General features: G+C 59.9%; 53 protein-coding genes, 1 tRNA gene and 1 pseudogene (1 of these 55 cut by a window edge). 36 read left to right on the top strand and 19 right to left on the bottom strand.

What is annotated here, in order from left to right; genetic code table 11:
- Positions 1-883 precede the first annotated feature (883 nt).
- Together GQ39_RS18980 and GQ39_RS18975 are read left to right on the top strand one after the other, a co-directional pair.
- Positions 884-1,309: an HIT domain-containing protein gene (locus GQ39_RS18980; protein WP_047539015.1), complete on the top strand. Its 426-nt coding sequence runs from the start codon at positions 884-886 to the stop codon at positions 1,307-1,309.
- 3 nt (positions 1,310-1,312) lie between these two features.
- Positions 1,313-1,519: a SlyX family protein gene (locus GQ39_RS18975; protein ID WP_047532516.1), complete on the top strand. Its 207-nt coding sequence runs from the start codon at positions 1,313-1,315 to the stop codon at positions 1,517-1,519.
- A gap of 66 nt (positions 1,520-1,585) precedes the next feature.
- On the opposite strand, the gene GQ39_RS33615 is transcribed toward GQ39_RS18975, so the two are convergent.
- Positions 1,586-2,188, bottom strand: a complete 603-nt coding sequence (locus GQ39_RS33615) for a cold-shock protein (RefSeq protein WP_047532515.1) — start codon at positions 2,186-2,188, stop codon at positions 1,586-1,588.
- 310 nt (positions 2,189-2,498) lie between these two features.
- Here GQ39_RS33615 and GQ39_RS18965 point away from each other — a divergent pair, with 310 nt between their 5' ends.
- The 19 genes from GQ39_RS18965 to nadA all read left to right on the top strand — a co-directional run bounded on the left by GQ39_RS18965 (position 2,499) and on the right by nadA (position 17,658).
- On the top strand, positions 2,499-2,969 hold the full coding sequence (locus GQ39_RS18965) for a Dps family protein (RefSeq protein WP_047532514.1): 471 nt from the start codon (positions 2,499-2,501) through the stop codon (positions 2,967-2,969).
- 271 nt (positions 2,970-3,240) lie between these two features.
- Complete coding sequence (locus tag GQ39_RS18960; protein ID WP_047532513.1) at positions 3,241-3,579, top strand: ribbon-helix-helix domain-containing protein; 339 nt, start codon at positions 3,241-3,243, stop codon at positions 3,577-3,579.
- A 135-nt stretch (positions 3,580-3,714) separates the two neighbouring features.
- Complete coding sequence (locus GQ39_RS18955; RefSeq protein WP_007977333.1) at positions 3,715-3,936, top strand: FmdB family zinc ribbon protein; 222 nt, start codon at positions 3,715-3,717, stop codon at positions 3,934-3,936.
- A gap of 110 nt (positions 3,937-4,046) precedes the next feature.
- Positions 4,047-5,822: an aspartate--tRNA ligase gene (aspS, locus tag GQ39_RS18950; protein ID WP_047532512.1), complete on the top strand. Its 1,776-nt coding sequence runs from the start codon at positions 4,047-4,049 to the stop codon at positions 5,820-5,822.
- A 122-nt stretch (positions 5,823-5,944) separates the two neighbouring features.
- Positions 5,945-6,691 carry a YebC/PmpR family DNA-binding transcriptional regulator gene (locus GQ39_RS18945; protein ID WP_047532511.1) on the top strand — a complete coding sequence of 249 codons (747 nt, stop codon included), beginning with the start codon at positions 5,945-5,947 and terminating at the stop codon, positions 6,689-6,691.
- 148 nt (positions 6,692-6,839) lie between these two features.
- A complete protein-coding gene (gene ruvC / locus GQ39_RS18940; RefSeq protein ID WP_034149140.1) occupies positions 6,840-7,364 on the top strand; it encodes a crossover junction endodeoxyribonuclease RuvC in 525 nt (174 codons plus the stop codon).
- A gap of 114 nt (positions 7,365-7,478) precedes the next feature.
- Complete coding sequence (gene ruvA, locus GQ39_RS18935) at positions 7,479-8,087, top strand: Holliday junction branch migration protein RuvA (RefSeq protein WP_047532510.1); 609 nt, start codon at positions 7,479-7,481, stop codon at positions 8,085-8,087.
- Positions 8,088-9,149 carry a Holliday junction branch migration DNA helicase RuvB gene (ruvB, locus tag GQ39_RS18930; protein ID WP_047532509.1) on the top strand — a complete coding sequence of 354 codons (1,062 nt, stop codon included), beginning with the start codon at positions 8,088-8,090 and terminating at the stop codon, positions 9,147-9,149. It abuts the gene before it with no gap.
- A gap of 127 nt (positions 9,150-9,276) precedes the next feature.
- Positions 9,277-9,744 carry a tol-pal system-associated acyl-CoA thioesterase gene (gene ybgC / locus GQ39_RS18925; protein WP_047532508.1) on the top strand — a complete coding sequence of 156 codons (468 nt, stop codon included), beginning with the start codon at positions 9,277-9,279 and terminating at the stop codon, positions 9,742-9,744.
- The gene (tolQ, locus tag GQ39_RS18920; protein ID WP_047532507.1) at positions 9,734-10,429 is read left to right on the top strand and encodes a protein TolQ; all 696 of its coding nucleotides are present in this window, start codon (positions 9,734-9,736) and stop codon (positions 10,427-10,429) included. Before ybgC ends, tolQ begins: the two co-directional genes overlap by 11 nt.
- Positions 10,430-10,452: 23 nt before the next feature.
- The gene (tolR, locus tag GQ39_RS18915; RefSeq protein ID WP_161793955.1) at positions 10,453-10,905 is read left to right on the top strand and encodes a protein TolR; all 453 of its coding nucleotides are present in this window, start codon (positions 10,453-10,455) and stop codon (positions 10,903-10,905) included.
- Positions 10,905-11,984: a cell envelope integrity protein TolA gene (gene tolA, locus GQ39_RS18910; RefSeq protein ID WP_047532505.1), complete on the top strand. Its 1,080-nt coding sequence runs from the start codon at positions 10,905-10,907 to the stop codon at positions 11,982-11,984. Before tolR ends, tolA begins: the two co-directional genes overlap by 1 nt.
- Before the next feature lie 17 nt (positions 11,985-12,001).
- Positions 12,002-13,282 (top strand): Tol-Pal system beta propeller repeat protein TolB, encoded by a 1,281-nt coding sequence (gene tolB / locus GQ39_RS18905; RefSeq protein WP_167361835.1) that lies wholly within the window; start codon positions 12,002-12,004, stop codon positions 13,280-13,282.
- A gap of 52 nt (positions 13,283-13,334) precedes the next feature.
- Positions 13,335-13,832: a peptidoglycan-associated lipoprotein Pal gene (pal, locus tag GQ39_RS18900; RefSeq protein WP_003178634.1), complete on the top strand. Its 498-nt coding sequence runs from the start codon at positions 13,335-13,337 to the stop codon at positions 13,830-13,832.
- A gap of 6 nt (positions 13,833-13,838) precedes the next feature.
- Positions 13,839-14,678, top strand: a complete 840-nt coding sequence (gene ybgF, locus GQ39_RS18895; protein WP_047532497.1) for a tol-pal system protein YbgF — start codon at positions 13,839-13,841, stop codon at positions 14,676-14,678.
- 166 nt (positions 14,679-14,844) lie between these two features.
- Complete coding sequence (gene queE, locus GQ39_RS18890) at positions 14,845-15,492, top strand: 7-carboxy-7-deazaguanine synthase QueE (RefSeq protein ID WP_047532495.1); 648 nt, start codon at positions 14,845-14,847, stop codon at positions 15,490-15,492.
- A 1-nt stretch (position 15,493) separates the two neighbouring features.
- Positions 15,494-16,186 carry a 7-cyano-7-deazaguanine synthase QueC gene (gene queC, locus GQ39_RS18885; RefSeq protein WP_047532493.1) on the top strand — a complete coding sequence of 231 codons (693 nt, stop codon included), beginning with the start codon at positions 15,494-15,496 and terminating at the stop codon, positions 16,184-16,186.
- Positions 16,187-16,249: 63 nt separating this feature from the next.
- Positions 16,250-16,325, top strand: a tRNA-Lys gene (locus tag GQ39_RS18880).
- Positions 16,326-16,599: 274 nt separating this feature from the next.
- Entirely contained in the window at positions 16,600-17,658 is a 1,059-nt protein-coding gene (nadA, locus tag GQ39_RS18875; RefSeq protein ID WP_047532491.1) for a quinolinate synthase NadA, read from the top strand.
- Between the two features lie 62 nt (positions 17,659-17,720).
- On the opposite strand, the gene GQ39_RS18870 is transcribed toward nadA, so the two are convergent.
- From GQ39_RS18870 to gap, 17 genes and pseudogenes are all read right to left on the bottom strand, one after another.
- Positions 17,721-18,209, bottom strand: coding sequence for an RDD family protein (locus GQ39_RS18870; protein ID WP_047532490.1), 489 nt, complete (start codon positions 18,207-18,209; stop codon positions 17,721-17,723).
- A gap of 95 nt (positions 18,210-18,304) precedes the next feature.
- Positions 18,305-18,517 (bottom strand): cold-shock protein, encoded by a 213-nt coding sequence (locus GQ39_RS18865; RefSeq protein WP_010220199.1) that lies wholly within the window; start codon positions 18,515-18,517, stop codon positions 18,305-18,307.
- Positions 18,518-18,921: 404 nt separating this feature from the next.
- Complete coding sequence (gene gcvT / locus GQ39_RS18860) at positions 18,922-20,046, bottom strand: glycine cleavage system aminomethyltransferase GcvT (protein ID WP_047532487.1); 1,125 nt, start codon at positions 20,044-20,046, stop codon at positions 18,922-18,924.
- A 36-nt stretch (positions 20,047-20,082) separates the two neighbouring features.
- Positions 20,083-21,459 (bottom strand): L-serine ammonia-lyase, encoded by a 1,377-nt coding sequence (locus GQ39_RS18855; protein WP_047532485.1) that lies wholly within the window; start codon positions 21,457-21,459, stop codon positions 20,083-20,085.
- 130 nt (positions 21,460-21,589) lie between these two features.
- Positions 21,590-24,442 (bottom strand): aminomethyl-transferring glycine dehydrogenase, encoded by a 2,853-nt coding sequence (gene gcvP, locus GQ39_RS18850; protein ID WP_047532483.1) that lies wholly within the window; start codon positions 24,440-24,442, stop codon positions 21,590-21,592.
- Between the two features lie 11 nt (positions 24,443-24,453).
- Positions 24,454-24,837, bottom strand: a complete 384-nt coding sequence (gcvH, locus tag GQ39_RS18845; protein ID WP_047532481.1) for a glycine cleavage system protein GcvH — start codon at positions 24,835-24,837, stop codon at positions 24,454-24,456.
- A gap of 378 nt (positions 24,838-25,215) precedes the next feature.
- Positions 25,216-26,724 (bottom strand): sigma-54-dependent transcriptional regulator, encoded by a 1,509-nt coding sequence (locus GQ39_RS18840; protein ID WP_047532479.1) that lies wholly within the window; start codon positions 26,722-26,724, stop codon positions 25,216-25,218.
- Positions 26,725-26,856: 132 nt separating this feature from the next.
- Positions 26,857-28,206 carry a CoA transferase gene (locus tag GQ39_RS18835; RefSeq protein ID WP_047532477.1) on the bottom strand — a complete coding sequence of 450 codons (1,350 nt, stop codon included), beginning with the start codon at positions 28,204-28,206 and terminating at the stop codon, positions 26,857-26,859.
- A gap of 99 nt (positions 28,207-28,305) precedes the next feature.
- Positions 28,306-29,061 (bottom strand): methyl-accepting chemotaxis protein, encoded by a 756-nt coding sequence (locus GQ39_RS33805; RefSeq protein ID WP_371919943.1) that lies wholly within the window; start codon positions 29,059-29,061, stop codon positions 28,306-28,308.
- A 102-nt stretch (positions 29,062-29,163) separates the two neighbouring features.
- Positions 29,164-30,180: pseudogene (locus GQ39_RS33800) on the bottom strand (PDC sensor domain-containing protein); the annotation flags it as partial.
- A gap of 465 nt (positions 30,181-30,645) precedes the next feature.
- A complete protein-coding gene (locus GQ39_RS18825; protein ID WP_052193618.1) occupies positions 30,646-31,035 on the bottom strand; it encodes a YbaN family protein in 390 nt (129 codons plus the stop codon).
- 160 nt (positions 31,036-31,195) lie between these two features.
- Positions 31,196-31,798: a biliverdin-producing heme oxygenase gene (locus tag GQ39_RS18820; protein WP_047532472.1), complete on the bottom strand. Its 603-nt coding sequence runs from the start codon at positions 31,796-31,798 to the stop codon at positions 31,196-31,198.
- Between the two features lie 115 nt (positions 31,799-31,913).
- Positions 31,914-34,502, bottom strand: coding sequence for a TonB-dependent receptor (locus GQ39_RS18815; RefSeq protein WP_047532470.1), 2,589 nt, complete (start codon positions 34,500-34,502; stop codon positions 31,914-31,916).
- Positions 34,503-34,623: 121 nt separating this feature from the next.
- Positions 34,624-35,589 (bottom strand): FecR family protein, encoded by a 966-nt coding sequence (locus tag GQ39_RS18810; protein ID WP_047539010.1) that lies wholly within the window; start codon positions 35,587-35,589, stop codon positions 34,624-34,626.
- Between the two features lie 38 nt (positions 35,590-35,627).
- Positions 35,628-36,146, bottom strand: coding sequence for an RNA polymerase sigma factor (locus GQ39_RS18805; protein WP_047532469.1), 519 nt, complete (start codon positions 36,144-36,146; stop codon positions 35,628-35,630).
- Positions 36,147-36,223: 77 nt separating this feature from the next.
- Positions 36,224-36,688, bottom strand: a complete 465-nt coding sequence (locus GQ39_RS18800; protein ID WP_047532468.1) for a methylglyoxal synthase — start codon at positions 36,686-36,688, stop codon at positions 36,224-36,226.
- A gap of 497 nt (positions 36,689-37,185) precedes the next feature.
- Entirely contained in the window at positions 37,186-38,187 is a 1,002-nt protein-coding gene (gene gap / locus GQ39_RS18790) for a type I glyceraldehyde-3-phosphate dehydrogenase (protein WP_047532466.1), read from the bottom strand.
- 220 nt (positions 38,188-38,407) lie between these two features.
- Between gap and edd the strand changes: the two genes are divergently transcribed.
- The 11 genes from edd to GQ39_RS18735 all read left to right on the top strand — a co-directional run bounded on the left by edd (position 38,408) and on the right by GQ39_RS18735 (position 52,108).
- Positions 38,408-40,234: a phosphogluconate dehydratase gene (edd, locus tag GQ39_RS18785; RefSeq protein WP_047532465.1), complete on the top strand. Its 1,827-nt coding sequence runs from the start codon at positions 38,408-38,410 to the stop codon at positions 40,232-40,234.
- Positions 40,231-41,181, top strand: a complete 951-nt coding sequence (locus GQ39_RS18780; RefSeq protein ID WP_047532463.1) for a glucokinase — start codon at positions 40,231-40,233, stop codon at positions 41,179-41,181. The genes edd and GQ39_RS18780 overlap by 4 nt, the downstream gene beginning before the upstream one ends.
- A gap of 175 nt (positions 41,182-41,356) precedes the next feature.
- Positions 41,357-42,088 (top strand): response regulator, encoded by a 732-nt coding sequence (locus GQ39_RS18775; protein WP_047532461.1) that lies wholly within the window; start codon positions 41,357-41,359, stop codon positions 42,086-42,088.
- Positions 42,078-43,547 (top strand): ATP-binding protein, encoded by a 1,470-nt coding sequence (locus GQ39_RS18770; RefSeq protein WP_047532460.1) that lies wholly within the window; start codon positions 42,078-42,080, stop codon positions 43,545-43,547. Before GQ39_RS18775 ends, GQ39_RS18770 begins: the two co-directional genes overlap by 11 nt.
- Before the next feature lie 233 nt (positions 43,548-43,780).
- Positions 43,781-45,040, top strand: coding sequence for a D-mannose isomerase (locus GQ39_RS18765; RefSeq protein ID WP_047532458.1), 1,260 nt, complete (start codon positions 43,781-43,783; stop codon positions 45,038-45,040).
- A gap of 117 nt (positions 45,041-45,157) precedes the next feature.
- On the top strand, positions 45,158-46,459 hold the full coding sequence (locus tag GQ39_RS18760; protein WP_047532457.1) for an ABC transporter substrate-binding protein: 1,302 nt from the start codon (positions 45,158-45,160) through the stop codon (positions 46,457-46,459).
- Between the two features lie 144 nt (positions 46,460-46,603).
- Positions 46,604-47,512, top strand: coding sequence for a carbohydrate ABC transporter permease (locus tag GQ39_RS18755; protein ID WP_047532456.1), 909 nt, complete (start codon positions 46,604-46,606; stop codon positions 47,510-47,512).
- Positions 47,505-48,350, top strand: coding sequence for a carbohydrate ABC transporter permease (locus tag GQ39_RS18750; protein ID WP_047532453.1), 846 nt, complete (start codon positions 47,505-47,507; stop codon positions 48,348-48,350). The genes GQ39_RS18755 and GQ39_RS18750 overlap by 8 nt, the downstream gene beginning before the upstream one ends.
- Before the next feature lie 2 nt (positions 48,351-48,352).
- Positions 48,353-49,513 carry an ABC transporter ATP-binding protein gene (locus GQ39_RS18745; RefSeq protein WP_047532452.1) on the top strand — a complete coding sequence of 387 codons (1,161 nt, stop codon included), beginning with the start codon at positions 48,353-48,355 and terminating at the stop codon, positions 49,511-49,513.
- A gap of 206 nt (positions 49,514-49,719) precedes the next feature.
- Complete coding sequence (locus GQ39_RS18740; protein WP_047532451.1) at positions 49,720-51,066, top strand: carbohydrate porin; 1,347 nt, start codon at positions 49,720-49,722, stop codon at positions 51,064-51,066.
- Positions 51,067-51,253: 187 nt separating this feature from the next.
- Positions 51,254-52,108: a D-hexose-6-phosphate mutarotase gene (locus tag GQ39_RS18735; protein ID WP_047532450.1), complete on the top strand. Its 855-nt coding sequence runs from the start codon at positions 51,254-51,256 to the stop codon at positions 52,106-52,108.
- 144 nt (positions 52,109-52,252) lie between these two features.
- Here the strand turns inward: GQ39_RS18735 and GQ39_RS18730 are convergent, their stop codons facing one another.
- Entirely contained in the window at positions 52,253-53,113 is an 861-nt protein-coding gene (locus GQ39_RS18730; protein ID WP_170948639.1) for a MurR/RpiR family transcriptional regulator, read from the bottom strand.
- Positions 53,114-53,341: 228 nt separating this feature from the next.
- Here GQ39_RS18730 and zwf point away from each other — a divergent pair, with 228 nt between their 5' ends.
- From zwf to GQ39_RS18710, 4 genes are all read left to right on the top strand, one after another.
- Positions 53,342-54,811 carry a glucose-6-phosphate dehydrogenase gene (gene zwf, locus GQ39_RS18725; protein ID WP_047532449.1) on the top strand — a complete coding sequence of 490 codons (1,470 nt, stop codon included), beginning with the start codon at positions 53,342-53,344 and terminating at the stop codon, positions 54,809-54,811.
- Positions 54,798-55,511 carry a 6-phosphogluconolactonase gene (gene pgl, locus GQ39_RS18720; RefSeq protein ID WP_047532448.1) on the top strand — a complete coding sequence of 238 codons (714 nt, stop codon included), beginning with the start codon at positions 54,798-54,800 and terminating at the stop codon, positions 55,509-55,511. The genes zwf and pgl overlap by 14 nt, the downstream gene beginning before the upstream one ends.
- A gap of 17 nt (positions 55,512-55,528) precedes the next feature.
- Entirely contained in the window at positions 55,529-56,194 is a 666-nt protein-coding gene (locus GQ39_RS18715) for a bifunctional 4-hydroxy-2-oxoglutarate aldolase/2-dehydro-3-deoxy-phosphogluconate aldolase (RefSeq protein ID WP_047532447.1), read from the top strand.
- Positions 56,195-56,391: 197 nt separating this feature from the next.
- Positions 56,392-56,945 carry the 5' portion of an intradiol ring-cleavage dioxygenase gene (locus GQ39_RS18710; protein ID WP_047532446.1) on the top strand. The gene runs 163 nt beyond the window's last position, so only the first 554 of its 717 coding nucleotides appear in the window; it begins with the start codon at positions 56,392-56,394; the stop codon falls past the right edge of the window.

Genomic DNA, 56,945 nt, shown 5'->3' with positions numbered 1-56,945 from the left:
AGTACTGCCGTCCCACCTGTTTTATTATCTGGGCGGCTCTTTCTTTTTGTGTCGGCGCAAACTTATATCACGCCGACAATGTTGGCGATACTTGCGCATCTAACCTTTCAGCTTCTTTACGACCCTGTCGCAAACGGCTTGCTAGATGTCGCAAATTTACAGCCCCGATGCAACAGGACGGACAACTTTAATGCTGTTTCTGGGCTTGAGCATCGGTAAAAAGAGTCCCTGGTGAAACGTTTGAATCTCCATCGGGCTACCTGCCACTGTTTTTTTTGGTCTCAAGGTTCCCGCTTCCAGCGGTGTCCTCATAGACGATGTGGGTGCTAATGCAACAAATGTGCACAAACCAGCTTTTTGCTGATCTTTTTTTCTGAATGCCTGCCTGGTGCGCTAAAAACCTCATAAAACCGGGGGGTTCATGCTTCCGTTATTCGTGCTTGACGCCATGGTTTGCATCGTGTTGATCGCGATGTACGGCGGCGTGACAACCAAAAACGTTACCGGTTCACCCCGTCAGTGGGTAAATGGCGGATGTCGAAGCATTCAGCGTAGACGCATTGTGCGGTTTTGGTGCAAAAAATTTTATGCGCTGTACTGAATTCGTACAGTTACGCGTTTGTCACGCCCTGCACGGATAGGTATTTGCTGGTCATTTCGCTATTCGTTTCGCTGGTATCGGGTCAGTAATGGTGCGTTTCGCCATGAAATGTCTCATCTCGGGGCGCGCGTCGGCCCTTTGCAGGCTCTCGGGCGGGCTTCGGCAATGGTTGCTCGTGAAGCCAGCGACATTCGCAGGTATGCTGCCGACCAGTCGCTTGGTGCGCGATCTTTCGGGATGGGCGCTAAGCTGAAAATTGATGACCAGGCGGGAGTGCACTCAGTGTTCGCTTTAGATCCACGACTTCAACAAGACACGTTGCCGATTGGCGATTTCCCGCTATGTCGGTTGCTGTTGTCCAATGATTCGAATTATCCCTGGTTCATCCTGGTACCTCGCCGCGACGATATCAGTGAGATATTTCAGTTGGATGTCGCCGATCAGTTGCGGCTCTGGCAAGAAACCACTGCGCTGGCCGAGGTGCTCAAGGACTCGTTCGGCGCCGACAAGTTGAATGTCGCGGCCTTGGGCAACGTTGTCAGCCAGTTACACATGCATGTGATCGTGCGCAAGCGTGAGGACGCCGCCTGGCCGGCTCCGGTCTGGGGCAAGCACCCGGCCAAACCCTACAGTGCCGAGCAGGTCGAGGCGATTCGAGATCGGCTGCGTCTGGTGCTGACCAGTGATTTTTCGTTCGTGGAGGGCTGAATCATGAGCCTGGAAGATCGCATTACCGATCTGGAGAGCCAGTTGGCGTTTCAGGATGACACCATTCAGGCATTGAATGATGTGGTGGCGGCACAGCAGCGTGCGGTTGAGCGCCTGCAACTGCAAATGGCCGCATTGCTCAAGCGCCAGGAAGAAATGGCCGGCCAGTTCGAGTCGTTCGAGGAAGAGGCGCCACCGCCACATTACTAAGGCCCAGGCGCAGGCAATAAAAAACCGCGAACAGCCTGGCTGTTCGCGGTTTTTTTATGCCTTTAATCAGCGTCGCGGCAGAGCGGCGATCACATCTTCGGCTTGCAGGCCCTTGTCACGGTTCATGACGGAAAACTCCACGCGCTGGCCTTCGACCAGGACGCGGTGGCCTTCGCCGCGAATGGCCCGGAAGTGCACGAAAATATCGTCACCGGAGTCGCGGGAAATAAAGCCGAAGCCTTTCGACGTGTTGAACCACTTGACGGTGCCGGTATCGCGGTTGCTCATGTCATAGCCAGGCGAAGTGGTGGCCGGTGACGATTTGTAAAAACTGACCGCCAGGTGCAAAACAACGGCAATCAGGGCAGCGACCAGGCTGAACAGAACGGCAGGTTGACCGGCGATCACCGGCATCGGTGCGATCAGCGTCAGCGTTTGCAGGACAACAGCCAGAACCAGCAGGGCGCTGACCAGGTTCTGCAATTGATGGCGCGGGCCTTTGTTCCAGTAAGGGATAACAGGAGCGAGAGTAAGGTTTAGCAGGCCGAAAAAGGCCAGGTACAGTGCGTCGGGTTGTTGCAGGTAAGGTACGGCTTCGGATCGCAGGCTAGGGATGAAGGACAGCAGCAGAGCCGCTGCGCCCATTAGCAGGTGGACGATTTTCAACATTTTGATTAACTCACGTTAAGACGGATCACAAGGAAGAGCTGATCGAGCACGGTTCGCTTCAGAACAATAAGAGGCGTTGGGCACGTACCCGTTGTCAGCCTATGCGCGGCGCCCGGAAAATATAGGCGTCAGCGACACACCGCCTATTTAACAGCAAAGCCAGTAGCTACTCAAATCAGGGAGTCCAGCGGTGCATAGGCGGCGATTTTTCGTGGGGTGAAAAGGGGAGGCAGGGCTGCAGCGGGGGGAAGGGCTTGCTAGAGTGATCCTGCACCTGTCGGATGAATTTCGTCACCTTTAGGGGAAAAACATGGCAATCGATATCGGAATCAGTGAAGAGGACCGCAAGTCCATCGTCGACGGATTGTCGAGGCTGCTGTCGGACACTTACGTACTTTATTTGAAAACCCATAACTTCCATTGGAACGTCACCGGTCCCATGTTTCGGACCCTGCATTTGATGTTCGAGGAGCAATACAACGAGCTGGCACTGGCGGTCGACTTGATTGCCGAGCGAATTCGCGCACTCGGATTTCCGGCGCCTGGTGCCTATTCGGTCTATGCGCGCCTGTCTTCCATTAAGGAAGAAGAAGGTGTTCCTGCCGCCGAGGACATGATCAGGCAATTGGTCGAAGGCCAGGAAGCAGTCACACGTACGGCTCGAGGCATCTTTCCATTGCTGGAAAAAGTCAGTGACGAGCCCACGGCTGACCTGCTGACCCAGCGTATGCAGGTTCATGAGAAGACCGCGTGGATGCTGCGCTCACTGCTGGCTGAGTAACTCATTCTGTGCTCGGACGACACCCGGCGGGTGTCGTCTGCGCGCTGTCTTGTCTTTTTTTCGGCAATACGCCCTGATGCTGGAATGACCCTTTACTTGGGGGCGTAGGAAAAAGCACGGAGTAGGACGCTCTCCATGATCTGCCTTCAGTTGTTGGCTTATCCTACGTGGATGGTCATAAAGTCATCTGGATATAACTTTGCCCTCGCGGTTTTATAAGCACACAAATTGAGCTTATGAAAACCCGGAATGGCAAAGGAGTGTCAACGGTATGGATTATGAGGACAGGCGAAACGAGCAGAGGTTCGGTCCGCTCACAGGCATAAGGATTGATCCATTTGTCAGCGAATTCGATATGGGGCTGGCCCGGCCCTTGTCCCGGTCGGTGCGGCTCAATGGCTTCGCCACCTGTTTGCGGCTTGAGCAGGTTTACTGGGATATCCTGGGCGATATGGCCAGGATCAACTGTTGTTCGGTCAGTGCATTGTTGTCCTACGTGGATCGCGAAGTGCATTTGCGTCATGGAGGGGTGAAGAATTTCAGCGGTCTGGTGCGTGTTGTCTGTGTCGTGCACAGTCGCAAGGAAGGGCGTTGCATGGTGATGGCCTGACTGTCTCAGTGGAACAGCGGTGTGTCGATCTGTGCAGTCTTACGGCTGCACAGGCTGCATTTAATGGATATAATCCCGCGCTTTGCCGTAAAACCGAGTGTAGACGGTAGCAATCTGATCACCGAGACAACCCTCATGCCGATGTACGATTATCAATGTGCTTCCTGTGGTCATCAGTTGGAAGCCATTCAAAAGATCAGCGACGCACCGCTGGTCGACTGCCCTGCATGCCAGGCGCCAGAGCTTAAGAAGATGCTGTCCATGCCGGGTTTCCGCCTGAGCGGTACTGGCTGGTACGAAACCGATTTCAAGACCGGTTCCAAGAAGAACCTGGCCGGCGGCGACAAAGCTGACTAGGGTCTGGACCTGAGTTGAACGACACGTGCGAGCCCTTGCATCATATGCCGACTGGTATATACGCAGGGCCTCCAACCGAATTTCGAATTACGAGAAGTGAAACCACGACCATGATGCGCAGCCATTATTGCGGCCAACTGAACGAAAGCCTGGACGGCCAGGAAATTACCCTTTGCGGATGGGTCCACCGTCGCCGTGACCACGGTGGGGTGATTTTCCTCGATATCCGTGATCGTGATGGTCTGGCCCAGGTCGTATTCGATCCGGACCGCGCTGAAACCTTCGCCGCCGCCGACCGCGTGCGCAGCGAGTATGTCGTGAAGGTCACCGGTAAGGTTCGCCTGCGTCCGGCCGGTGCTACCAACGCCAACATGGCGTCGGGCATGATCGAAGTCCTCGGCTACGAGCTGGAAGTGCTGAACGAGTCGGAAACCCCGCCGTTCCCACTGAACGAGTTCTCCGACGTTGGCGAGGAAACCCGCCTGCGCTATCGCTTCCTTGACCTGCGTCGCCCGGAAATGGCCGAGAAGCTGCGTCTGCGTTCGCGCATGACCACCAGCATTCGTCGCTACCTGGACGAAAACGGTTTCCTCGACGTCGAGACGCCGATCTTGACTCGCGCCACCCCTGAAGGCGCGCGCGACTACCTGGTGCCGAGCCGTACCCACGCCGGTTCGTTCTTCGCCCTGCCTCAATCGCCGCAGCTGTTCAAGCAACTGCTGATGGTCGCCGGCTTCGATCGTTACTACCAGATCGCCAAGTGCTTCCGCGACGAAGACCTGCGTGCCGACCGTCAGCCGGAATTCACCCAGATCGACATCGAGACCAGTTTCCTCGATGAAAAAGACATCATGGGCCTGACCGAAGGCATGATCCGCAACCTGTTCAAGGAAGTGCTGGATCTGGAGTTCGGTGAGTTCCCGCACATGACCTTCGAAGAGGCCATGCGTCGTTACGGTTCCGACAAGCCGGACCTGCGTAACCCGCTGGAACTGGTTGACGTTGCCGATCAGCTCAAGGAAGTCGATTTCAAGGTGTTCAGCGGCCCGGCCAACGACCCGAAATGCCGCATCGCCGCCTTGCGCGTTCCTGGCGGCGCCAGCATGCCACGCAAGCAAATCGACGATTACACCAAGTTTGTCGGCATCTATGGTGCCAAGGGCCTGGCGTACATCAAGGTCAACGAGCGCGCCAAGGGTGTCGAAGGCCTGCAGTCGCCAATCGTGAAGAACATCCCTGAAGCCAACCTCAACGTGATTCTCGATCGCGTCGGTGCGGTCGACGGCGACATCGTGTTCTTCGGCGCCGACAAGTCGAAGATCGTCAGCGAAGCCCTGGGTGCTCTGCGGATCAAGCTCGGCCACGACCTGGACCTGCTGACCTGCAAGTGGGCGCCAATGTGGGTCGTCGACTTCCCGATGTTCGAAGAAAACGACGACGGCAGCTTTAGCGCCTTGCACCACCCGTTCACCGCGCCGAAGTGCACCCCGCAAGAGCTGGAGGCCAACCCGGCAGCCGCTCTGTCCCGCGCTTACGACATGGTTCTGAACGGTACCGAGCTCGGTGGTGGTTCGATTCGTATTCACCGCAAAGAGATGCAACAGTCGGTGTTCCGTCTGCTGGGGATCAACGAAGCCGAACAGGAAGAGAAATTCGGCTTCCTGCTCGACGCCCTGAAGTACGGCGCGCCGCCGCACGGTGGCCTGGCTTTCGGTCTGGACCGCCTGGTGATGCTGATGACCGGTGCCCAATCGATCCGCGAAGTGATCGCTTTCCCGAAAACCCAGAGCGCGGCGGATGTCATGACTCAGGCGCCGGGGCAGGTGGATGCCAAGGCATTGCGCGAACTGCATATTCGTCTGCGCGAAACGCCTAAGGCTGAGTAAGACTGGCCTGAAGGGCGCATCTTCGGATGCGCCTTTTCTTTATAAGGGTCGAAATTTTTTGTTTGCCGGCCGACGCGACGCCGCGTGGCGGGTAATGTGTCAAAGAGAATTCGGAGCGAGTTATGGCAGGTCATTCCAAGTGGGCGAACATCAAGCACCGCAAAGAACGTCAGGATGCCAAGAGAGGCAAGATTTTCACCAAGTGGATTCGTGAGCTGACCGTCGCGGCCCGTCAGGGTGGCGGTGATCCGGGCTCCAACCCGCGTTTGCGCCTGGCCCTGGACAAGGCCCTGGGTGCGAACATGAGTCGCGACATCATTGATCGGGCCATTGCCCGAGGCACCGGTGCGGCAGACACTGACGATGTGGTCGAGTTGACCTATGAAGGTTACGGCCCGGGTGGTGTAGCGGTGATGGTCGAGTGCATGACCGACAACCGCAACCGCACGGCGGCGGCGGTACGCCATGCGTTCAGCAAGTGCGGCGGCAACCTGGGTACCGACGGTTCGGTCGCCTACCTGTTCGAGCGCAAGGGTCAGATCTCCTTCGTGCCTGGCGTTGATGAAGACGCACTGATCGAAGCGGCCATGGAGGCTGATGCCGATGACGTGGTGACCAACGAAGACGGTTCCATCGACGTGTTCACCTCATTTGCCGGTTTCTATTCCGTGCGTAACGCGCTGGAAGCGGCCGGGTTCAAGGGTGATGACGCGGAAATCGTCATGCTGCCGACCACCAGTGCCGAACTGGATCTGGAGGGCGCCGAGAAAGTCCTCAAACTGATCGACATGCTCGAAGACCTGGACGACGTACAGAACGTTTACTCCAACGCGGACATTCCAGAGTCGGTGGCCGCACAGCTCGGTTGATTTTGCCTTTGTCGGAGCGAGCCTGCTCGCGATGAGCCCGAGAGCGGCGCGCTAATTCAGTTAGCCCGCATCATCGTTGGCGCCCATCGCGAGCAAGCTCGCTCCTACAGGTTCGACACTTGGTTTTTTCCAATAGCCCGCAGGCGTTATGACTTTAATTCTAGGTATCGACCCCGGTTCGCGTATCACCGGTTATGGCGTGGTGCGCGATACCGGCCGAGGCTGCGTTTACGTGGCGTCGGGCTGCATTCGCACGGGGTCGGGCGAGTTGCATGAGCGCCTGCAAATCGTTTATCGCGGCGTTCGCGAGGTCATCCAGACCTACGGTCCGGTGACCATGGGCATCGAGAAGGTGTTCATGGCACGTAACGCCGACTCGGCTTTGAAACTCGGACAGGCTCGCGGCGCGGCCATTGTCGCTGGTGCCGAAGAAAACCTGGAAATTGCCGAATACACCGCAACCCAGGTCAAGCAAGCGGTGACCGGGACGGGCGGGGCGAACAAAGAGCAGGTACAAATGATGGTCATGCATATGCTGAAGCTGACCAGCAAGCCGCAAATCGATGCCTCGGATGCCCTGGCCATTGCCATTTGCCATGCTCACACCCGTTCCAGCCTGTTGCCCCATGGTCTGGGCACGGCACGCAGTCGTGGCGGGCGCTTGCGTCTCTGATAGCATCAACAGTCAATTTTATGGAATGAAGGTTTTTCGCCTGTGTCGTCGGCGCAAAATCCTTGTTCTGTCAGTCGCTGGCCTCGCGCTGGCCAACGCTCAAGGATCTGTAACGTGATTGGACGCTTGCGCGGCACACTGGCTGAAAAACAGCCGCCGCATCTGATTCTCGATGTAAACGGTCTGGGGTATGAGCTGGAAGTACCCATGACTACGCTGTATCGGCTGCCGTCGGTCGGTGAACCGCTGACGCTGCATACCCATTTGGTCGTACGCGAAGACGCGCAGTTACTCTATGGCTTCGTCGGCAAGCGCGAGCGAGACTTTTTTCGCGAGTTGATCCGTCTCAACGGGGTTGGACCGAAATTGGCGCTGGCCTTGATGTCGAGTCTGGAGGTCGACGAGTTGGTCCGTTGCGTGCAATCCCAGGACACCTCGGCGTTGACCAAGGTGCCGGGCGTGGGCAAGAAAACCGCGGAGCGCTTGCTGGTCGAACTCAAGGATCGCTTCAAGGCCTGGGAAACGGTGCCGGCGATGTTTGCCCTGGTGCCGAACCAGCCAGATGGCCCGGCTCCGGTGAACACCGCTGAAAGCGATGCGGTCAGTGCGCTGATTTCCCTGGGTTACAAGCCTCAGGAAGCCAGCAAGGCGATTTCCGCGATCAAGGAGAAAGGCTTGAGCAGTGAAGACCTGATTCGTCGTGCCCTGAAGGGAATGATCTAAGTGATTGAAGCTGATCGTCTGATCGCCGCAACGGGTGGTCCCCGTGATCGCGAGGAAGTCCAGGACCGTGCGATACGCCCTGTCAGCCTGGCCGAATACATTGGTCAGCCGACCGTTCGCGAGCAAATGGAGTTGTTCATCCAGGCGGCCCGCGGGCGTAGTGAGTCCCTTGACCACACGCTGATTTTTGGTCCGCCGGGCCTGGGTAAAACCACCCTGGCCAATATCATCGCCCAGGAAATGGGGGTTTCGATCAAGAGCACTTCGGGGCCTGTGCTGGAACGCCCGGGTGATCTCGCCGCGCTGCTGACCAATCTTGAACCCCATGACGTGCTGTTCATTGACGAAATCCATCGACTGTCGCCGATTGTCGAAGAAGTGCTGTACCCGGCCATGGAGGATTTCCAACTCGACATCATGATCGGTGAAGGACCGGCCGCGCGCTCGATCAAGCTGGATCTGCCGCCCTTCACCCTGGTCGGTGCGACCACGCGGGCGGGGATGCTGACCAACCCGTTGCGTGACCGTTTCGGGATCGTGCAGCGTCTGGAGTTCTACAGCACCGCCGACCTGGCCACGATTGTCAGTCGTTCAGCGAACATCCTCGGTTTGCCGCTGGATCCTGAAGGCGCCTTTGAAATCGCCCGCCGTGCCCGGGGTACCCCGCGGATTGCCAATCGCTTGCTGCGTCGTGTGCGGGATTTCGCCGAAGTTCGCGCCAAGGGGCACATCACCAAGCCGATTGCCGACCTGGCATTGAACCTGCTGGATGTCGATGAGCGTGGCTTCGATCACCAGGATCGACGTCTGTTGCTGACCATGATCGAGAAGTTCGATGGCGGGCCGGTCGGGGTGGACAGCCTCGCCGCAGCCATCAGCGAGGAGCGTCACACCATTGAAGACGTACTTGAACCCTATCTGATTCAGCAGGGCTACATCATGCGCACGCCGCGGGGAAGGGTGGTGACGCGGCATGCATATCTGCATTTCGGCTTGAACATTCCGTCACGATTGGGCGAGATGCCCGTGATAGACGAGTTCCTTGATGCCGTGGACGATTAATAACCTTTGCGCGCTGATTTATTCGGGCATTGTGCTGTCCTAGGACCGTACTTTTGCAAGAAAGCCGCAGAACAATGAAAAACAGTTGTCTCGCCGGATTGGCAACCTGAGGAGTAAGCACTAGAGTATGCGCGCGCAAAACGGGCTTGAGCCTTTCGCACATCGTTGTCGCGTTTATTACGAGGACACCGATGCGGGCGGCATCGTGTATTACGTTAATTACCTCAAGTTTATGGAACGGGCTCGAACCGAGCGGCTACGAGAACTGGGTTTTGCCCAATCGCAGCTGGCAGGGGAGGACCTGTTGTTCGTCGTGCATTCCAGCGAAGCGCGTTACCACGCGCCGGCGCGACTGGACGACGAACTGTTGGTAAGCGCTGAAGTAATCGAATTGAACCGTGCCAGCCTGCGCTTTAAACAGCAGGTCAGGCGGGCTACGGATAATGTGCTGCTCTGCGAGGGGCAGTTTTTGGTGGCCTGTGTGCGCACTAACAGTTTGAAACCCCGGGCCATTCCCGAAGCTCTACGAGCGGCCTTTGCCGACGTGAGCGGCGCGGGTACACACTCAAAGCAGGAGATAAAGCGTGGAAGCTAACGTCGTCGACCATTCCTCCATGTGGAGCCTGGTCAGCAATGCCAGTGTCGTGGTGCAACTGGTAATGCTGATCCTGGTAGCCGCATCGGTGACCTCGTGGATCATGATCTTTCAGCGCAGCAATCTGATACGCGCTGGCCGACGTGCCCTGGAGAGCTTTGAAGAGCGCTTCTGGTCGGGTATCGACCTGTCCAAGCTCTACCGTCAGGCCGGCAGCAACCCGGACCCGGATTCGGGTGTCGAGCAGATCTTCCGCGCCGGTTTCAAGGAGTTCTCCCGTCTGCGTCAGCAACCAGGCGTCGATCCTGAAGCCGTCATGGAAGGCGTGGCTCGTGCCATGCGTGTAGCCATTTCCCGCGAAGAAGAAAAGCTCGAGCAGAGTCTGCCATTCCTGGCCACCGTCGGCTCCGTCAGCCCGTACATCGGTCTGTTCGGTACCGTGTGGGGCATCATGAACTCCTTCCGTGGCCTGGCGACTGCCCAGCAAGCGACGCTGGCGACTGTGGCGCCCGGTATCGCCGAAGCCCTGGTCGCCACCGCGATTGGTCTGTTCGCCGCCATCCCGGCCGTTATCGCTTACAACCGCTTCTCTGCTCGCAGCGAAACCCTGCTGAGCCGTTACTACACCTTCGCCGATGAATTCCAGGCGATCCTGCACCGCAAAGTGCACACCAGCGAAGAATAAGCAGGTAATTTCCAATGGCTTTAATCGCTCGAGCTCGACACAAGCGCAAGCCGGTCGCCGAGATGAACGTGGTGCCCTACATCGACGTGATGTTGGTACTGCTGGTCATCTTCATGGTGACCGCGCCGATGCTCAATCAGGGCGTGAAAGTTGATCTGCCCAAGGTTTCCAGTGAGGCCTTGCCGCAGGACAACAACACCCAGGTCCTGACCATTTCGATCAAGGCTGACAAGACCTATTACTGGAATCTTGGCAGCGAAGTCGATACAGAGAAGCAGCAGGACAGGGCCATGACCTTGCCTCAAATGACCGATGCGGTGACCAAGATCATTCGCGCCGGTAACGAGGGCGGCAAGCACACCCAGGTCTTCATTCGCGGTGATAAGTCCGTCGATTACGGCTCTGTCATGGGCGCCATGGGCGGATTGCAGAAAGCCGGGGTCGGTAATGTTGGCTTGATTACCGAGGCGCCCTGATGCAACAACAGCGAGAGCCGTCCGCCTCGGAAAGCTACTTCTGGCCTAGTGTATGGGCGATTGGCTTGCACGTGCTGGTGTTCGGCATGCTGTTCGTCAGTTTCGCCATGACACCGGAACTGCCGCCGGCCAAGCCGATTGTCCAGGCGACCTTGTACCAGCTGAAATCGAAAAGTCGGGCGACCACCCAGACCAATCAGAAGATTGCCGGTGAAGCGCAGAAATCTGCGGCGCGTCAGACCGAAGTCGAACAGATGGAACAGAAGAAGGTCGAGCAGGAAGCGGTGAAGGCTGCGGAACAAAAGAAAGAAGAAGCGGCTCAAAAGGCCGAGGAAGCCAAGAAGGCCGCCGAGTCTAAGAAAGCGGAAGAGGCGAAAAAGGCTGATGAAGCCAAGAAAGCCGATGAAGCGAAGAAGACCGCCGAAGCCAAGAAGGCAGAAGAGAAACAATTGGCTGATATAGCCAAGAAGAAAGCGGAAGAAGAAGCCAAGAAGGCTGCTGAAGAAGAGGCCAAGAAAGCGGCCGCTGAAGAAGCCAAGAAGAAGATTGTCGAAGACGCGAAGAAGAAAGCCGCGGAAGACGCCAAGAAGAAAGCTGAAGCTGAAGAGGCGAAGAAGAAAGTCGCCGAAGAAGCGAAGAAGAAAGCTGCTGCCGATGCTGCGAAGAAGAAAGCGCAGGACGCGGCACGTAAATCCGCCGAGGATAAAAAGGCTCAGGCCCTGGCAGATTTGCTTTCCGACACGCCGCAGCGTCAGCAGGCCTTGGCCGATGAGCAGGGCGACGAAGTCGCCGGCAGTTTCGATGACCTGATTCGGGCTCGTGCAGCGGAAGGCTGGGCTCGTCCACCTTCGGCCCGCAAAGGCATGACGGTCGTGTTGCAAATCGGCATGTTGCCGGACGGTACGGTGACTTCGGTCAGCGTGGCCAAGTCCAGCGGTGACGGTCCATTTGACGCATCGGCTGTGGCGGCGGTGAAGAATATTGGACGTTTGACAGAAATGCAGGGAATGAAGCCGAGCGATTTCGCTCCGTATCGTTCATTCAAGATGACATTCACACCTGAGGATCTAGCCTTGTGAGAAACCTTCTTCGAGGAATGCTGGTCGTTATCTGCTGCATGGCAGGGATGGCGATGGCAGATGAGAAAAACATTCTGGTCACCAGCGGCAGCGATCGGGCTACTCCGATCGCCGTTGTGCCGTTCGGCAACCAGGGCGGCAGCGTGCTGCCGGACGACATGGCCGAAATCATCGGTAACGACCTGCGTAACTCGGGTTACTACTCGCCGATTCCCAAGCAGAACATGATCAGCCAGCCAAGCCAGGCCAGCGAAATCATCTACCGTGACTTCAAGGCGCTGGGCGCCCAGTACGTCATGGTCGGTAGCATCGTTCCTGCCGGCGGTCGCCTGCAGGTTCAATACGCACTGTTCAACGTCGCCACCGAGCAGCAAGTGCTGACCGGTAGCGTGTCGGGTGGTGTCGATCAACTGCGCGACATGGCGCACTTCATCTCCGACCAGTCGTTCGAAAAACTCACCGGTATCAAAGGTGCGTTCTCGACTCGTCTGCTGTACGTGACCGCCGAGCGTTTCTCCGAGAAGAACACTCGCTACACGCTGCAGCGTTCGGACTACGACGGTGCTCGCGCCGTGACGCTGCTGCAATCGCGTGAACCGATCCTGTCGCCGCGTTTCGCACCGGATGGCAAGCGCATCGCCTATGTATCGTTCGAGCAGAAGCGTCCACGGATCTTCATGCAGAACATCGACACCGGCCGCCGTGAGCAGATCACCAACTTCGAAGGCCTGAACGGTGCGCCAGCCTGGTCGCCAGATGGCAATCGCCTGGCATTCGTACTGTCGAAGGACGGTAACCCAGACATTTACGTGATGAACCTGGGTTCGCGTCAGATCACCCGTGTCACCAATGGTCCCGGCATCAACACCGAACCGTTCTGGGGCAAGGATGGTTCGACCATCTACTTCACTTCCGACCGGGGCGGCAAGCCGCAGATCTACAAAACCAGCGTAGGCGGTGGTGGTGCCGAGCGTGTGACCTTCATCGGTAACTACAACGCCAACCCTAAACTGTCGGCTGATGAAAAGACCCTGGTGATGATTCACCGCCAGGACGGTTTCACCAATTTCAAAGTGGCGGCTCAGGATTTGCAGCGCGGTAGCGTAAAAATCCTCACTGATAGCACTCTGGACGAGTCGCCCACTGTCGCGCCCAACGGCACCATGGTAATCTACGCCACCCGCCAGCAGGGCCGGGGAGTCTTGATGCTCGTGTCCATCAATGGACGCGTAAGGCTCCCGCTTCCTACCGCTCAAGGCGAAGTCAGAGAACCTTCCTGGTCCCCTTACCTGAACTGACGCGGCGCTATACGTTTTACTTAACACACTGGGGTTCATTAGGAGTTTCACGATGGAAATGCTGAAGTTTGGTAAATTTGCTGCGCTGGCTCTGGCCATGGCTGTAGCTGTAGGTTGCTCGTCCAAAGGCGGCGACAATGCCGGTGAAGGCGCTGTAGATCCAAACGCTGGTTACGGCGCAAACACCGGTGCAGTTGACGGCTCCCTGAGCGAAGAAGCTGCTCTGCGCGCAATCACCACTTTCTACTTCGAATACGACAGCTCGGACCTGAAGCCAGAAGCCATGCGCGCTCTGGACGTTCACGCCAAAGACCTGAAAGCAAACGGCGCTCGCGTTGTTCTGGAAGGCAACACCGACGAACGTGGTACTCGTGAGTACAACATGGCACTGGGCGAGCGTCGTGCGAAAGCCGTTCAGCGCTATCTGGTACTGCAAGGTGTTTCCCCAGCTCAGCTGGAACTGGTTTCCTACGGCGAAGAGCGTCCAGTTGCTACCGGCAACGACGAGCAGTCCTGGGCTCAAAACCGTCGCGTCGAACTGCGTAAGTAATTCGTCATGCGAACGTGCCGTCGTGCTGTAACTGTTCTGGCTCTCAGTCTCGCACCGTTTTCGGTGTGGGCTGCGGTTCCTGTGGTCGATAACAACTCCGGTTATAACAATAGCGGGAGCAGTTATCCGCCTGCAGGTTACGGTACGAACGGCGCCTATGCCGGGGGAGGGGTTTCGGCCCCTGTCTCGGCACAGGGCGAGCTGTTCAACCAACTGCAATCGATGCAGCAACAAATCGAGCGTCAGCAAGGCGCGATCGAGGTTCTGCAGAATGATGTAGCGCGCATGAAGCAGGAAAACCTGGAGCGATACCAGGACCTGGATCGGCGCATAGGAACCGGCGCTGCACCGGCCGCGACTCCTGAGAATTCTTCTACCGGTGGCAATTTGAATGCCCCCGTTGCTGCAGCTGGCGCAGGTGCGGGAGCGGCTGCCGCTCAAGCACCCGCCGCGGGTAGTGAACCGGCGGACCCGGCGAAGGAAAAGCTCTATTACGACGCAGCCTTCGACCTGATCAAGGCCAAGGATTTCGACAAGGCCAGTCAGGCTTTCGCCGCGTTCTTGCGCAAATACCCGAACAGCCAATACGCGGGTAATGCCCAGTACTGGTTGGGCGAAGTCAACCTGGCCAAAGGCGATCTGCAAGGCGCAGGTCAGGCGTTTGCCAAGGTTTCGCAGCTGTACCCGAAGCACGCCAAGGTGCCTGATTCGCTGTACAAGCTCGCTGACGTAGAGCGTCGTCTCGGTCACACCGACCGCGTCAAAGGCATTCTGCAGCAGGTGGTTTCCCAGTATCCGGGCACTTCCGCCGCTCAGCTGGCTCAACGCGATCTGCAGCGCATGTAAGCCTGCTTGACCCGTTTCGAAGAAACCCGCGCTTGTCGCGGGTTTTTTCGTTAGAATTCACCCCCTTTTTCTGAAACACGCTTTTTGGGATCTGCGCATTGCCGGGGTTCCTTGAAGTGCCTGACGGAGGCGGACAGCCTGTTTAGCTGTTACGCCCGTGGCGACTATGCAAGACACATTGAGAATTACCGAAGTTTTCTACTCGTTGCAGGGTGAAACTCGGACCGCCGGCCTGCCCACTGTTTTTGTGCGTCTGACCGGTTGCCCGTTGCGTTGCCAATACTGTGACAGTGCCTACGCCTTCACCGGCGGAACCATCCGCACGCTCGACGATATTCTTGAGCAGGTGGCTGGTTTCCGTCCGCGTTATGTTTGTGTCACTGGCGGCGAGCCTCTGGCACAACCCAATGCCATTCCATTGCTCAAGCGGTTGTGCGATGCCGGTTACGAAGTGTCACTGGAAACCAGTGGTTCTCTCGATATATCGGCGGTAGATTCCCGCGTCAGTCGCGTCGTCGACCTGAAAACGCCAGGTTCGAACGAGGCGCATCGCAACCGTTACGAGAACATTGAGCTGCTCACGCCCAACGATCAGGTGAAGTTCGTCATCTGCTCGCGGGAAGACTATGACTGGTCCGTGTCCAAATTGATCCAGTACGGTCTTGATCGGCGCGCCGGCGAAGTCCTGTTCTCGCCTAGTCACCATGACCTTAATGCTCGGGACCTGGCTGACTGGGTGGTGGCGGACAACCTGCCAGTGCGTCTGCAATTGCAGCTGCATAAATATCTTTGGAACGACGAACCGGGGCGCTGATATGACAGAACAACTGAACACTGCTGAAAAACGTGCGGTCATCCTGCTTTCCGGAGGTTTGGACTCGGCGACTGTCGTGGCCATGGCCCGCGCCGATGGCTACAGCTGCTACACCATGAGCTTCGACTATGGTCAGCGGCACCGTGCCGAATTGCACGCTGCCGAACGTGTTGCTCGTGATTTGGGTGTGGTCGAGCACAAGGTGATCGGACTGAACCTGAATGGCATTGGCGGATCGGCGCTGACCGACAGCAGCATCGACGTGCCGGAAGCGCCGAGCGAAGGCATTCCGGTGACTTACGTCCCGGCACGCAACACGGTGTTTCTCTCGCTGGCGCTGGGTTGGGCGGAAGTGCTGGGCGCGCGTGACATCTTTATCGGCGTGAACGCAGTCGACTACTCCGGTTACCCTGATTGCCGTCCCGAGTTCGTCGAAGCGTTCGAGCGCATGGCCAATCTGGCTACCAAGGCCGGCGTAGAAGGGCAGGGCTTCCGCATCCAGGCGCCACTGCAAAACCTGAGCAAGGCGCAGATCGTCCAGGCTGGCGTGAAGCTCGGTGTGGACTACAGCCTGACCGTTTCCTGCTATCAGGCCGACGATAATGGCCATGCCTGCGGTAAGTGCGACAGCTGCCGACTGCGTGCGGAAGGCTTTGCAGCGGCCGGAATCAGCGACCCGACACCTTATTTTTGAATTATTTTAAAAAAGGTGTTGAATAGTCCTTAAAAATCAGTATTATACGCGCCACCACACAGCGGGTCGTTAGCTCAGTTGGTAGAGCAGTTGGCTTTTAACCAATTGGTCGTAGGTTCGAATCCCACACGACCCACCATTTTCAAGCTGTTTTAAAAGTCTGGAAGGCCCACGAAAGTGAGGATTTCCGGATTTTTTTTTGCCCGCGATTTAGGTCCGTCCCGTTCTTGGGCTGCACTGCATGACGCAGGTCAGAATCATCTTTTGCATCCCCGGGATATTCTGTAGCCTTGCCCAGCTTCAACACTGTCCGTGCCTTATGAATACCCACTTTCCCGGCGGTACCCCCTGAAGGGTCCGGAGCCGGGTGTATACTCGACTTTCGCGCGAATGCGCCTGCAGGTCTTGCGAACATGACGCAGATTTCCGAACGCCTTCTGGTTCAAGCCCACCTCGACGCCAAGCAGCCCAAGCCGCTGACCGCCGATGAGGAAGCCTATTACCGTGCCGCCATCGCTGCCGAGCTCAAGGCTCAGGATGCAGTGCTGGTGGCTCACTTCTATTGTGATCCGATCATTCAGGCCTTGGCTGAAGAAACCGGGGGCTGTGTCTCCGACTCGCTGGAGATGGCCCGGTTCGGCAATGCCCATCCGGCCAAGACCGTCGTGGTCGCCGGTGTGAAGTTCATGGGCGAAACCGCCAAAATCCTCAACCCGGAAAAGCGCATCCTGATGCCGACCCTGGAAGCGACTTGTTCGCTGGACTTGGGTTGCCCCGTCGACGAGTTTTCCGCGTTCTGCGATCAGCACCCCGAGCGTACGGTGGTGGTTTATGCCAACACGTCGGCAGCGGTCAAAGCCCGGGCGGATTGGGTGGTGACGTCCAGCTGCGCGCTGGAGATCGTCGAGAGCCTCATGGATAACGGCGAAACGATCATCTGGGGCCCGGACAAGCACCTGGGCACCTACATTCAGCGCCAGACCGGCGCCGACATGCTGCTTTGGGATGGTGCCTGCATCGTTCACGAGGAATTCAAATCCAAGCAGCTCGAAGACATGAAGGCGCTGTATCCCGATGCGGCGATTCTGGTGCACCCGGAATCGCCGACGTCGGTGATCGAGCTGGCGGATGCCGTTGGCTCCACCAGTCAGCTGATCGCGGCGGCTCAGAGCCTGCCGAACAAGACTCTGATTGTCGCCACTGACCGTGGCATCTTCTACAAGATGCAGCAGCTGTGTCCGGACAAGGTCTTTATCGAGGCGCCAACGGCCGGTAACGGCGCGGCATGCCGCAGTTGTGCGCACTGCCCGTGGATGGCGATGAATACCCTTGAGCGCACGCTCAAGAGCTTGAAGGAGGGGGCGAATGAGATCTTTGTTGATCCTGCGCTGATTCCACAGGCGATCCGACCGTTGAAGCGCATGCTCGATTTCACCCATGCGGCGCGAATGAAACTGGCGGGCAACGCCTGATTTTGCGACCTGGAGTCAAAAAAACGCCCCGATCCGATCGGGGCGTTTTTGCATCCGGTGGATTACTTGGTCTTCTTGGGAATCCGCACCAGCCGGGTATTGGAATACATGTCATGCCAACTGCGTTTCTGCTTGTCGAACAGCGACCAGAAAAAACCCAGGCCGACACATAGCAGCGATGCGATGGCCACCACGAAACGCAGCAAAGCTTGCCACAGGCTGATGGCTGAGCCATCGGCATTCTGCACGCGGATGCACCAGACCTGCATTCCCAGCGTCTGCCCAGACCAGGTCCAGAACTTGGCGAAAAAGCCGAACAGTACGAACAGGAGCACTGTCGACAGCAATGGATCGCCATCCAGTGCGCCGGATTCGGTGAGGGCGCGCATTTTGTCTTCGCCGATGATCGCCATTTGAATCATCTTGTAGATGCCGCTGGTGACGATCAGCAGCGCGGTACACAGCAGGAAGTCGTAGAACATCGCGGCCAAGCGACGACCCAGACCAGCGACAGGAAAATCGCCCTGAGGAGTAAGCAGGTGTTTCGACATGGCAGGCTCTCGGCGAAAAAAGAAGCCATTTTACGGATTTGCGCGCACAAAAAAGCCCCTGATGTCAGCATCAGGGGCTTTTTCGTTACAGAAAATTAGGCTTCTGCGATGACTTCGTCAGCCTGCATGCCTTTCTGGCCTTGCACGGCGATGAAAGTCACTTTTTGGCCTTCTTTCAGGCTCTTGAAGCCGTTGCCCTGAATGGCGCGGAAATGTACGAACAGATCCGGACCGCTCTCTGGAGTGATAAAACCAAAACCTTTCTCGTCGTTAAACCACTTGACGGTACCGCTCTGACGTTGGGACATTTCTTATTTCCTTTGACGCTAAAATTGATGACAGCCTCCTTCTCATGAAAGAGTACTGGGGCTGGTTGCAGGAGAGTAAGAAGACGTCGAACGGGATGTAGCTAACTTGTAGGCTACTGCCCAGGTCACGATTCCAAGCGACCCATGCAAACACAGTGAACAAACTCTACGCCAACTACGGGAGAAAAAACAAGCCCCCGCAAAGCCCCCGGTTTTCCTCAGTTTGAGCAATTTTCCGGGCCGTTAGTGGCTGCGTTATTCGTTATGCTTGTTCAATTGTTTTCGATCGTTATAAGCAAAGTTCATAATCGAAGCTTAGATTCAAACAGTGCACTATTTTATGGCGGTTGCGTTACACATTAGTGCACTGTTAACGCAACCGCGTTACTTATAGGAACAGTCAATCAGCCGCGATAGTAGCGTTGTGGAACAAATGGCATTTTGCTTACAAGCAAAGGAACCTTTTTCCCACGAACAATCGCCCAGACCGGCGTATCGAGCGCGATATAAGCGCTGTCGAGGTAACCCATCGCCAAAGGACCGCCAAGGGTCGGCCCGAAACCGCCGCTGCAGACGCTGCCGATGATCTCGCCAGCTTCGTTGACGATCTCTGCGCCTTCGCGCACGGGGGTGCGTTCCTGCGGCAGCAGGCCGACACGTTTGCGGCCGACACCGGTCTGTTGTTGGGCGAATACCGTCTCGGCGCCGGGGAAGCCACCGGCCCGTGCGCCATCGGCACGGCGTGGCTTGGAGATGGCCCACAACAGGCTGGCTTCGATCGGAGTGGTGTCGGTGTTCATGTCGTGGCCGTACAGGCACAGGCCCGCTTCCAGGCGCAGCGAGTCGCGCGCGCCAAGGCCGATGGCTTCGACTTCAGGTTCGGCCAGCAGGGCGCGGGCCAGGGCTTCGGCGTTTTGTGCCGGCACGGAGATTTCGAAGCCGTCTTCACCGGTGTAGCCCGAGCGGCTGACAAAACACTCCACACCCAAAAGCTTCACTCGAGTGAACTGCATGAATGTCATCTTCGCCACTTCCGGCGCCAGGCGTGCCAGGACCGTGACGGCCGCCGGGCCTTGCAGTGCGAGCAGCGCGCGTTCTTCGAACAGTGGCTCGATGGTGCATTGATCGCCGATGTGCTTGCGCAGGTGCGCCAGGTCCTGATCTTTACAGGCGGCGTTGACCACCAGGAACAACTCATCGTTACCCAGGTTGGCGACCATCAGGTCGTCGAGGATGCCACCGCTCTCATTGGTGAACATCGCGTAGCGCTGCATGCCCACCGGCAGGTCGATGATGTCCACTGGCACGAGGGTTTCCAGAGCCTTGGCGGCATTGGCGCCGGTCAGGCGGATCTGGCCCATGTGCGACACATCAAACAGGCCGGCCTGGTCGCGGGTGTGCTGGTGTTCTTTCATCACGCCCAGCGGGTATTGCACAGGCATGTCATAGCCCGCGAACGGAACCATGCGTGCGCCGAGCTCGATGTGCAGGGCGTGCAACGGGGTTTTCAACAGTTGTTCGGTGGACATATTCAGCTCCTGAAGAAGTGTGCAGGTGAGCGCACATCAGCACTCGATAATGTTGACCGCGAGACCGCCACGGGCGGTCTCCTTGTATTTGCTTTTCATGTCGGCGCCGGTCTGGCGCATGGTGCGAATGACCTTGTCGAGGGAGACGAAATGTTGGCCGTCACCACGCATGGCCATGCGCACGGCATTGATGGCCTTGACCGATCCCATGGCATTGCGCTCGATGCAAGGCACCTGCACCAGTCCGCCAATCGGGTCGCAAGTCAGGCCGAGGTTGTGTTCCATGCCGATTTCCGCGGCGTTTTCCACTTGCTGAACGCTGCCGCCGAGGACTTCGCAAAGCGCGCCGGCCGCCATGGAGCACGCCACGCCCACTTCACCCTGGCAACCGACTTCGGCGCCCGAGATCGAGGCGTTTTCCTTGTACAGGATGCCGATGGCCGCGGCGGTCAGCAGGAAACGCACGACCCCGTCATTGTTTGCGCCGGGAATGAAGCGCATGTAGTAATGCAGCACGGCCGGAATGATCCCGGCCGCACCGTTGGTGGGGGCCGTGACCACGCGTCCGCCGTTGGCGTTTTCTTCGTTGACGGCCAGGGCGTAGAGGTTGACCCAATCCAGCACGGAGAGTGGATCGCGCAAGGCGGACTCGGGGTTGCTGCACAATTGCCGATGCAGCGCTGCCGCACGACGTTTGACCTTCAAGCCGCCAGGCAGGATGCCTTCGTTGCGGCAACCGGCGGCGACACAGTCCTGCATCACTTGCCAGATTTTCAGCAGGCCGGCGCGGGTTTCCGCTTCCGGACGCCAGGCGCTTTCGTTGGTCAGCATCACCTCGCTGATCGACAAGCCATAGGTGGTGCAGTGGCCGAGCAGGTCCTTGGCACTTTTGAAGGGAAAGGTCAGGGGCGTGGCATCTTCAACGATGCGATCGGCGCCTGCAGCGTCTTCATCGACGACAAACCCGCCGCCAACGGAGTAGTACTCGCGGCTGCGAATTTGCAGGCCTGCCGCATCGAACGCGCGGAAGATCATGCCGTTAGGGTGATAGGCCAACGGCTTGCGAATCATGGCCAGGTGTTCTTTCTCGTTGAACGCAATGCTGTGTTCGCCGAGCAGGTTCAAGCGTCCGTTGCCGCGAATCTCTTGCAGGCGGGCGGCGACGGTTTCGGTGTTTACAGTATCCGGGTGTTCGCCCTCCAGGCCGAGCAACACAGCCTTGTCGCTGCCGTGGCCCTTGCCGGTGGCACCCAGCGAACCGTAGAGCTCGACCTTGACACAGGTCGTTGTTGTCAGCAGTCCATCACGGCGCAAGCCTTCGGCGAAACGCGCGGCGGCACGCATCGGGCCAACGGTATGGGAGCTGGAAGGGCCGATGCCAATCTTGAACAGGTCGAACACGCTTAACGACATGGTTGTTCTCCGGTTTCTTGTTATAGGCGCGCGCCAGCGCGCGAGCGCTAAGCGGCAAGCAACAAGCTGCAAGTTAAAGCCGATCGGCTCTTTCTTGCAGCTTGAGGCTTGCCGCTAGAGGCTGCTTTTCTTAAGCGTAGCTTTCGATCGACGGGCAGGCGCAAACCAGGTTGCGGTCGCCGAAGACGTTGTCGACCCGACCGACCGGTGGCCAGTATTTGCCTTCGATCAGCGACGCTACCGGATAAACCGCCTGCTCCCGGCTATACGGATGCGACCACTCGCCCACCAGCTCCGCCGCAGTGTGCGGGGCGTTTTTCAGCGGGTTGTCGTCCTTGTCCAGGGCGCCGTTTTCCACCGCGCGGATTTCTTCGCGGATGCGGATCATGGCGTCGCAGAAGCGGTCCAGTTCTTCCTTGGATTCGCTTTCGGTCGGCTCGATCATCAGCGTGCCGGCCACCGGGAACGACATGGTCGGGGCGTGGAAACCGAAGTCGATCAGGCGCTTGGCCACGTCGTCGACGCTGATGCCGCTGCTGTCTTTCAGCGGACGCAGGTCGAGGATGCACTCGTGGGCCACCAGGCCGTTGCTGCCGGTGTAGAGCACCGGGTAGTGCTCTTCGAGGCGACGGGAAATGTAGTTGGCGTTGAGGATCGCCAGTTGCGAGGCGCGCTTGAGGCCGGCGCCGCCCATCATGCGGATGTACATCCAGGTGATCGGCAGGATGCTCGCGCTGCCGAATGGCGCGGCGCACACCGCGCCTTGCTTGCGGTCCATCTGCGCGTGACCTGGCAGGAACGGCGCCAGGTGCGATTTCACACCGATCGGGCCGACGCCCGGGCCGCCACCGCCGTGGGGAATGCAGAAGGTCTTGTGCAGGTTCAGGTGCGAGACGTCGCCGCCGAACTTGCCCGGGGCGCAGAGGCCGACCATGGCGTTCATGTTGGCGCCGTCGATGTACACCTGGCCGCCGTGGTCATGAATGATGCCGCAGATTTCGCGGATGCCTTCCTCGAACACGCCGTGGGTCGACGGGTAGGTGATCATCAGCGCGGCGAGGTGTTCGCGGTGCTCGATGGCCTTGGCGCGCAGGTCTTCGATGTCGACGTTGCCACGGGCATCGCAGGCGGTGACGACCACGCGCATGCCGGCCATGTTGGCGGTGGCCGGGTTGGTGCCGTGGGCCGACGACGGGATCAGGCAGATGTCGCGGCGGTCTTCGCCACGGCTCTGGTGGTAGGCACGAATGGCCAGCAGGCCAGCGTATTCACCTTGGGAGCCGGCGTTCGGCTGCAGGGAAATCGCGTCGTAACCGGTGGCGGCGCAGAGCATCGCTTCCAGTTCATCGGTCAGTTGCTGGTAGCCGGCGCTTTGCTCGGCCGGGGCGAACGGGTGCAGGGCGCCGAACTCGGCCCAGGTCACCGGGATCATTTCGCTGGCGGCGTTGAGTTTCATGGTGCACGAGCCCAGCGGGATCATGGTGCGATCGAGCGCCAGGTCCTTGTCCGCCAGTTTGCGCAGGTAGCGCATCAGCTCGGTTTCCGAGTGATAGCGGTTGAACACCGGGTGGCTGAGGATCGGCGACTGACGCACCAGCGCGGCCGGGATCGTCGCTTGAGTGGCGGCGGCGAGGGCGGCGAAGTCCGGCAGGGGTTGGCCGTTGGACAGCAAGGCCCACAGGGTTTCGACGTCGGCCTGGGTGCTGGTTTCGTCGAGGGACAGGCCCAGACGCTCGGCGTCGACCACGCGCAGGTTGATCTGCCGGGCGTGCGCCTGGTCGTGCAGTTTCGCGGTGTCGGCGCCGGTCTTGATCGTCAGCGTGTCGAAGAAGTGTTCCTGCTCAACGTTCAGGCCCAAAGCGCTCAAGCCCTTGGCCAGAATCGCGGTCAGCTGATGCACGCGGTTGGCGATCTGCGTCAGGCCTTTCGGGCCGTGGTAGACGGCGTACATGCTGGCGATGTTGGCCAGCAGCACCTGCGCGGTGCAGATGTTGGACGTGGCCTTCTCGCGACGGATGTGTTGCTCGCGGGTCTGCATCGCCAGGCGCAAGGCCGGCTTGCCGAAACGGTCCACCGAGACACCGACCAGACGGCCCGGCATGTCGCGCTTGAACGCATCCTTGGTGGAGAAGTACGCCGCGTGCGGGCCACCGAAGCCCAGCGGCACGCCGAAGCGTTGGGCGCTGCCGATGGCCACGTCGGCGCCGAATTCGCCCGGCGCGGCCAGAAGGGTCAGGGCCAGCAGGTCGGCGGCCACGGCCACCAGGGCGTTGGCGGTGTGGAAACGCTCGGTCAATGCGCGGTAGTCGAACACATCACCGTTGCTCGCCGGGTACTGCAGCAGGGCGCCGAAGAACGGCGTCACGTCGCTCAGTTCGCGCTCGTCGCCGACCACCACCTCGATGCCCAGCGGCTCGGCACGGGTGCGCAGCACGTCGAGGGTCTGCGGGTGGCAATGCACGGAGGCGAAGAACTGGTGGCTGCCCTTGTTCTTGCTCAGGCGCTTGCAGAAAGTCATGGCTTCGGCGGCGGCGGTGGCTTCGTCGAGCAGCGAGGCGTTGGCGATCGGCAGGCCGGTGAGGTCGCTGATCAGGGTCTGGAAGTTCAGCAGCGCTTCGAGGCGACCCTGGGAAATCTCCGGCTGGTACGGCGTGTAAGCCGTGTACCAGGCCGGGTTTTCCAGCAGGTTGCGCAGGATCGGCGACGGCGTGTGCGTGCCGTAGTAACCCTGGCCAATGTAGGTCTTGAACAGCTGGTTCTTGGCCGCGATGCCTTTGATCAGCGCCAGGGCGTCGGCTTCGCTCAGGCCGTCTTCCAGGCCGAGCACGCTGGTGCCCTTGATGCTGTCGGGAATCACGCTGGCGCTCAGGGCTTCGAGGGAATCGAAGCCGAGGCTGTTGAGCATCGCTTGCTCGTCACCGGCGCGCGGGCCGATGTGGCGGGCGATGAATTCGTTGGCGGTTGTCAGGCTTACTTGAGTCATGTCAGCGCTCCTCAGGCTTCGGCGTTGGCTTTGATCAGACGGTCATAGGCGTCCTGATCCAGCAGTTGGGCAACAGCCGAGGCGTCATTTGGCTTGAAGCGGAAGAACCAGCCTTCGCCCAGCGGATCTTCGTTGACCAGCTCAGGGCTGCTGTCCAGCGCAGGGTTCACTTCCAGCACTTCACCGTCCAGTGGCATGTACACGCCGCTGGCGGCTTTGACCGATTCCACGGTGGCGGCTTCAGCGCCTTTGTCGTAGGACTGCAGCTCAGGCAGTTGTACGAAAACCACGTCGCCCAATGCGTCCTGCGCGAAAACGGTGATGCCGACAGTAACCGTGCCGTCAGCTTCGGTGCGCAGCCATTCGTGATCTTCAGTAAAACGCAACTCGCTCATGGAAACTCCTAAGGGGGCCAGACTCGTCTGGTGGACGCGATTGAATGCTTGGGCAATGCCCTGGTTTATGAAGGGTTACTAAGCAAAAACGCGGCCAATGTTAATTTCTTGTTATTAATCAATTATTTATGGGTATTTCGAGAGGCGCGGATAATGTGGTCTGTAGCGAAATCGCTACGGCGGGGCACAAAGAAAAAAGCCTAAGGGGATCAAAGCCTTGCAGGGCGCTGGCTGGGGGCGCTTGTAGCGATATCGTTACGCTGTAGCGCTTTCAGTACAGATGAAGGTCGCTTTTAGAGTGATTTTTTGCTGGACACGAAACCTGTGGGAGCGCGCTTGCTCCCACAGGGATCTGCGGTGATTCAGGCGCTGGCGGCGTCAGGGCTTGTTGGGAATGCCGTACTTGCGCAAACGGTGGGCAATCGCGGTGTGGGAGGTTTGCAGGCGACTGGCCAATTGCCGGGTCGAGGGGTAACTGACGTAGAGTTTTTCCAGCAGGTCTTTTTCGAACGCCTCCATCGCCTGTTCCAGGCTGTCGACTTCATGGTCGCTTTGGCGCGCCACCGACGTGCCGGCGATGTCGAGGTCGCCGATGTCCACCAGGCTGCTTTCGCATATGGCGGCGGCGCGGAAGATCACGTTTTGCAGTTGCCTGACGTTGCCAGGCCAGCGATTACCCAGCAGTGCCGGGTAAGTGCCCGGTGCCAGGCGACAGACCGGGCGCTGGATCTGTGCGCATGCCTGCTGCATGAAATAGCGGGCCAGCAGCAGAATGTCCTGGCCGCGCTCGCGCAGGGGCGGGACTTCGACATTGAGCACATTGAGTCGATAGAACAGGTCTTCACGGAACAGGCCTTCGCTGACCATTTTTTCCAGGTCGCGGTGGGTCGCACTGAGGATCCGCACGTTGACCTTCACCTCCCGATCACCGCCGACCCGCCGGAAACTCCCGTCGTTGAGGAATCGCAGCAACTTGGCTTGCAGGTACGGCGACATCTCACCGATTTCGTCAAGAAACACCGTGCCCTGGTTCGCCAGCTCCATCAGGCCCGGTTTGCCGCCCCGTTGCGCACCGGTAAACGCGCCGGGGGCATAGCCGAACAGTTCGCTTTCGGCGAGGTTCTCCGGCAATGCAGCACAGTTCAATGCCAGAAACGGAGCGTTGTGTCGCGCACTGATGGCGTGGCAAGCGCGGGCCACCAATTCCTTGCCGGTGCCGGTTTCGCCCTGGATCAGCAGAGGCGCATCGAGGACCGCCACCCGTTGTGCGCGAACCTTGAGCGTACGAATCGCCGGCGATTCGCCCAGCAGCGCATCGAAGCCCTCGGCATGATCGTGATGCAGTGCCGACAGGCGTTCGCCAATGCGGTTCGGTTGATACAGGGTCAGCAGCGCGCCAGCGTCAGTGATGGGCGTGGCGTCCAGCAGTAATGTCTGCCCGTTGACGGTAATTTCCCGCAGCGGCAACCGGAAACCGTATTCGAGCAATGTATCGAGCAGGGCCGGGTCGCCAAACAGGTCGGCGACGCTTTCACCGGCCGGCTCACGACCGTACAGGGCAATCAGGGCCGGGTTGGCCAGCAACACCTTGCCGGCACTGTCCAGCGCCAGCACCGGATCGGTCATGGCCGCGAGCAGTGCGTCGAGCTGCAAGTGCCGACGCTGGCCGGGCAGGATGTCGACCACCGTCACCGCTTGCACCCCACGCACGCTGAACAGCGCATCACGCAGCTCTTCAAGGACTTGCGCGCTCAGGGTCGGGGCGTCGATGTAAACGTTGGGCGGAACCATCTCCACCGCATCCAGATTGAGATTGCGCCCACCGAGCAAGGCCAGGACTTCCTGGGTGATACCGACGCGGTCGATGAAGCTGACGTGGATACGCATGGGACGCTAATGAATTCTGGACGGCGAGGGGGGGCAAGTATGCCTTGGCGCGGGCCAATGGTGAAATCCCGCGCACAATTTATGGGTAATGACAAACCGGGTGCGAGCCTGCTCGTGAAGGCTATCTGACCGTCACCACCACTGCGCGCGGTGGGAACCCAATTCAGAGGCCGCGATCGTCCACTGCAGGGGTGTACCGGTGATCTTCAATGGAACCTGCAGCCGATGCGCCGGGCCCCAGGTGGTCTGCTCGAGCACAAGCCCCTGATCGCCTTCATCCTCTGCGCGCAATAACGCGTCGGTCCCGGGTCCATTGTCGATCAGCAACTTCGCCGTGCGCGCCAGTGACAGCCGCGCCGATCCACCATGGCCGTTGCTCAAGCGTTCAGCCAACAGCTTGATCACACCGGCCGCCATCAGGTAGCCGGTGGCGTGATCCAGCGCTTGCAGCGGTAAAGGTGTCGGCTTGTCCGCGCACTTCCAGCGCATGCCGGCCTCGGCAATGCCGCTGCTCATTTGCACCAGGCTGTCGAAGCCTCGACGGTTTTGCCACGGGCCGCTCCAGCCGTAGGCGTTCAGGCAGACATCGATCAGGCCGGGGGCGAGTTTTTGCCGTTCGGCGATGCCATATCCCAGCCCTTCGAGCGCATCGGCGCGATAGCCGTGGAGCAGAATATCGGCATTCTTGAGCAGGTTTTCGAACACGCTGCGATCAGCCTTGTCGTGCAGATCGAGGCGCGCGCAACGTTTGCCCAAGGTCATTTCCGGCACCACGCCGGGCTCGTTCCAGGTCGGCGGATCGATACGCAAGACGTCGGCGCCGAGGCCGGCCAGAAAACGGCTGGCAACAGGGCCGGCGAGCACACGGGTCAAGTCCAGCACTTTGATCCCGGCCAAGGGCTGTGCCACCGAACCTCGCCACGGTTTGCCCTCGTGGTTGCCGTGACGGTCGAACTGGATCAGCGGCTCAGCATTGACTGCCATGCCTTGCGGGTGAGACTGCCACTGCGCCCACGTACGCATCTCGGCGGCGCAACCTCCGGCATCGACCACCGCTTGCTCCAAGTCACCCTTGGCCCATTGCGCCACTTTGCTTGCCATCGCGGATCGATCGGCACAGGCGCCAAGCACGGTTTCGGCGGCGGCGCGGTGAAGGGGAGCATTGGTGTGCAGGCGAATCCAGCCGTCCCGGGTGGCATAGTCACCGGCGATGGGGTCCCACGGCGGCGGCACACTCCAGCCCACCGGGCGGATCGAGGAGGAGAACCAGAACGAGGCTAGTCGGCGATCGACTTCAACTTCGGGCAAGCGGCCGGTTTGCTGATGCAGCAGCTCACTGATGGCTTGGCCGGCGGCGGCGATGCTGGCGCACGCCAGGTCCGTGACGGCAAAGGCCGAGGGCAGGGCGCCGCTGGCGGTGAATGAAACCTGGGTGCGGGGCAAGCCGAGTGCGGCTTGAATGGACGTGAGTAGATCAGTCATCGAAGGCCCTCCGGAGCGAGAACCCGAGCATAGAACAAACGGGGGGCTGGCCGGATGAAATCCTGTGGGAGCGAGCAAGCTCGCTCCCACAGGGGGCTCTTATACGCGGAACTGATCCATCAGTTTCATCTGGTGGGTGGTCAGGTTGTTCAGCTGGCTGCTGATCTGCGCCGATTCATTGGCCTGCCCGGTCAAGGTTTCGGTGACGGTGCGGATCGCCGAAACGTTGCGATTGACCTCTTCGGCCACAGCGCTTTGCTGTTCGGCGGCGCTGGCGATCTGCAGGTTCATGTCGCTGATCACGGTGACCGCGTCGCTGATCTTGCTCAGGGCCTGCACGGCTTGCTGGATCTGCCCGGCATTGCTGTGGGCCTGGGTCTGGCTCGAATGCATGGTGGCGACCACACCGCGGGTGCCGCTCTGGATACGCTCGATCACCAGGCGAATTTCCTCCACCGAATCCTGGGTGCGTTTGGCCAGGTTGCGCACCTCATCGGCGACGACGGCAAAACCGCGACCGCTTTCGCCGGCCCGGGCGGCTTCAATCGCGGCGTTGAGCGCCAGCAGGTTGGTTTGTTCGGCGATGCTGCGGATCACTTCCAGCACCGATCCGATTTGGTCGCTGTTCACCGCCAGGGCTTCCACTTCAGTCACGGCCTTGCTGACTTCGTCGGCCAGTTGATTGATGTCGCGGGTGCTGCGCTCGATGATCTGCATGCCTTCGCGGGCTGATTGGTCGGCGCCCTTGGCCGCATTCGCCGCGTTCGATGCGCTGTTGGCAACGTCGTGGGCCGTGGCGCTCATTTCGTTGGAGGCAGTGGCGACCTGGTCGACTTCGCGGAACTGCACCAGCATGCCTTCACTGGTCTGGCGGGCGATTTCCGCAGACTGGTCTGCAGTGCCGCGAGCATCGGTAATGCTCTGCTTGATCTGCGCGATGGTCGGTTGCAGCTTGTCGAGGAAGCGGTTGAACCAGCTGACCAGTTCGCCCAGTTCATCCTTCTTGCTGTAGTGCAGGCGTTGGGTCAGGTCGCCGTCGCCGCTGGCAATCGCCTTGAGCATCTCGGCCACGCTATTGATCGGCCGGGTGACACCCGAAGCCGTCAGCCAGATCAACAGCAAGCCGATCAGGCCGGCAATGATCGCCACGCCAACGGCTTTGATCGTGCCGCTTTTCTGGGCCTCATCGAGCACCGCTTGCAGCTTCACCGAGTCGGCCAGCAACACTTGTTTGGGCAAATCGATCACCACGCCCCAGGCCTTGGCGTCAGGGATCGGGCTGACCGGGTAAACCGCACGGATCAGGTCGCCTTGCTGGAGAATTTTCGGAGCGCCACCGCTGAGCAATTGCAGAATGTCCTTGCCGTCGGCGCCCAGGGTCTCGTCGATGCTTTTGCCGACTTTGGCGGCATCGGTGCTGTAGGCAGCCATCACGCCAGTACCGGAAACGATCAGCATGTGCCCGGCGCTGTTGAACAGATCGCGCTGGGAGTCGACAGCCGCTGCTTGCAGGGTGTTGAGGGCGATGTCGATACCCACCACGCCGATGGATTTGCCATCCACCAGCAGCGGCACGGAAACGGTGGTCATTAACACCTCTTTGCCACCAATGGTATCGGCGTACGGGTCGAGCAGGCAGGCGCGCTTGCTGTCCCGGGGGCAGGTGTACCAGATGTTATATGGCGTGCCGCTGAGGGTCAGGGTGGTCTTGTTCATGTCCGTTTCGAGCAAGACCGTGTTGAGCGATTCTCCCCCGGCACGGCTCCAGTAGGTGGCAAAACGTCCGGCTTCGTTGGACTGGTGAGCGGCGTCATTGGCGAACTCGCTGTCCTTGCCATCCAGGCCGTTGGGTTCGAACGCGATCCAGATCCCCAGCACTTTGCTGTTGCGCTCGAACGCGGTTTTCAGGCTCTGGTTCAGTTCTTCACGCAGGGCGCCGGGCTCCAGGGAGCGCTTGGCGGCCAGGGTGCGCATGTCCTTGACCTGATCGGCCAGGGCGGTCACCACCGTCAGGGTCTCGCCAAATGCCTTCTGCACCCGCACCGCTTGCTCGGCAGCCTTGGCCTGCAGCAAATCCTGCACGCTGTTGGTGAGCATCTGGCTGCTGGAGGAGCTGACCAGCGCATTGTTCTGATTGGTCTGGTAGACGTTCATGCCCTCGATCAGCGCGACCACGCCAAGCAGGCATAGACCAGAGAGCAGGACAATTTTCAGGCGGATGGACAGTGAGTCGAACATAGGGCGAACTCGCGAATGGATGAGGTGTTGGCTATGAGTCCGGGCCGACTCGATTCGCCAAATCCATTCAGCGCATTCAATCCACATCGGCGAGGGGTGGTCATTGCATGAGGGCGATGCCGACGAACGGTAGCTGTTAAACGTTTGCGCGGGAAAATGTACCGAAATTCGAATAAAAAACAGGAAAAACAGCGGTTTGATTCAGGGGGATTTCGGCAGTGATTCGGGGCGCGACCAGATCCACACATTGCCCAGGCCCATGCCCGCCATCGCCAGGTAGATCGGCCAGCCATGCTCGAGCATCACCAGCATTAGCGTGGCACACAGCAGCATGCTGACGGTGGCGCTGACCTTGGCCCGGCGCGCGATGATTTTGCCGTTGCGCCAGTGACTGAGAATGGGGCCGAACAGCCGATGGTTTTCCAGCCAGGCGCTCAAGCGTGGCGAGCTTCTGGTCGCCGCCCAGGCGGCCAGCAGGATGAACTCGGTGGTTGGCAGGCCGGGTACGACAATGGCGATCAGGCCGATACCGAGGCTGACGTAGGCCAGCAGGCCGAAGAGCAGACGGGTGAGTTTTGATGAGGACGGCATATTCTCAGAGGGTGCGCGTTCGAGGCCGATCGGGATCTTACAGACTTACTCAGTGCCCTGTGGGGGCTTGACCGCGATAGTGGTGCATCACTCGACATAAATATTGTCCGTGATGCCGTTATCGCGGGCGAGCCCGCTCCCACAAGGGATATCTGTCGGGTCAGACAGTTGCGGTGGCATAAGCCTGTTCCAGCAACAGGGTGAAGCGGTTGAACGCGTCGATGGCGCCTTTATCCAGTTCAGCTTCTTCCTGGGCACTGAGCTCCAGTCCATCGAGGGTTTTGACGAAGCTTTTCCAGCCTTCAGCGCGGCCACCGGCCGGTTCGCCCAGGTGGCGGGCGCCGAACGTTTCGCTCAGGCCCAGGCCGACGGCGCGCTTGATCAGGAAGGCTGCGCCGAGCTTCGACCCCTCGGACACGAAGAGCCAGCCCAGCGCCTGGGCTTTACTCGGAAGGTGCAGGGCGCCAGCGACCGGTCCCGGCACTTCGGTGTCCAGGTCCGCCAGGTCGGCCATGGCTGCTTCGGCCCGACAACGAGCAGGCAGGTCCGGGACGATGGCGGTCAAATCGGCATCGTTGTACAGCGGCACCAGTTCGGACTGGAACAGGTACTGCGCCACCACGAACCGGGCGAAGTTGGCTTGGGTTTCGAACGGTGCATGGGTTTTGACCAATGCATCGAGTCGGGTGTGAGGTTCGTGGGTGATCTGGTTCAGGCGTTGCGAGCGCAATACCGGGCGTTGAGCCGTTTCCTGAGTGGTCATGAGACATCCTTGAGAATAAGAAGAGCCTGGTAACGAGACGTATGAGCAGGCCCACGACAGTAAAAAATCCTCACGAAGCCGCTTTAAATGAAGCGGCGTCGTGAGAAGGGCGGGATCAGATATCCCAGATCAGATTGACCGCGAAGTTGCGACCCGGTTGAGTGAGGCGATCAAGGTTGGCCGGTTGCGTCACCGAGGCTTCGCCGACGCTGTCGTAACCGCGCACGTCATTCCACAACCAGTACTTCTTGTCGGTCAGGTTGTAGATGCCGGCGTTGACGGTCACATCGTCGGTGACTTTGTAGAAGCCACTCAGGTCCAGCACGCCGAAGCCCGGGGTCTTGAACTGACTGCTGACGCCGTCCGGTGACTTGAAGTTGCTGTCGTCGACCCGATTTTTCTTTTTCACCAGCGTCCAGCTCAACAACCCGCCGTAGTTGTCCTGGTCGTAGCCGAGCCCGAATACACCGGTCAGCGGATTGACACTGTTGAGCGGCTCGCCGGTGTCGTCGTTGCGACCGTAGGCATAAGCCACGGAACCCTTGGTGTAGAGACCTTGCGGCGCACCGAAGGCATCGAGGTTCAGGCGACCTTTGACTTCCGCGCCTTTGATGGTGGCGTGCTTGATGTTGGCGCTCTGGAAGGTCGGCTCGTCATAACCCGGCGTGATGGCATCTTCGTTGATGAAATCGCGGTACTTGTTATAGAACACCGCCACGTCGAAGGAGCCTTGCTCAAAATTGCCGCGCAGGCCGGTCTCATAGCTTTTGCTCTTTTCCGGTTCCAGGTCCGGATTTGGCTCTACGCGGTAGCCGGCAACGGTGTTATCGAAGCGCCCGTAGAGCGCCTTCGCGGTCGGGGTGCGGAATCCCTCGGCGTATTGGCCGTACCAGGTGTACTCGTCGGTCAGGGCATAGGTCAGGCCGAACTTGGGCGACACCTTGTGCCAGGTCTTGTTCTCGTCGCTGACGGTGCCGCGACCGTCGGCCGCCACGGTGTTGAGGAATTCCCGGGTAATGTGCGGCTTGAGTTCGGTGTAGTCGTAGCGCAGGCCAGGCAGGAAGGTCCATTGGTTCCAGCTAATCTGGTCCTGGGCGAACAGGCTGTAGGTGTTGATGGTCGGGTCCGGGAAGTCGCTGGATTTTTTCAGCACGTCCGCGGCACTGGTGGCGCCGACAACCCGACAGCTGCCGAAGACGGCGAGGCAGGTGCCATTGCCGCTGCGTGATCCGGTGACTTTCTGTTGCTTGAGGGTGGTGCCGTAGGTCAGCAGGTGTTCGGTGTCGGCAATGCTGAATGTTTTATCCAGTTGTGCATCGAAGACCCACTGCTTTTCTTCGTAGACCGTGTCTCGGGTCCGCAGCACTTTGCGTGACATCGGGTAGTAGAACTCCTCGGTGCTCTGATCAGTCTTGGCGATCTGGTGATTCAGGCTCCACTTGACGTTGTCCACCAGCAGGCTGTCGAGGGCGAAGCTGTGTTCCAGGCCGAAGCGTTCGCGGGTGATGGTGTCGTTACCGGTGCGCCACTGGTACATGCCGCCCGGCAAGATGTTGGCGGCAATGGTCGGTTTCCCATCGAGGAACGGGCCGCCATAAGCGCTTTTCTGGTCGGTGTCGCGGTCGTCCTTGTACTTTTCGTAGACCAGGCCCAGGCGCGCGTCCTCTTTATAGTTCCAGCCTACTTTCGCCAGCACATTGCTGGCACGTACGTCTTCCGGATTGGCGGCGGTACGTGCCAGCCCGGTGCCGTTGTTGCTGCCGTAGGATTCGGTTTCGTGGCCATCGCGCTGGCTGTAATGCAACAGGCCATCGAACTGATCGGCACGGCCCGCCACGGTGGCGGATTTGAGCCAGCTGTCGTCGGCGGAGCTGTAACCGGTCTTCAGTCGCGCACCGACGTCCTGGCCAGGCTTGATGATGTCGTCGGGGTCCAGGGTGAAGTAGCTGACCGCGCCACCGATGGCGTTGCTGCCGTAGAGCACCGAAGCCGGACCGCGGAGGATTTCGACACGCTTGACGATTTCCGGGTCGACGTAGTTGCGCTGGGTCTTGGCGTAAGGGCCGTTGAAGAAGCCGTCCGGTACTTCGACGCCATCGACCTGGGTCAGGACCCGGTCACCGTCGATGCCACGGATGTTATAGCCGCTGATTCCGCCGCGGGTGCCGGTACCGCCCACGGCAACGCCCGGTTCGTAACGCACCAGTTCCTTGATGGTATTGACGTTGTTGCGATCGAGCTCTTCACGCGTGTGAACGGTAACGGTGCTGGGCACGCTGTTCACGTCCTGCGCCTGGCGGGTGGCGCTGATGGTCACCTGTTGCAGGTTGAGGGTGCCGCTGTTGCCGCGCTTTTCCAGCACGATGTTGTTATTGCCCAGTTTGCGATAGCTCAGGTCGGTCCCCACCAACAGGCGATCGAGGGCTTTCTCTGGCGGCAGTGAGCCGCGTACACCCGGCGACGCCACACCTTCGGCCAGCGCTGAGGGCAAGCCAACCTGCCAGCCTGTCACAGCGGTAAACGCATTGAGCGCCGGCACCAGCGACTGTGGCGCAATGGCGAACGAATAGTCGCCCATGTTGCGGCTCGGCTGTTCGGCCGTGGCGGCCATGAGCGGTGCACTGCCGGCCATCAGAATGGCGGCGGTCAGCAACGACAGCACGCGGGAAGGTGAAGAGGACTGGCGGGTAAGGCGAGAGGACATCGATAGCGCTCCGTGTCGCACGAATCTTTATAGGTGCTGATCGGCATCGAAGATGCGAATCAATTGCATTGGCTATAACGAGACGTACGAGGCTTGGCTATCGAGTAAAAATAATTCTCATTTAGTTCAGGATCACCAGCGCCGGGAACTCCTGGAGTTTGGCGGAGGTGATGTGGGCGAGGGCGCGGACGGCGTCCAGCGGCTGATCGAGGCGGTAATTCCCCGTCACCGCGACATTGGCCAACCGCTCGTTGTTGTTGATGATCCAGCCTGGATAGTAGCGACGCAGTTCCGCCAGGACCTGGCTCAACGGACAGTTTTCAAACACCAGTCGGCCCTGGACCCACGCCAGTTCGGTGGCGGCATCCAGTTTGGCCGGGCGGTCGAACCCGTTGGGGCCGATGCGAATGCTCTCTCCGGCGCTCAAGCGAACGCGTTCATCGTCGCGAGTCGCCCGCAGATCGACATCTCCGCGCTGCACTCGAACCTGTGTCACGCCATCCAGATAACGCACGGCAAATGCCGTATCCCGGACGCTCGCCGTGACCAGGCCAGCGTCGATTTCCAGCGGTTGTCCCGGTTGAGGCGACACCTCGAAATAGGCTTCGCCCTGATACAACCGTGCCACGCGTTGTTGGTCGTTGATGTTGCTGGAAAAGGCCGAGTTGGTGTTGAGCAGGACTTTCGAGCCGTCCTCCAGTTGCAGGCGCTGACGTTCACCGACCACGGTCAGGTGATCGGCCTGCAGGCGCATCGGCAAATTGCTGAAACTGAACAGGCCGAGAATCAGCACGGCGGCGGTGGCCAGGGGTTTGCAGTGGGGGCGCAGGCGCGAGAGTACGGTGATCTTCACCGGGCGCGCGGCCAGGCTTTGTGCGCACTGCGTGATTTGCGGGCCGTTCCAGATGGCCTGGGCCCTGGCGAACGCATCGGCGTGCGCCGGATCGGCCGCGAGCCATTGCTGGAACTGGCGGGTCTGTTCTTCGTTCGGGCTGTCCAGCACGATCAGCCAGTCGAGGGCCTGGTCCATCGCATCTGCAGTGTCCTGCGCCGGGGAGGGCGAAGGGAAGCGGTGGGTGTCCGTCACGGTATTTTCTCGGCAGGGGAGGAAATGCAGTTTCAAGCTTAAAGCTTCGAGCTGCGTCCTGCGACGCCCATACAGATTGTCATGATCAGTTTCAGCTCCTTTTGCACCGTGCTCAGCGATACACCGAGCTTTTCGGCGATCTCCAGATAGCTGTGACCGTGCAGGCGACTGAGGATGAAAATCTGCTGCTGGCGAGGGCTGAGTTGACTGAGGCGCACGTTCAAGCGCTCAAGCAATCGTTCGGCATGGACGGCATCCTCGGCATTGCCGGCCGGGGCGGCGACGCTTTGCACCACCTCCAGCGGGACGTCATCGACCATGGTTCGCGAGTGGATTCGCCGCGCACGCAGATGGTCCAGCGCCAGGTTGCGGGCAGTCTGGAATACGAAGGGTTCGAGGTGATCGATGGCCCGCTCGCTGAGCGCACGGGTCACGCGCAGGTAGGTTTCCTGCAGCAGGTCTTCGGCTGTGCTGTGGTTGTTGACCATCCGCTCCAGCGTGCGCAGCAGAGTGATTCGCTGGGTGATGAAGACGTCGTTGAAGCGCGATTGACTCACGGGAGAACCTGATCCATTTCAAGCGGATGATAATGCTTATCATCCGCTTTGGTGGTCAAGCACTGATTTGTTCCGGTTTATGCGCGATTCTGCAGATAGGTCGCGTAATCCGGAATCCGGTGCTCATGCGCCTGATCCATCAGCGGGCTGCTGAGCAGATAGTCGGCGCTGCATTCGTTGCACGCCACTGGAATGTTCCAGACCGCCGCGACGCGCAACAACGCCTTGATGTCCGGGTCGTGCGGCTGTGGCTCGAACGGGTCCCAGAAGAACACCAGCATGTCGACCCGTTGTTCGGCGATTCGTGCGCCGAGCTGCTGGTCACCGCCCAGTGGACCGCTGATCATGCTCTCCACCGGCAGGTCGAGGCGTTGTTGCAGCAACAAACCCGTGGTACCGGTGGCGACCAGTTCGTGTCGGGCGAGTTTATCTTTCTGCCGCTCGGCCCAATCCAGCAAGAACACCTTGCAATGGTCATGGGCGACCAAGGCGATACGCTTGCGCGCCGCCAGGGTCTTTTGCGTGAAGCTGATGCCAATCATCGGTTGTTGCTCCAGAAATGACATGCACCTGACAGGAGCGAGCCTGCTCGCGATGAGCTTGAGGACACTGCGGGGCATCAGGCTCCCCGCGTTATCGTTCACGACCATCGCGAGCAGGCTCGCTCCTACAGACAGGGGGGGCACCTGGTAGGAGCGAGCCTGCTCGCGATGAGCTTGAGAACACCGCGGGGCACCAGGTACCCCGCGTTATCGTTCACGACCATCGCGAGCAGGCTCGCTCCTACAGACAGGGGGTGCACCTGGTAGGAGCGAGCCTTGCTCGCGATGAGCTTGAGAACACCGCGGGGCATCAGGTTCCCCGCGTTATCGTTCACGACCATCGCGAGCAGGCTCGCTCCTACAGACAGGGGGTGCACCTGGTAGGAGCGAGCCTTGCTCGCGATGAGCTTGAGAACACCGCGGGGCACCAGGTACCCCGCGTTATCGTTCACGACCATCGCGAGCAGGCTCGCTCCTACAGGCTGGGGGCGTGCTGCTTATTCAGCGTTGCACAGCGCCAGGCAGTTATCGAGCATGCGGTTGGAGAAGCCCCATTCGTTGTCGTACCAGGCCAGGACCTTGAGCAGCTTGCCGCTGACTTTGGTGTGGTTGGCGTCGAAGATCGACGACAGCGGGTTGTGGTTGAAGTCGCTCGAGACCAGCGGCAGGGTGTTGTAGCCGAGGATTTTCGAGTGCTGACTGGCTTCCTTGAGCAGCGCGTTGACTTCATCGGCCGACGCTTCGCGCTTGAGCTGCACGGTCAGGTCGACCAGGGAAACGTTGATCACCGGTACGCGCACGGCCATGCCGGTCAGTTTGCCCGCCAGTTCCGGCAGCACCAGGCCCACCGCTTCAGCGGCGCCGGTCTTGCTCGGGATCATGTTCTGGGTGGCCGAACGGGCGCGGTAGGGGTCGGTGTGGTAGACGTCGGTCAGGTTCTGGTCGTTGGTGTAGGCGTGAATCGTGGTCATCAGACCGCTTTCGATCCCCAGTTCGCGGTGCAGCACCTGGGCCACCGGGGCCAGGCAGTTGGTGGTGCACGAAGCGTTGGAAATAATCTGGTGCGACTGGCGCAGAATGTCGTGGTTGACCCCGTACACCACCGTGGCATCGGCCCCTTTGGCCGGTGCCGAGATAATCACTTTGCGCGCGCCGGCCGTAATATGCGCCGCAGCCTTGGCTCGGTCGGTGAACAGGCCGGTGCATTCAAACACCACATCAATCCTTTCCGCGGCCCATGGCAGGTCGGCCGGGTTGCGGATGGCGCTGACCGAAATGCGGTCGCCGTTGACGGTCAGGCTTTCCTGATCGTGTTGGACATCGGCATCGAACGTGCCGTGAACAGTGTCGTACTTGAGTAAGTGTGCGTTGATCGCGCTGTCGCCCAAGTCGTTGATCGCGACGATTTGCAAATCCTGACGATAGCCTTGGGTATAGAGTGCGCGCAGGACATTACGGCCGATACGGCCAAAACCATTGATCGCGATTCGAAGAGTCATTTGTCAGCGCCGCCGTCGTTTTGTTGTTGGAATTACAAGATTATTCGCAAAAAAATAGAAAACAAGCCTTTTTAGTGGCAATATTTTGTTCAATCTACAACGAGTGACCTGAATCAACTGGTCCGATTGATCAAGAAAGCCGTCTGTCATCCCGTCAACAACGGCTCTTGTTCAGCATAGACAATCAGGTCGCCACATCCGTTAGCCTGGAGTTCTACACATGCATCCCCGCGTCCTTGAGGTCACCGAACGGCTTATCGCCCGCAGCCGCGCCACGCGTGAGGCTTACCTTGCACTGATTCGCGGTGCGGCCAGTGACGGTCCGATGCGCGGCAAGCTGCAATGCGCCAACTTCGCCCACGGCGTGGCCGGCTGCGGCAGCGACGACAAGAACAGTTTGCGGATGATGAACTCCGCCAACATTGCGATTGTTTCGTCATATAACGACATGCTCTCGGCGCATCAGCCGTATGAAGTCTTTCCGGAACTGATCAAAAAAGCCCTGCGCGAAATCGGCTCCGTCGGTCAGTTCGCCGGCGGTACCCCGGCCATGTGCGATGGCGTGACCCAGGGCGAGCCGGGCATGGAACTGAGCCTGCCGAGTCGCGAAGTGATCGCGATGTCTGCCGCCGTGGCGTTATCCCACAACATGTTCGACGGCGCGCTGATGCTCGGCATCTGCGACAAGATCGTGCCGGGCCTGATGATGGGCGCGTTGCGTTTCGGGCATCTGCCGATGATCTTCGTCCCGGGCGGGCCGATGGTGTCGGGCATTTCCAACAAGCAGAAAGCCGATGTGCGCCAGCGCTACGCCGAAGGCAAGGCCAGCCGCGAAGAGTTGCTGGAATCGGAAATGAATTCCTACCACAGCCCCGGCACCTGCACCTTCTACGGCACCGCCAACACCAACCAGTTGCTGATGGAAGTCATGGGCCTGCACTTGCCGGGCGCTTCCTTCGTCAATCCGAACACGCCGTTGCGCGATGCCCTGACCCGCGAGGCGGCGCATCAGGTGACGCGCATCACTAAACAGAACGGCAACTACCTGCCGATCGGCGAAATCGTCGACGAGCGCTCACTGGTCAATTCCATCGTTGCGCTGCACGCCACTGGCGGCTCGACCAACCACACCTTGCACATGCCGGCCATCGCCATGGCGGCAGGCATTCAGTTGACCTGGCAGGACATGGCCGACCTCTCCGAGGTGGTGCCGACCCTGAGCCACGTCTACCCGAACGGTAAAGCCGACATCAACCACTTCCAGGCGGCGGGCGGCATGTCGTTCCTGATCCGTGAACTGCTGGAAGCCGGGTTGCTCCACGAAAACGTCAACACCGTACTGGGCCACGGCCTGAGTCGCTACACCCAGGAACCGTTCCTCGACAACGGCGAACTGGTCTGGCGCGAAGGCATTACCGAAAGCCTCGACGAAAGCATCCTGCGGCCGGTGGCTCGTGCGTTCTCGCCAGAAGGCGGCCTGCGGGTGATGGAAGGCAACCTCGGTCGTGGCGTGATGAAAGTCTCGGCGGTCGCGCTGGAAAACCAGATCGTCGAAGCACCGGCCATGGTGTTCCAGGATCAGCAAGACCTGGCCGATGCGTTCAAGGCCGGTTTGCTGGAGAAGGATTTCGTCGCCGTGATGCGTTTCCAGGGCCCGCGCTCCAACGGCATGCCGGAACTGCACAAGATGACGCCGTTCCTTGGCGTGCTGCAGGATCGCGGTTTCAAAGTCGCACTGGTGACCGACGGGCGCATGTCCGGCGCGTCGGGGAAAATTCCGGCGGCCATTCACGTCAGCCCCGAAGCGTACGTGGGCGGCGCTTTGGCGCGGGTGCAAGAGGGCGATATCATCCGCGTCGATGGCGTCAAAGGCACCCTGGAGCTTAAAGTCGACGCCGAAGAATTCGCAGCGCGCACGCCGGCCAAGGGCCTGCTGGGCAACAACATCGGCACCGGTCGCGAACTGTTTGGTTTCATGCGCATGGCCTTCAGCTCGGCGGAGCAGGGCGCCAGCGCCTTTACTTCTGCCCTGGAGACGCTTAATTGAAACTGGCTTTGGTCGGTGACATCGGTGGGACCAACGCACGTTTCGCGTTGTGGAAAAACCAGCAACTGGAATCGGTCCAGGTGCTGGCGACGGCAGACCACGACAGCCCCGAGGAGGCGATCAGCCTCTACCTGAGCGGGCTCGGTCTGGCGCCGGGGGCGATCGGTTCGGTGTGCCTGTCGGTGGCGGGCCCCGTGAGTGGCGACGAATTCAAGTTCACCAACAATCACTGGCGCCTGAGCCGCAAGGGGTTCTGTCAGACCTTGCAGGTGGATCAGCTGTTGCTGGTCAATGACTTCTCGGCCATGGCCCTGGGCATGACCCGTTTGCAGCCAGGCGAATTCCGTGTGGTCTGTGAAGGGACGCCGGAGCCCTTGCGGCCGGCCGTGGTGATTGGTCCTGGCACCGGTCTGGGCGTCGGTACGTTGCTGGATCTGGGTGAGGGCCGTTTCGCGGCCTTGCCGGGAGAGGGCGGTCACGTCGATTTGCCCCTGAGCAGCCCGCGGGAAACCCAACTGTGGCAACACCTCTATAACGAGATTGGCCATGTCAGCGCCGAAACGGCGTTGAGCGGCGGTGGTTTGCCACGGGTGTATCGGGCGATTTGCGCGGTGGACGGTCATGAACCGGTACTCGACACCCCGGAGGCGATTACCGCTGCCGGGTTGGCGGGCGATCCGATTGCCCTGGAAGTGCTTGAGCAGTTCTGCTGCTGGCTCGGTCGCGTGGCCGGCAACAACGTACTGACCACGGGCGCGCGCGGTGGCGTGTACATCGTTGGCGGGGTGATCCCGCGCTTCGCCGATTTCTTCCTCGAAAGCGGTTTCGCCCGGTGCTTTGCCGACAAGGGCTGCATGAGCGATTACTTCAAGGGGATTCCGGTGTGGCTGGTGACGGCACCGTATTCCGGGTTGGTGGGGGCGGGAGTGGCACTCGACCAGGCTTGAGACCGCGTCGCCTTCATCGCTGGCAAGCCAGCTCCCACAGGATCACCGGCACTTTCAGAATGTGTACATAACCCTGTGGGAGCGGGCTTGCCCGCGATAGGGCCAGAACAGGCAACAAATATTCGAAGGTCATCAGGCATAATCCGCCCCATTCAAACAACAAGGACGCCGCCCTGTGAGCTCAGTCAACAAGTCGATTTTGTTGGTCGATGACGATCAAGAGATACGCGAGTTGCTGGACACCTACCTGACCCGCGCCGGTTTCCAGGTCCGTACCACGCCCGACGGCGCCGGTTTTCGCCAGGCCTTGAACGATGAGCCCAGCGATCTGGTGATCCTTGACGTGATGCTGCCCGACGAGGACGGTTTCAGTCTGTGCCGCTGGATCCGCCAGCACCCGCGACGGGCCCAGGTGCCGATCATCATGCTCACCGCCAGTTCCGACGAAGCCGACCGTGTCATTGGCCTGGAACTGGGGGCGGACGACTACCTTGGCAAACCCTTCAGCCCCCGTGAACTACAAGCGCGGATCAAGGCCTTGTTGCGTCGCGCGCAGTTCGGTCAGGAGCGTTCCGGCAGTGAAGTGCTGGCCTTCGATGACTGGCGCCTGGACATGGTCAGCCATCGGTTGTTTCACATCGATGGCGAAGAAGTGATTCTCTCGGGCGCCGATTTCGCCCTGTTGAAACTGTTCCTCGATCACCCGCAGGAAATCCTCGACCGCGACACCATTGGCAATGCCACCCGTGGCCGTGAGTTGATGCCGCTCGATCGGATCGTCGACATGGCGGTCAGCCGTCTGCGCCAACGCCTGCGCGACACCGAAAAACCGCCACGCCTGATCCGTACCGTGCGTGGCAGCGGCTACCAACTGGCAGCCACTGTGGTTGCCAGCAATGGTCACTGATTTTTTTCGCTCGCTCGTGGCGAAAGTGCCGGTGCCGCGCTCGCTGCTCGGGCGCATGTTGTTGCTGACCTTGCTCGCGGTGCTGTTCGCGCAGACGCTGTCCAGCGTGATCTGGGTCTCGCAACTGCGCGCCACCCAGCTTGAAGGCCTGGTCACCAGCGCCCGCAGCCTTGCCCATTCCATGACCGCCAGCGTCAGTTATTTCCGCTCCTTGCCGGTGGCGTTCCGGCCGCTGGTGCTCGACCAGCTGCGCAGCATGGGCGGCACCCGGTTCGTGGTGACGCTCAACGACAGACCGTTGGGTATGGAGGTGTTGCCGGTTACCCCGCGCAAGGCGGCAGTGATCAAAGCCGTGGACGAAGTGCTGCGTCAGTCCTTGGGCCAGGACACGGACATTTCGGTGACTTTCGTCAGCCCTGAAGACCTGCGGATTTTCAATGCCGGCCTCAAGCTCGATGAACTGCCACGCTCCTGGGCCCATTACGCGCTGACCCTGGAACCGGTGAATCCGCCCGTGCTGGTCACTCAGATCCAGATGGCGCCAGGCGAATGGCTGTATATCGCCTCGCTTCTGCCCGAGCCCTACACCAGCCTTGAAGAGCAGGGCCTGCCAGCGCAACAGATGTGGTTCATCGCCCTCACCAGCGGCTTTCTGTTGCTGTTCATCGGCCTGTTGGTGCATTGGCAGAGCCGGCCGCTCAAGCGTCTGGCGCGGGCGGCACGGGATCTGTCACTGGGCGCTGACGTCGAGCCTGTGGCCGAGGGCGGCGGCAGCGAAGTGGTGGAGGTCGGTCGCGCCTTCAACACCATGCGCGAGCGCATCAGCCGCTACCTGACTGAACGCAGTCAGTTGTTCAGCGCGATATCCCATGACCTGCGCACACCGATTACCCGCTTGCGTCTGCGGGTCGAATTGCTTGAAGACGAAAAGCTGCAAGCCAAGTTCGGCCGCGATCTGGATGAGCTGGAATTGCTGGTCAAGGGCGCGCTGCAATGCGTGAAGGACACCGACATCCACGAAAATATCGAGCAGGTCGACCTCAATCATGTGCTCGATTGTCTGGTGGAGCCCTACCTGGCGCCGAACGGCAATGGCCGCGTGACTCAGCAGGGGCGGGCACTGGCGGCGTATCCGGGTAAACCGCTGGCGCTCAAGCGCTGTATCGGCAACCTGATCGACAACGCTTTGAAGTACGGACAGAAGGCCCATCTGCACATCGATGATGACGACAGTGCGTTCGTGCTGCATGTCGACGACGAAGGGCCGGGGGTTCCGGAGCAGCGGCTGGAACAGGTGTTCGAACCGCACTTCCGCCTGGCCGGACAGCAGCAGGGTTATGGGTTGGGGCTGGGCATTGCGCGCAACATTGCCCACAGCCATGGCGGAGAGGTCAGCCTCCAGAATCTGCGTGAAGGCGGGTTGCGGGTGACGTTGCAGTTGCCTCGTAGCGTTGATTAGTCAGACCGCGTCGCCTTGATCGCGGGCAAGCCACGCTCCCACAGGATTGCCGACATTCTGAAATGTGCGCATAACCTGTTGGAGCGGGCTTGCCCGCGATGGCGTCAGCCCAATCAACGCATTCCTCAAATCAAATGTCACAACCTGGTGACATAACTCGCCCCCTTCGTTACAAGCCCGCCGCCGCCCGTTGTTTAGACTGCCCGCAGTCAAAACAACAAAAAAGGCACCCCATGGACACCTTCCAACCGGCGTTCAGCAGTTGGCTCAACGCACCTGCCCATCAGCAATGGCTCGCTGCCGAAGGCTCGCGCCTGTTGGCGTTTGCCAAGGCTTCGAAGCTTCCCGAAGGGTTCGGTAACCTCGATGAAAAAGGCCACCTTGCGGCCAACGCGCAAGCCGAAACCATGAACACCGCGCGCATGACCCACAGCTTCGCCATGGCCCATATTCAGGGCTTGCCGGGTTTTGCCGAGTTGGTGGATCACGGCATCACCGCCCTGCGCGGGCCGTTGCGTGATGCCGTTCATGGAGGGTGGTTCGCCGTCGCGGAACACCGTGACGGCAACACCGGCAAAAACGCCTACCTGCATGCCTTCGTTGCACTGGCAGCCAGCTCTGCAGTAGTGGCTCAACGTCCCGGCGCACAAGCCTTGCTCGATGAGGCCATCGACATCATCGACACGTATTTCTGGAGCGAGGACGAGGGCGCGATGCGCGAATCCTTCAACCGTGACTGGCGTGAGGAGGAGGCGTATCGCGGCGCCAACAGCAACATGCACGCCACCGAAGCCTTCCTCGCCCTGGCCGATGTCACCGACGACAACCGCTGGCTGTGCCGCGCCCAGCGCATCGTCGAGCGGGTGATCCATGGTCATGCGGCTGCCAACGATTACCGGGTGGTCGAGCATTTTGACCGCGACTGGCAGCCGTTGCGCGACTACAACCACGACAACCCGGCCGATGGATTCCGTCCCTTTGGCACCACGCCGGGTCACGGTTTCGAATGGGCGCGGTTGCTGTTGCACCTTGAAGCGGCGCGAGTACGGGCCGGGATGCTCACGCCGGGATGGCTGGCCACCGACGCGGAAAAACTCTTCGAGCACAACTGCCGCCACGGCTGGGACGTCGATGGCGCGCCCGGCATCGTCTACACCCTCGACTGGGACAATCGTGCGGTGGTGCGCCATCGCCTGCATTGGACCCATTGCGAGGCCAGCGCCGCTGCCAGTGCGCTGCTCAAGCGTACGGGCGATGAGCAATACGAGCACTGGTACCGACTATTCTGGGAATTCTGTGACGATCATTTCATCGACCGTTGCGATGGCAGTTGGCACCACGAGCTTGACCCGTTGAACCGCCCGAGTGCCGATATCTGGGCCGGCAAACCCGACCTTTACCACGCCTGGCAAGCTGTGCTGATTCCACGCCTGCCCCTGGCACCGAGCATGGCCAGTGCGCTGGCAAAGCTGTCCCAGAGCGGTTCTGTGTAACCATGCGGTGACATTCGCGCGTCCCTTCGTTACCTGCGAAGGGGCATCCCCTGTTTAAAATCCTATGCAGCGCAAGCACCAGACTTGCATGCATAACAACAAGAAAGGTACTCCTAGATGAATGCGATTTCTCGCCTCGCTACTGTCATTTCTCTCGCCTCAATACTCCCTGTTGCTGCATTCCCCATCAGTGCCCTTGCCGCCGATTCCAAAGGGACTGTGGAAGTTGTTCACTGGTGGACGTCGGGTGGTGAAAAAGCAGCGGTCGATGTCCTCAAGGCACAAGTCGAAAAAGACGGCTTCACCTGGAAGGACGGCGCAGTCGCCGGTGGTGGCGGTGCCACGGCCATGACCGTACTGAAAAGTCGCGCAGTGGCCGGTAACCCGCCAGGCGTCGCTCAGATCAAGGGGCCGGACATCCAGGAGTGGGCGTCGACCGGCCTGCTGGACACCGACGTCCTCAAAGACGTTGCCAAAGAAGAGAAGTGGGACAGCCTGCTCGACAAGAAAGTCTCCGATACCGTGAAGTTCGACGGTGATTACGTGGCCGTGCCGGTGAACATCCACCGCGTGAACTGGCTGTGGATCAATCCGGAAGTCTTCAAGAAAGCCGGCATCACCAAGAATCCAACCACCCTCGAAGAATTCTACGCCGCCGGCGACAAGCTCAAGGCTGCCGGTTTCATTCCGCTGGCCCACGGCGGTCAGCCTTGGCAGGACAGCACCGTGTTCGAAGCCGTCGTGCTTTCGGTCATGGGTGTCGATGGCTACAAGAAAGCCCTGGTTGATCTCGACAACGCCGCGCTGACCGGTCCGGAAATGGTCAAGGCGCTGACCGAGCTGAAGAAAGTCGCGACCTACATGGACGCCGACGGCAAAGGCCAGGACTGGAACCTGGAAGCCGCCAAAGTCATCAACGGCAAGGCCGGCATGCAGATCATGGGTGACTGGGCCAAGTCCGAGTGGACCGCCGCCAAAAAAGTCGCCGGCAAGGACTACGAGTGCGTAGCGTTCCCGGGCACCGACAAGGCGTTCACCTACAACATCGACTCCCTGGCGGTGTTCAAGCAGAAAGACAAGGGCACTGCTGCCGGTCAGCAGGACATCGCCAAAGTCGTGTTGGGTGAGAACTTCCAGAAAGTCTTCAGCATCAACAAGGGCTCGATCCCGGTGCGCAACGACATGCTGGCCGATATGGGCAAGTACGGTTTCGACTCGTGCGCCCAGACCGCGGCCAAGGACTTCCTGGCTGACGCCAAGTCCGGCGGCCTGCAGCCGAGCATGGCGCACAACATGGCGACCACGCTGGCGGTACAGGGCGCGTTCTTCGACGTAGTGACCAACTACATCAACGACCCGAAAGCCGACCCGGCCGACACGGCCAAGAAACTGGGCGCAGCGATCAAGTCGGCCAAGTAATGCTTGGCCCCTGTAGGCGCGAGCCTGCTCGCGATGGCGGACTGTCAGCCACCTGATGTGAGAACTGACACAACGCAATCGCCAGCAGGCTGGCTCCCACAGGGAACGCACTTGTAATCCTAATTCTCTATTCTGGATTTCCCCATGAGTTCTGTTGCTGTGTTCAGCAAGGCCTCGCCGTTCGATGCATTGCAACGCTGGCTCCCTAAGCTGGTGCTGGCGCCGAGCATGTTCATCGTTCTGGTGGGCTTTTATGGCTATATCCTGTGGACGTTCGTCCTGTCGTTCACCACGTCGACCTTCCTGCCGAACTACAAGTGGGCGGGCCTGGCGCAATACGCACGGTTGTTCGACAACGACCGCTGGTGGGTGGCGAGCAAGAACCTGGCGCTGTTCGGCGGCATGTTCATCGGCATCACGCTGGTGATTGGCGTGCTGCTGGCGGTGTTTCTCGACCAGCGCATCCGTCGCGAAGGCTTCATTCGCACCATTTACCTGTACCCGATGGCGCTCTCGATGATCGTCACCGGTACCGCATGGAAATGGCTGCTCAACCCGGGCATGGGCCTGGACAAACTGTTGCGTGACTGGGGCTGGGAAGGCTTCCGCCTGGACTGGTTGATCGACCCGGATCGCGTGGTCTATTGCCTGGTGATCGCCGCTGTATGGCAGGCCTCGGGTTTCATCATGGCGATGTTCCTGGCCGGCCTGCGGGGCGTCGATCAGTCGATCATCCGTGCCGCGCAGATCGATGGCGCGAGCCTGCCGCGCATCTACTGGAGCGTGGTGCTGCCCAGCCTGCGTCCGGTGTTCTTCAGTGCGGTGATGATTCTGGCGCACATTGCGATCAAGAGTTTCGACCTGGTGGCGGCGATGACTGCCGGCGGCCCGGGTTACTCCTCGGACCTGCCTGCGATGTTCATGTATTCCTTCACCTTCAGTCGCGGCCAGATGGGCATGGGCTCGGCCAGTGCGATTCTGATGCTCGGTGCGATTCTCGCAATCATCGTGCCTTACCTGTACTCCGAGCTGAGGACCAAGCGTCATGACTAGTCTCGCTGCCAAACCCGCCATCAGCCTGAGTCGCATCGCGATCTATGCGGTGCTGATCCTCGCCGTGATGCTCTACCTGATTCCGCTGGTGGTCATGCTGTTGACCAGCTTCAAGACCCCCGAAGACATCAGCACCGGCAACCTGCTGAGCTGGCCGACCGTGGTCAGCGGTATCGGTTGGGTCAAGGCCTGGGCCACGGTTGACGGTTACTTCTGGAACTCGATCAAGATCACCGTTCCAGCGGTACTTATCTCCACGGCCATCGGTGCCTTGAACGGCTACGTGTTGTCGATGTGGCGTTTTCGTGGTTCGCAGTTGTTCTTCGGTCTGCTGCTGTTCGGCTGCTTCCTGCCGTTCCAGACCGTCCTGCTGCCGGCCTCGTTCACCCTCGGCAAGATGGGCCTGGCGAGCACCACCACGGGCCTGGTGTTCGTGCACGTGGTCTACGGCCTGGCGTTCACCACGCTGTTCTTCCGTAACTACTACATCAGCATTCCCGATGCGCTGGTCAAAGCCGCGCGCCTCGACGGTGCGGGTTTCTTCACCATCTTCCGCCGGATCATCCTGCCGATGTCGACGCCGATCATCATGGTCTGCCTGATCTGGCAGTTCACTCAGATCTGGAACGACTTCCTGTTCGGGGTGGTGTTCTCCAGCGGTGATTCGCAACCGATCACGGTGGCGCTGAACAACTTGGTCAACACCAGTACCGGGGCCAAGGAATACAACGTTGATATGGCGGCGGCGATGATCGCCGGTTTGCCGACCCTGCTGGTCTATGTGGTCGCAGGCAAGTATTTCGTGCGCGGGCTGACGGCCGGCGCAGTCAAGGGGTAATCATGGCTACGCTCGAACTTCGCAACGTAAACAAGACCTACGGTGCCGGCCTGCCGGACACCCTGAAGAACATCGAACTGTCGATCAAGGACGGTGAGTTCCTGATCCTCGTCGGCCCGTCGGGCTGCGGCAAGTCGACCCTGATGAACTGCATCGCCGGCCTTGAAACGATCACCGGCGGCGCGATCATGATCGGTGATCAGGACGTCAGCGGCATGAGCCCCAAGGATCGTGACATCGCCATGGTGTTCCAGTCCTATGCGCTGTACCCGACCATGAGCGTGCGCGAGAACATCGAGTTCGGACTGAAAATCCGCAAGATGAGCCAGTCGGCCATCGATGAGGAAGTGGCTCGCGTGGCCAAGCTGTTGCAGATCGAACACCTGCTCAACCGCAAGCCAGGCCAGCTCTCCGGTGGCCAGCAACAGCGCGTGGCGATGGGCCGGGCCCTGGCACGCCGGCCGAAGATCTATCTGTTCGACGAACCGCTGTCCAACCTCGACGCCAAGCTGCGGGTCGAGATGCGCACCGAAATGAAATTGATGCACCAGCGCCTGAAAACCACCACCGTCTACGTCACCCACGACCAGATCGAAGCGATGACCCTGGGCGACAAAGTGGCGGTGATGAAGGACGGCATCATCCAGCAGTTCGGCACGCCGAAAGACATCTACAACAACCCGGCCAACCTGTTCGTGGCGAGCTTCATCGGTTCGCCGCCGATGAACTTCATTCCCTTGCGTCTGCAACGCAAGGACGGTCGTTTGCTGGCGTTGCTCGACAGCGGCCAGGCGCGCTGCGAATTGCCGCTGGGGATGCAGGACGCCGGTCTCGAAGACCGTGAAGTGATTCTCGGCATGCGTCCGGAGCAGATCGTTCTGGCGAATGGCGAAACCACTGGTTTGCCGACCATTCGCGCCGAAGTCCAGGTCACTGAACCGACCGGTCCCGACACCCTGGTCTTCGTCAACCTCAACGACACCAAGGTTTGCTGCCGCCTGGCACCGGACGTTGCACCTGCCGTTGGCGAGAGCCTGACCTTGCAGTTCGATCCGGCGAAAGTGCTGCTGTTCGATGCCAAGACCGGGGAACGTTTGGGGGTGGCCGGTCTGCCGAAAGCCGAAGCGCACGCTGCCAACGTTGCGCAATTCAAAGGCCGCTGAACAACAAAACTGCAGGTGCGAGCCTGCTCGCGATGGACGTCAACGATGACACTGGAAACCTGACACCCCACGGTGTTCTCAGGTTTCTCGCGAGCAGGCTCGCTCCTGCAGGGGGGAATCCGTGATGCGCGGCCTGTCGTGCATCACAACCGCTGTAACCGCGTTAGAAAAAGAAAAGTTAATAACAATAAAACGAGGATGTAGGGATGAAGACGAGAAACACGGCCCGGTTGATCTGCCAGGTCTCAGCAGCGGCGGCACTGGTTCTGGCCGGTAATGCGATGGCCGATGAGGCGTTCAGCTCCGACTCCAAGTGGATGACGGGCGATTGGGGTGGCGAGCGTACCAAGCTGATCGAGCAAGGCATCGACATCAAGATGGACTATGTCGGTGAAGTGGGCGGGAACCTCCATGGCGGGTTCAACGATGACAAGACCGCGCGCTACAGTGACCAGTTCGGCCTGGGGGCGGCTCTGGACCTGCAAAAACTGCTCGGTTGGGATAACACCCAGGCCAAGATCCAGCTCACCAACCGTAACGGTGAGAACATCTCCAACGATCGCATCGGCGACCCGCGTGCCGGCACCTTGAGTTCTTCCCAGGAAGTCTACGGTCGTGGCCATATGGTCCGCCTGACCCAGTTGTGGATTCAGCATCAATTCTTCGACAACAAGCTGGACGTCAAGGCCGGTTACTTCGGTGAAGGCGAAGACTTCAACACCTTCCCGTGCGAATTCCAGAACCTGGCGTTCTGCGGCTCCCAGGTGGGTAACTGGGCGACCAACATCTGGTACAACTGGCCGGTCAGCCAGGCGGCGATCCGCGTGAAGTACAACATCAATGACGAGCTCTACGCTCAGATTGGCGCGTACAACCAGAACCCGTCGCAGCTGGAGCACGGTAACGGCTTCAAGCTCAGCGGCAGCGGTACGGCGGGCACCGTGTTGCCGGTCGAACTGGTCTGGTCGCCGAAGGTCAACAGCCTGCCTGGCGAATACCGCGTCGGTTACTACAAAAGTACCGCCCCGGCCGATGACGTGCTCGAGGACGCCAATGGCCAGAACGCCGCGACCACCGGCCAGCCTTATCGCGTCCACGATAGCAAGCACGGCTACTGGTTCGTCGCGCAACAGCAACTCACCAGCCACAATGGCGATGCTTCTCGCGGTCTGAACATCGCCGCCAACGCCACTTTCCACGACAAGGACACCAACTTCATCGACAACTACCAGTCGCTGATGTTTGTGTACAAGGGCCCGTTCGACGCGCGTCCGAAGGATGACGTGGGCATTGGTTTCGCCCGTATCCATGTCAACGATGACGTGAAGAAAAACGCTGAGTTGGTCAATGCTTCCAATGGCGTTTCGGACTACGACAATCCGGTGTTCTCGCCGATTCGTGAAACCGAATACAACTACGAGCTCAACTACGGTTTCCACGTGACCAACTGGCTGACCGTGCGTCCCAACCTGCAATACATCACTCACCCTGGCGGTGTGGATGAAGTCGACAACGCATTGGTCGCCGGCCTGAAAATTCAGTCGGTGTTCTAACGCGGTTGCGATAAGCTCCTCTCTATGTGCGCATTTTTGCGGACAGCCATGGCTGTCCGCTTTTTTTTGTGCGGCCCTGTGGCGAGGGGCTTGCTGTGGCGAGGGGGCGAGCTCCCTCGCCACAAAAAAAGCGCAAACAAGCTATTTGAATAGATGAGTTCACCCATGTTTTTCAGGACCGTGGCCCATGCTTGAGCATCCGCTACAACGCTTCTTCAAATCCTTGCGCGAACGACCGGTGTTTGCATGGGAGCGCTATCAGAAGCGCGACGTGTTGGTGATCGATCACCCGTTGTGTCAGGCGGTGTTCAGTCGCCAGGGCGCGCAATTGCTGCACTTTCAGCCCAAGGGGCAGAAGCCGTGGCTTTGGTGTGCGGCGAAGTGGCCGCAAGTCGGTGCCATCCGTGGTGGCGTGCCAGTGTGCTGGCCGTGGTATGGCCGTCATCCCAGTGAAAATGCCTGGCCGTCCCATGGCTGGGCGCGGCTGATCGACTGGAAGTTGATCGACAGCAGCAGTGATGATGACGGTGTGCGTTTGCACTGGCAGCTGGAACTGTGTGACTGGAAAGTGGATCTGCATGCGCACTTGGGCGAATGCATGGATCTGCGCCTGAGTACCGAGCATCAGGACGACATGCCGTGCCAGTTGAGTCAGGCTTTGCACGCTTACTGGCGTATTGGTGATGTCGGTGAGGTAGCGCTGTCTGGGCTCGAAGGCGCGCAAGGTTACGACCAGTTGAACCGTCAGGTTTGCCAGCAGGAAGGCGAGTTGCGCGTCGATGGCGGTTGTCAGCGGGTATTCCAGCATGACGGCGAACTGCAGCTCAACGACCATGCCTGGCAACGAGCGTTGTGCATCGATACCGGCGACACGGCCGACACGGTTGTCTGGCATCCGGGCTCACGGCCGTTGCTGGGGGTGAGCTGGAACGAGATATCCGAGTTCGTTTGCGTAGAAGCCGCAAGCGGCGGCACTGACAGCCTGTGCCTGAAACCGGGGGAGCGCGCGCATTTGAGTCTGCAGGCGCGGGTGGGGGCTTAGATGTGTGCTGTTGCTGCTGGCCCCACCGCTGGCAAGCCAGCTCCCACAGGTTTCATTGGCGTTCGCGAATTTTAGGTTCGGCGCGGACGCTGTGGGAGCTGGCTTGCCAGCGATGGGGCCGGATCTGTCAGCGCAAATGCTGGATCAATTGAACTCGTCACCCACCGGATACCGGCTGGCATTCAGGCTCTCTTTGATCTTGCGCAGATGCGGCTGGAAATCCACGCCACGGCGCAAGGTCATGCCGGTGGCGAGCACGTCCAGCACGGTGAGCTGAATGATCCGCGAAGTCATCGGCATGTAGATGTCGGTGTCTTCCGGCAGCGGAATATTCAGGCTCAAGGTACTGGCCTTGGCCAGCGGCGAGTTCTCGGCGGTCAAGCCCAGCACCGAGGCACCGTTTTCCCGGGCGATGCGCGCCACTTCCACCAGTTCGCGGGTGCGCCCGGTGTAGGAAATGATCACGAACAACTCGCCGGTATGCGCCACCGAAGCAATCATGCGCTGCATCAGCACGTCGGCATGGGCGGTCACGGCCAGGTTGAAACGGAAGAATTTGTGCTGCGCATCCAGGGCCACGGGGGCCGAGGCGCCGAGGCCGAAGAAGTGGATCTGCCGGGCCTGGATCAGCAGGTCGACGGCGCGGCTGATCAGGTTCGGATCGAGGGCCTGGCAAGCGCTGTCGAGGGAGGCGATGGCGCTGCCGAAAATTTTCTGGGTGTAGGCTTCCGGATTGTCGTCGGCTTCCACCGCTCGGCTGACGTACGCCGCGCCGCTGGCCAGGCTTTGGGCCAGTTGCAGCTTGAGCTCGGGGTAGCCGCTGACGCCGAATGAACGGCAGAAACGGTTGACCGTCGGTTCGCTGACCGAAGCGGCCTGGGCGAGGGCGGCGATGCTGAAGCGAGTGGCCTGCTGTGGGTTGAGCAGGATCACCTCGGCGACTTTGCGTTCGGCCTTGTTGAGCTCTTCAAGGCGATTCTGGATCTGTTCCAGTAAATTTCGCACGCGGTCCATATGAGTTTCCTTGATTCACCGACGCCGATAAGCGCGCGGCTAATGCAAAAAGGGCCTTTGGTGTGGCCCATAACGGTGGCCTATCCTACTGATGGCTCTGACCGACCACCACTCGGAATCTGTATTTTGCGAAAATGTTGTGGTTATTACTACATTTTCCCTTGAGTGATGCCTTGAAAAAAGGTATTTGTAGCTTAACTTGATAAAAGAACAAACATCATGCCTTCGATTACGGTTGAACCGTGCACCTTCGCCTTGTTCGGCGCCCTTGGCGACCTGGCCTTGCGCAAGCTGTTTCCTGCCCTTTATCAGCTCGACGGTGCGGGCCTCCTGCACGAGGACACGCGGATCATCGCGCTGGCCCGTGAGCCGGGCGATGAACAGCAGCATCTGGCGTTCATCCGCGCCGAACTGCGCCGCTACGTCGGTGCCAAAGAGCTGGACGAAGCCGTGGTCGAACGCTTCCTGGCGCGCCTGAGCTACCTGCACGTCGATTTCCTCAACGCCGACGACTATGTGGCCCTGGCTGAAATGGCCGGCAGCGCGCAGCGGGTCATTGCCTATTTCGCCACGCCGGCAGCGGTGTATGGCGCGATCTGCGAAAACCTGGCAAAGGTCGGCCTGGCGGAAAACACCCGCGTGGTGCTGGAAAAACCTATCGGTTCGGACCTGGAATCCTCGCGCAAGGTCAACGATGCCGTAGCGCAGTTCTTCCCGGAAAACCGCACGTATCGCATCGACCACTACCTGGGCAAGGAAACTGTCCAGAACCTGATCGCCCTGCGTTTCGCCAACAGCCTGTTCGAAACCCAGTGGAACCAGAATTACATCTCCCACGTGGAAATCACCGTGGCCGAGAAAGTCGGGATCGAGGGCCGCTGGGGTTACTTCGACAAGGCCGGTCAGCTGCGGGACATGATCCAGAATCACCTGCTGCAACTGCTCTGCCTGATCGCCATGGACCCGCCGGCCGACCTGTCCGCCGACAGCATCCGCGACGAGAAAGTCAAAGTCCTCAAGGCGCTGGCGCCGATCAGTCCGGAAGGCCTGACCACGCAAGTGGTGCGCGGCCAATACATCGCCGGCTACAGCGAAGGCAAACCGGTACCGGGTTACCTGGAAGAGCCAAATTCCAACACCCAGAGCGACACCGAAACCTTCGTCGCCTTGCGTGCCGATATCCGCAACTGGCGCTGGGCCGGCGTGCCGTTCTATCTGCGTACCGGCAAGCGCATGCCGCAGAAGCTCTCGCAGATTGTCATCCACTTCAAGGAACCGTCGCATTACATCTTCGCTCCCGAGCAGCGCCTGCAAATCAGCAACAAGCTGATTATCCGCCTGCAACCGGACGAAGGCATTTCCTTGCGTGTGATGACCAAAGAACAAGGCCTGGACAAGGGCATGCAGTTGCGCAGCGGTCCGTTGCAACTGAATTTTTCCGACACCTGGCGCAGTGCACGGATTCCCGATGCCTACGAGCGGTTGTTGCTGGAAGTGATGCGCGGCAATCAGAACCTGTTTGTCCGTAAAGATGAAATCGAAGCCGCGTGGAAGTGGTGTGACCAGTTGATCGCCGGATGGAAAAAATCCGGTGATGCGCCCAAGCCCTACGCGGCCGGGTCCTGGGGGCCGATGAGCTCCATTGCTCTGATCACGCGGGACGGGAGGTCGTGGTATGGCGATATCTGATTTGAAACTGCCTCAGGGCGTCAGCGCCCGTGAGTTCAAGAACCCGATGCAATTGGCGGAAAGCCTGGCGCTGGGCGTGGCCAAACAATTGCGCGAGGCGATCGACACCCAGGGCACCGCAACGCTGGTGGTGTCCGGTGGTCGCAGCCCGGTGGCATTTTTTCAGCACCTGGCCAAGCAGCCACTGGACTGGTCGAACGTGGTGGTGAGCCTGGCTGATGAGCGTTGGGTCCCGGTTGAGCACGCCGACAGCAATGCCGGCCTGCTGAAGAAGTATCTGCTGCAAGGCCCGGCGGCCAAGGCGCAGTTCCTGAGTCTGTACAGCGCCACTGCCAACCTGGAACAGGCGGCCGACCAAGCGGACCGTTTGCTGGCTGAATTGCCGGCAATCGACGTGCTGGTGCTGGGCATGGGTGACGACGGTCACACCGCATCCCTGTTCCCCAATAGCCCGAACCTCGCCGACGCCTTGAAAGCCGATGGCACGCGTCGTTGCTACCCGATGCTGGCGCCGACCGTGCCGCATCAGCGCCTGACCATGAGTCGTGCGCTGCTGGCTTCGGCCAAACATAAAGTGCTGTCGATTTCCGGTCAGTCCAAGCTGACCACCCTGAACACCGCTTTGGCCGGCGACGATGTCGCCGAATTGCCGATTCGCGCATTTTTGCAACCCACGTTAGAGATTTACTGGTGCCCATGAGCCAAGGAACAGCCGCTATGAAAAACCCATCCCCGACCGTTTCCATGGCGGACAAAGTTGCCCTGATCGACGACCTCTGCGCCAGGGCGCGGATTCTGCCGGTCATCACCATCGCTCGCGAGCAGGACGTCCTGCCGCTGGCCGATGCGCTCGCCGCTGGCGGTCTGACCGCGCTGGAAGTGACTTTGCGTTCGCAGTTCGGCCTCAAGGCCATTCAGATCCTGCGTGAGCAGCGTCCGGAACTGGTGACCGGTGCCGGCACCGTGCTCGACCGCCACATGCTGGCGGCTGCGGAAGCTGCCGGTTCGCAGTTCATCGTGACGCCGGGCATTACCCGTGACCTGCTGGAAGCCAGCGTCGCCAGCCCGATCCCGCTGTTGCCGGGTATCAGCAATGCGTCGGGCATCATGGAGGGCTACGGTCTGGGCTATCGCCGCTTCAAGCTGTTTCCGGCGGAAGTCAGCGGCGGCGTCGCGGCCATCAAGGCCCTGGGCGGCCCGTTCGGCGAAGTGAAATTCTGCCCGACCGGCGGTGTCGGCCCGGCCAACATCAAAAGCTACATGGTGCTGAAAAACGTCATGTGCGTGGGCGGTAGCTGGATGCTTGATCCGGAGTGGATCAAGAACGGCGACTGGGCCCGCATTCAGGAGTGCACCGCCGAAGCTTTGGCGCTGCTGGACTGATCCGCTTCACCTGACACCTCGTTGTGTGTTCTACGGCTTTTCGGTGCGCTTGGTCGGCGCACCTTTTTTTTGCCCGCAAAAAAGCAGATGGGAGCGAACGCGTTCGCTCCCACAGGGACATCATGCGATACATAGTTACCGCGTGACGTGTTTCGGCCGGTGCTAGCCTGCGTTCTTCTTAAGGAAGAGAGAACGTCATGGACGACAACACCTCAGCAACACCCGTTTACCTGCTTTCACCGGAACAGATAGCCGGTCCCTATTTCCGCAATCCGAAACTGATCAGGCGCAATATCAGCGAAGGCGCCGACGGCATCCCGTTGGTGTTGCGGCTGGCCATAGTGGATGCCATGACCGGCCAGCCCGTTCCCGATGCGCTGGTGGATATCTGGCACTGCAATGCGCGCGGGGCATACTCCGGTTGGAGCAAGGTCAATCCGGATGTGGAAGTCGATGCCGGAGACATCGGCTCGATCCCGCGAACCGACGACGACACTTATCTGCGCGGCGGGCAATTCACCGACAAGAAAGGCATCGCCCGGTTCACCACGATCTGTCCGGGGTTTTATGCCGGGCGTGCCTTGCACATCCACGTCGCCGTTCGCATCACCAGCGGTAACAACTATCTGCAGGAGCGACACGTCGCCTGGGTCGGTCAGTTGTACTTTCCCGAGGTCGCCGCGCGCTCGGTGCTCAATGCCCGGGAGTACAGCGGTCGCGCCATCCCTGCATTGAGTAACGATCAAGACTT

This window comes from Pseudomonas sp. 11/12A (assembly GCF_000800055.1).
GTDB lineage: Bacteria > Pseudomonadota > Gammaproteobacteria > Pseudomonadales > Pseudomonadaceae > Aquipseudomonas > Aquipseudomonas mohnii.
Note: the sequence above shows the minus strand (reverse complement) of the source record. Positions and strands in the feature narration are given on the sequence as shown.

What these genes read in the sequence shown, in the direction of transcription:
- GQ39_RS18975 (WP_047532516.1), top strand. Translation starts at nt 1,313, where the DNA reads ATGAGCCTGGAAGATCGCATTACCGATCTGGAGAGCCAGTTGGCGTTT.
- GQ39_RS33615 (WP_047532515.1), bottom strand. Translation starts at nt 2,188, where the DNA reads ATGTTGAAAATCGTCCACCTGCTAATGGGCGCAGCGGCTCTGCTGCTG.
- GQ39_RS18965 (WP_047532514.1), top strand. Translation starts at nt 2,499, where the DNA reads ATGGCAATCGATATCGGAATCAGTGAAGAGGACCGCAAGTCCATCGTC.
- GQ39_RS18960 (WP_047532513.1), top strand. Translation starts at nt 3,241, where the DNA reads ATGGATTATGAGGACAGGCGAAACGAGCAGAGGTTCGGTCCGCTCACA.
- GQ39_RS18955 (WP_007977333.1), top strand. Translation starts at nt 3,715, where the DNA reads ATGCCGATGTACGATTATCAATGTGCTTCCTGTGGTCATCAGTTGGAA.
- aspS (WP_047532512.1), top strand. Translation starts at nt 4,047, where the DNA reads ATGATGCGCAGCCATTATTGCGGCCAACTGAACGAAAGCCTGGACGGC.
- GQ39_RS18945 (WP_047532511.1), top strand. Translation starts at nt 5,945, where the DNA reads ATGGCAGGTCATTCCAAGTGGGCGAACATCAAGCACCGCAAAGAACGT.
- ruvC (WP_034149140.1), top strand. Translation starts at nt 6,840, where the DNA reads ATGACTTTAATTCTAGGTATCGACCCCGGTTCGCGTATCACCGGTTAT.
- ybgC (WP_047532508.1), top strand. Translation starts at nt 9,277, where the DNA reads ATGCGCGCGCAAAACGGGCTTGAGCCTTTCGCACATCGTTGTCGCGTT.
- tolA (WP_047532505.1), top strand. Translation starts at nt 10,905, where the DNA reads ATGCAACAACAGCGAGAGCCGTCCGCCTCGGAAAGCTACTTCTGGCCT.
- tolB (WP_167361835.1), top strand. Translation starts at nt 12,002, where the DNA reads ATGCTGGTCGTTATCTGCTGCATGGCAGGGATGGCGATGGCAGATGAG.
- pal (WP_003178634.1), top strand. Translation starts at nt 13,335, where the DNA reads ATGGAAATGCTGAAGTTTGGTAAATTTGCTGCGCTGGCTCTGGCCATG.
- ybgF (WP_047532497.1), top strand. Translation starts at nt 13,839, where the DNA reads ATGCGAACGTGCCGTCGTGCTGTAACTGTTCTGGCTCTCAGTCTCGCA.
- queE (WP_047532495.1), top strand. Translation starts at nt 14,845, where the DNA reads ATGCAAGACACATTGAGAATTACCGAAGTTTTCTACTCGTTGCAGGGT.
- queC (WP_047532493.1), top strand. Translation starts at nt 15,494, where the DNA reads ATGACAGAACAACTGAACACTGCTGAAAAACGTGCGGTCATCCTGCTT.
- nadA (WP_047532491.1), top strand. Translation starts at nt 16,600, where the DNA reads ATGACGCAGATTTCCGAACGCCTTCTGGTTCAAGCCCACCTCGACGCC.
- GQ39_RS18870 (WP_047532490.1), bottom strand. Translation starts at nt 18,209, where the DNA reads ATGTCGAAACACCTGCTTACTCCTCAGGGCGATTTTCCTGTCGCTGGT.
- GQ39_RS18865 (WP_010220199.1), bottom strand. Translation starts at nt 18,517, where the DNA reads ATGTCCCAACGTCAGAGCGGTACCGTCAAGTGGTTTAACGACGAGAAA.
- gcvT (WP_047532487.1), bottom strand. Translation starts at nt 20,046, where the DNA reads ATGTCCACCGAACAACTGTTGAAAACCCCGTTGCACGCCCTGCACATC.
- GQ39_RS18855 (WP_047532485.1), bottom strand. Translation starts at nt 21,459, where the DNA reads ATGTCGTTAAGCGTGTTCGACCTGTTCAAGATTGGCATCGGCCCTTCC.
- gcvP (WP_047532483.1), bottom strand. Translation starts at nt 24,442, where the DNA reads ATGACTCAAGTAAGCCTGACAACCGCCAACGAATTCATCGCCCGCCAC.
- gcvH (WP_047532481.1), bottom strand. Translation starts at nt 24,837, where the DNA reads ATGAGCGAGTTGCGTTTTACTGAAGATCACGAATGGCTGCGCACCGAA.
- GQ39_RS18840 (WP_047532479.1), bottom strand. Translation starts at nt 26,724, where the DNA reads ATGCGTATCCACGTCAGCTTCATCGACCGCGTCGGTATCACCCAGGAA.
- GQ39_RS18835 (WP_047532477.1), bottom strand. Translation starts at nt 28,206, where the DNA reads ATGACTGATCTACTCACGTCCATTCAAGCCGCACTCGGCTTGCCCCGC.
- GQ39_RS33805 (WP_371919943.1), bottom strand. Translation starts at nt 29,061, where the DNA reads ATGCTGGTGCAGTTCCGCGAAGTCGACCAGGTCGCCACTGCCTCCAAC.
- GQ39_RS18825 (WP_052193618.1), bottom strand. Translation starts at nt 31,035, where the DNA reads ATGCCGTCCTCATCAAAACTCACCCGTCTGCTCTTCGGCCTGCTGGCC.
- GQ39_RS18820 (WP_047532472.1), bottom strand. Translation starts at nt 31,798, where the DNA reads ATGACCACTCAGGAAACGGCTCAACGCCCGGTATTGCGCTCGCAACGC.
- GQ39_RS18815 (WP_047532470.1), bottom strand. Translation starts at nt 34,502, where the DNA reads ATGTCCTCTCGCCTTACCCGCCAGTCCTCTTCACCTTCCCGCGTGCTG.
- GQ39_RS18800 (WP_047532468.1), bottom strand. Translation starts at nt 36,688, where the DNA reads ATGATTGGCATCAGCTTCACGCAAAAGACCCTGGCGGCGCGCAAGCGT.
- gap (WP_047532466.1), bottom strand. Translation starts at nt 38,187, where the DNA reads ATGACTCTTCGAATCGCGATCAATGGTTTTGGCCGTATCGGCCGTAAT.
- edd (WP_047532465.1), top strand. Translation starts at nt 38,408, where the DNA reads ATGCATCCCCGCGTCCTTGAGGTCACCGAACGGCTTATCGCCCGCAGC.
- GQ39_RS18770 (WP_047532460.1), top strand. Translation starts at nt 42,078, where the DNA reads ATGGTCACTGATTTTTTTCGCTCGCTCGTGGCGAAAGTGCCGGTGCCG.
- GQ39_RS18765 (WP_047532458.1), top strand. Translation starts at nt 43,781, where the DNA reads ATGGACACCTTCCAACCGGCGTTCAGCAGTTGGCTCAACGCACCTGCC.
- GQ39_RS18760 (WP_047532457.1), top strand. Translation starts at nt 45,158, where the DNA reads ATGAATGCGATTTCTCGCCTCGCTACTGTCATTTCTCTCGCCTCAATA.
- GQ39_RS18755 (WP_047532456.1), top strand. Translation starts at nt 46,604, where the DNA reads ATGAGTTCTGTTGCTGTGTTCAGCAAGGCCTCGCCGTTCGATGCATTG.
- GQ39_RS18750 (WP_047532453.1), top strand. Translation starts at nt 47,505, where the DNA reads ATGACTAGTCTCGCTGCCAAACCCGCCATCAGCCTGAGTCGCATCGCG.
- GQ39_RS18745 (WP_047532452.1), top strand. Translation starts at nt 48,353, where the DNA reads ATGGCTACGCTCGAACTTCGCAACGTAAACAAGACCTACGGTGCCGGC.
- GQ39_RS18740 (WP_047532451.1), top strand. Translation starts at nt 49,720, where the DNA reads ATGAAGACGAGAAACACGGCCCGGTTGATCTGCCAGGTCTCAGCAGCG.
- GQ39_RS18735 (WP_047532450.1), top strand. Translation starts at nt 51,254, where the DNA reads ATGCTTGAGCATCCGCTACAACGCTTCTTCAAATCCTTGCGCGAACGA.
- zwf (WP_047532449.1), top strand. Translation starts at nt 53,342, where the DNA reads ATGCCTTCGATTACGGTTGAACCGTGCACCTTCGCCTTGTTCGGCGCC.
- pgl (WP_047532448.1), top strand. Translation starts at nt 54,798, where the DNA reads ATGGCGATATCTGATTTGAAACTGCCTCAGGGCGTCAGCGCCCGTGAG.
- GQ39_RS18715 (WP_047532447.1), top strand. Translation starts at nt 55,529, where the DNA reads ATGAAAAACCCATCCCCGACCGTTTCCATGGCGGACAAAGTTGCCCTG.